55 protein-coding genes and 1 pseudogene are annotated in these 55,121 nt (G+C 64.7%); 18 read left to right on the top strand and 38 right to left on the bottom strand.

Features of this window, described 5'->3' with window-relative positions; all coding sequences use genetic code 11:
- Positions 1–299: 299 nt before the first annotated feature.
- Genes ABIB95_RS44105 through ABIB95_RS44095 form a run of 3 tightly spaced genes read right to left on the bottom strand, consistent with a single transcriptional unit; the run spans position 300 to position 4,176 of the window.
- Positions 300–1,460 carry a nickel/cobalt transporter gene (locus ABIB95_RS44105; protein ID WP_354248818.1) on the bottom strand — a complete coding sequence of 387 codons (1,161 nt, stop codon included), beginning with the start codon at positions 1,458–1,460 and terminating at the stop codon, positions 300–302.
- Complete coding sequence (locus ABIB95_RS44100) at positions 1,457–2,095, bottom strand: DUF1007 family protein (RefSeq protein ID WP_354248817.1); 639 nt, start codon at positions 2,093–2,095, stop codon at positions 1,457–1,459. The genes ABIB95_RS44105 and ABIB95_RS44100 overlap by 4 nt, the downstream gene beginning before the upstream one ends.
- Positions 2,095–4,176 carry a M3 family metallopeptidase gene (locus ABIB95_RS44095; RefSeq protein ID WP_354248816.1) on the bottom strand — a complete coding sequence of 694 codons (2,082 nt, stop codon included), beginning with the start codon at positions 4,174–4,176 and terminating at the stop codon, positions 2,095–2,097. Before ABIB95_RS44095 ends, ABIB95_RS44100 begins: the two co-directional genes overlap by 1 nt.
- Positions 4,177–4,313: 137 nt before the next feature.
- Here ABIB95_RS44095 and ABIB95_RS44090 point away from each other — a divergent pair, with 137 nt between their 5' ends.
- The 5 genes from ABIB95_RS44090 to ABIB95_RS44070 all read left to right on the top strand — a co-directional run bounded on the left by ABIB95_RS44090 (position 4,314) and on the right by ABIB95_RS44070 (position 9,134).
- Positions 4,314–4,568, top strand: a complete 255-nt coding sequence (locus tag ABIB95_RS44090) for a hypothetical protein (RefSeq protein WP_041954176.1) — start codon at positions 4,314–4,316, stop codon at positions 4,566–4,568.
- A gap of 674 nt (positions 4,569–5,242) precedes the next feature.
- A complete protein-coding gene (locus tag ABIB95_RS44085) occupies positions 5,243–6,385 on the top strand; it encodes a type III PLP-dependent enzyme (protein WP_063985715.1) in 1,143 nt (380 codons plus the stop codon).
- Between the two features lie 145 nt (positions 6,386–6,530).
- On the top strand, positions 6,531–7,118 hold the full coding sequence (locus ABIB95_RS44080) for a GNAT family N-acetyltransferase (protein ID WP_354248815.1): 588 nt from the start codon (positions 6,531–6,533) through the stop codon (positions 7,116–7,118).
- 135 nt (positions 7,119–7,253) lie between these two features.
- Positions 7,254–7,643 (top strand): RidA family protein, encoded by a 390-nt coding sequence (locus ABIB95_RS44075; RefSeq protein ID WP_028148114.1) that lies wholly within the window; start codon positions 7,254–7,256, stop codon positions 7,641–7,643.
- A 48-nt stretch (positions 7,644–7,691) separates the two neighbouring features.
- The gene (locus ABIB95_RS44070) at positions 7,692–9,134 is read left to right on the top strand and encodes a homospermidine synthase (protein ID WP_354120754.1); all 1,443 of its coding nucleotides are present in this window, start codon (positions 7,692–7,694) and stop codon (positions 9,132–9,134) included.
- A 63-nt stretch (positions 9,135–9,197) separates the two neighbouring features.
- Here the strand turns inward: ABIB95_RS44070 and ABIB95_RS44065 are convergent, their stop codons facing one another.
- The 13 genes from ABIB95_RS44065 to ABIB95_RS44005 form a co-directional block, all read right to left on the bottom strand.
- On the bottom strand, positions 9,198–9,938 hold the full coding sequence (locus ABIB95_RS44065) for an acetoacetate decarboxylase (protein WP_354114560.1): 741 nt from the start codon (positions 9,936–9,938) through the stop codon (positions 9,198–9,200).
- A 94-nt stretch (positions 9,939–10,032) separates the two neighbouring features.
- Entirely contained in the window at positions 10,033–10,365 is a 333-nt protein-coding gene (locus ABIB95_RS44060) for a hypothetical protein (protein ID WP_028148117.1), read from the bottom strand.
- A gap of 99 nt (positions 10,366–10,464) precedes the next feature.
- Positions 10,465–11,181, bottom strand: a complete 717-nt coding sequence (locus ABIB95_RS44055) for an MgtC/SapB family protein (RefSeq protein ID WP_028148118.1) — start codon at positions 11,179–11,181, stop codon at positions 10,465–10,467.
- 108 nt (positions 11,182–11,289) lie between these two features.
- A complete protein-coding gene (locus ABIB95_RS44050; RefSeq protein ID WP_354248814.1) occupies positions 11,290–14,436 on the bottom strand; it encodes an FG-GAP-like repeat-containing protein in 3,147 nt (1,048 codons plus the stop codon).
- Between the two features lie 206 nt (positions 14,437–14,642).
- Entirely contained in the window at positions 14,643–15,662 is a 1,020-nt protein-coding gene (locus ABIB95_RS44045) for a WD40 repeat domain-containing protein (RefSeq protein ID WP_354248813.1), read from the bottom strand.
- Positions 15,662–16,705: a CobW family GTP-binding protein gene (locus tag ABIB95_RS44040; protein ID WP_014491771.1), complete on the bottom strand. Its 1,044-nt coding sequence runs from the start codon at positions 16,703–16,705 to the stop codon at positions 15,662–15,664. The genes ABIB95_RS44045 and ABIB95_RS44040 overlap by 1 nt, the downstream gene beginning before the upstream one ends.
- A gap of 54 nt (positions 16,706–16,759) precedes the next feature.
- The gene (locus ABIB95_RS44035) at positions 16,760–17,623 is read right to left on the bottom strand and encodes a metal ABC transporter solute-binding protein, Zn/Mn family (protein ID WP_354248812.1); all 864 of its coding nucleotides are present in this window, start codon (positions 17,621–17,623) and stop codon (positions 16,760–16,762) included.
- Between the two features lie 2 nt (positions 17,624–17,625).
- The gene (locus tag ABIB95_RS44030; protein ID WP_071909402.1) at positions 17,626–18,495 is read right to left on the bottom strand and encodes a metal ABC transporter permease; all 870 of its coding nucleotides are present in this window, start codon (positions 18,493–18,495) and stop codon (positions 17,626–17,628) included.
- 6 nt (positions 18,496–18,501) lie between these two features.
- Positions 18,502–19,254, bottom strand: coding sequence for a metal ABC transporter ATP-binding protein (locus ABIB95_RS44025; RefSeq protein WP_063985727.1), 753 nt, complete (start codon positions 19,252–19,254; stop codon positions 18,502–18,504).
- A gap of 2 nt (positions 19,255–19,256) precedes the next feature.
- Positions 19,257–19,505 carry a hypothetical protein gene (locus tag ABIB95_RS44020; RefSeq protein ID WP_063985728.1) on the bottom strand — a complete coding sequence of 83 codons (249 nt, stop codon included), beginning with the start codon at positions 19,503–19,505 and terminating at the stop codon, positions 19,257–19,259.
- A gap of 44 nt (positions 19,506–19,549) precedes the next feature.
- Complete coding sequence (locus ABIB95_RS44015; protein ID WP_008138982.1) at positions 19,550–20,050, bottom strand: hypothetical protein; 501 nt, start codon at positions 20,048–20,050, stop codon at positions 19,550–19,552.
- Positions 20,047–20,658, bottom strand: a complete 612-nt coding sequence (locus ABIB95_RS44010) for a permease (RefSeq protein WP_354248811.1) — start codon at positions 20,656–20,658, stop codon at positions 20,047–20,049. The genes ABIB95_RS44015 and ABIB95_RS44010 overlap by 4 nt, the downstream gene beginning before the upstream one ends.
- 215 nt (positions 20,659–20,873) lie before the next feature.
- Entirely contained in the window at positions 20,874–21,470 is a 597-nt protein-coding gene (locus ABIB95_RS44005) for a superoxide dismutase (RefSeq protein WP_063985730.1), read from the bottom strand.
- 232 nt (positions 21,471–21,702) lie between these two features.
- On the opposite strand from ABIB95_RS44005, the gene ABIB95_RS44000 reads away from it, so the two are divergent.
- The 3 genes from ABIB95_RS44000 (at position 21,703) to ABIB95_RS43990 (ending at position 24,241) form a co-directional block, all read left to right on the top strand.
- Entirely contained in the window at positions 21,703–22,230 is a 528-nt protein-coding gene (locus ABIB95_RS44000; protein WP_166082717.1) for a GNAT family N-acetyltransferase, read from the top strand.
- A gap of 82 nt (positions 22,231–22,312) precedes the next feature.
- Positions 22,313–23,698 carry an MATE family efflux transporter gene (locus ABIB95_RS43995; protein ID WP_354248810.1) on the top strand — a complete coding sequence of 462 codons (1,386 nt, stop codon included), beginning with the start codon at positions 22,313–22,315 and terminating at the stop codon, positions 23,696–23,698.
- Positions 23,699–23,806: 108 nt separating this feature from the next.
- Positions 23,807–24,241 carry a DUF2147 domain-containing protein gene (locus tag ABIB95_RS43990; RefSeq protein ID WP_354114550.1) on the top strand — a complete coding sequence of 145 codons (435 nt, stop codon included), beginning with the start codon at positions 23,807–23,809 and terminating at the stop codon, positions 24,239–24,241.
- On the opposite strand, the gene ABIB95_RS43985 is transcribed toward ABIB95_RS43990, so the two are convergent.
- Positions 24,238–25,392, bottom strand: a complete 1,155-nt coding sequence (locus ABIB95_RS43985; protein WP_354248809.1) for a DUF3095 domain-containing protein — start codon at positions 25,390–25,392, stop codon at positions 24,238–24,240. The two genes, ABIB95_RS43990 and ABIB95_RS43985, sit on opposite strands and share 4 nt — an antisense overlap.
- A 223-nt stretch (positions 25,393–25,615) precedes the next feature.
- Here ABIB95_RS43985 and ABIB95_RS43980 point away from each other — a divergent pair, with 223 nt between their 5' ends.
- Entirely contained in the window at positions 25,616–25,993 is a 378-nt protein-coding gene (locus tag ABIB95_RS43980; protein ID WP_354248808.1) for a hypothetical protein, read from the top strand.
- A gap of 4 nt (positions 25,994–25,997) precedes the next feature.
- On the opposite strand, the gene ABIB95_RS43975 is transcribed toward ABIB95_RS43980, so the two are convergent.
- The 5 genes from ABIB95_RS43975 to ABIB95_RS43955 form a co-directional block, all read right to left on the bottom strand.
- A complete protein-coding gene (locus ABIB95_RS43975) occupies positions 25,998–26,207 on the bottom strand; it encodes a hypothetical protein (RefSeq protein WP_155794867.1) in 210 nt (69 codons plus the stop codon).
- A 126-nt stretch (positions 26,208–26,333) separates the two neighbouring features.
- Entirely contained in the window at positions 26,334–27,056 is a 723-nt protein-coding gene (locus ABIB95_RS43970) for an SDR family NAD(P)-dependent oxidoreductase (protein WP_354248807.1), read from the bottom strand.
- Complete coding sequence (locus tag ABIB95_RS43965) at positions 27,049–28,431, bottom strand: class I adenylate-forming enzyme family protein (RefSeq protein ID WP_354248806.1); 1,383 nt, start codon at positions 28,429–28,431, stop codon at positions 27,049–27,051. Before ABIB95_RS43965 ends, ABIB95_RS43970 begins: the two co-directional genes overlap by 8 nt.
- The gene (locus ABIB95_RS43960) at positions 28,418–28,663 is read right to left on the bottom strand and encodes an acyl carrier protein (protein WP_014491754.1); all 246 of its coding nucleotides are present in this window, start codon (positions 28,661–28,663) and stop codon (positions 28,418–28,420) included. The genes ABIB95_RS43965 and ABIB95_RS43960 overlap by 14 nt, the downstream gene beginning before the upstream one ends.
- Positions 28,664–28,811: 148 nt before the next feature.
- Positions 28,812–30,626: a long-chain-acyl-CoA synthetase gene (locus tag ABIB95_RS43955; protein WP_354120740.1), complete on the bottom strand. Its 1,815-nt coding sequence runs from the start codon at positions 30,624–30,626 to the stop codon at positions 28,812–28,814.
- Positions 30,627–30,910: 284 nt separating this feature from the next.
- On the opposite strand from ABIB95_RS43955, the gene ABIB95_RS43950 reads away from it, so the two are divergent.
- Positions 30,911–31,606: an SGNH/GDSL hydrolase family protein gene (locus ABIB95_RS43950; RefSeq protein ID WP_208084372.1), complete on the top strand. Its 696-nt coding sequence runs from the start codon at positions 30,911–30,913 to the stop codon at positions 31,604–31,606.
- Positions 31,607–31,650: 44 nt separating this feature from the next.
- Here the strand turns inward: ABIB95_RS43950 and ABIB95_RS43945 are convergent, their stop codons facing one another.
- The 5 genes from ABIB95_RS43945 to ABIB95_RS43925 all read right to left on the bottom strand — a co-directional run bounded on the left by ABIB95_RS43945 (position 31,651) and on the right by ABIB95_RS43925 (position 35,677).
- Positions 31,651–31,920: a DUF3551 domain-containing protein gene (locus tag ABIB95_RS43945; RefSeq protein ID WP_208084371.1), complete on the bottom strand. Its 270-nt coding sequence runs from the start codon at positions 31,918–31,920 to the stop codon at positions 31,651–31,653.
- Between the two features lie 33 nt (positions 31,921–31,953).
- A complete protein-coding gene (locus ABIB95_RS43940) occupies positions 31,954–32,232 on the bottom strand; it encodes a DUF3551 domain-containing protein (RefSeq protein ID WP_063985742.1) in 279 nt (92 codons plus the stop codon).
- Positions 32,233–32,358: 126 nt separating this feature from the next.
- A complete protein-coding gene (gene htpG / locus ABIB95_RS43935; protein WP_354248805.1) occupies positions 32,359–34,236 on the bottom strand; it encodes a molecular chaperone HtpG in 1,878 nt (625 codons plus the stop codon).
- Between the two features lie 136 nt (positions 34,237–34,372).
- Positions 34,373–34,798 (bottom strand): hypothetical protein, encoded by a 426-nt coding sequence (locus ABIB95_RS43930; RefSeq protein WP_071909388.1) that lies wholly within the window; start codon positions 34,796–34,798, stop codon positions 34,373–34,375.
- Positions 34,799–35,062: 264 nt separating this feature from the next.
- Positions 35,063–35,677: a nuclear transport factor 2 family protein gene (locus ABIB95_RS43925; RefSeq protein WP_354248804.1), complete on the bottom strand. Its 615-nt coding sequence runs from the start codon at positions 35,675–35,677 to the stop codon at positions 35,063–35,065.
- Positions 35,678–35,856: 179 nt separating this feature from the next.
- Between ABIB95_RS43925 and ABIB95_RS43920 the strand changes: the two genes are divergently transcribed.
- Positions 35,857–36,726: an energy transducer TonB family protein gene (locus tag ABIB95_RS43920; RefSeq protein WP_354248803.1), complete on the top strand. Its 870-nt coding sequence runs from the start codon at positions 35,857–35,859 to the stop codon at positions 36,724–36,726.
- An 82-nt stretch (positions 36,727–36,808) separates the two neighbouring features.
- Here ABIB95_RS43920 and ABIB95_RS43915 read toward each other — a convergent pair whose 3' ends face one another.
- Positions 36,809–37,615 carry a response regulator gene (locus ABIB95_RS43915; RefSeq protein ID WP_014491706.1) on the bottom strand — a complete coding sequence of 269 codons (807 nt, stop codon included), beginning with the start codon at positions 37,613–37,615 and terminating at the stop codon, positions 36,809–36,811.
- A gap of 221 nt (positions 37,616–37,836) precedes the next feature.
- On the opposite strand from ABIB95_RS43915, the gene ABIB95_RS43910 reads away from it, so the two are divergent.
- Positions 37,837–38,067, top strand: coding sequence for a NepR family anti-sigma factor (locus tag ABIB95_RS43910; RefSeq protein WP_063986724.1), 231 nt, complete (start codon positions 37,837–37,839; stop codon positions 38,065–38,067).
- Positions 38,067–38,615 carry a sigma-70 family RNA polymerase sigma factor gene (locus ABIB95_RS43905; protein ID WP_014491704.1) on the top strand — a complete coding sequence of 183 codons (549 nt, stop codon included), beginning with the start codon at positions 38,067–38,069 and terminating at the stop codon, positions 38,613–38,615. The genes ABIB95_RS43910 and ABIB95_RS43905 overlap by 1 nt, the downstream gene beginning before the upstream one ends.
- A gap of 97 nt (positions 38,616–38,712) precedes the next feature.
- Here ABIB95_RS43905 and ABIB95_RS43900 read toward each other — a convergent pair whose 3' ends face one another.
- From ABIB95_RS43900 to ABIB95_RS43865, 8 genes and pseudogenes are all read right to left on the bottom strand, one after another.
- Positions 38,713–39,414, bottom strand: a complete 702-nt coding sequence (locus ABIB95_RS43900; RefSeq protein WP_354248802.1) for a nitroreductase — start codon at positions 39,412–39,414, stop codon at positions 38,713–38,715.
- Between the two features lie 136 nt (positions 39,415–39,550).
- Positions 39,551–40,793: pseudogene (locus ABIB95_RS43895) on the bottom strand (acyl-CoA dehydrogenase).
- Positions 40,794–40,916: 123 nt separating this feature from the next.
- The gene (locus tag ABIB95_RS43890) at positions 40,917–42,161 is read right to left on the bottom strand and encodes an acyl-CoA dehydrogenase (protein WP_354248801.1); all 1,245 of its coding nucleotides are present in this window, start codon (positions 42,159–42,161) and stop codon (positions 40,917–40,919) included.
- A 119-nt stretch (positions 42,162–42,280) separates the two neighbouring features.
- On the bottom strand, positions 42,281–43,408 hold the full coding sequence (locus tag ABIB95_RS43885) for an acyl-CoA dehydrogenase family protein (protein ID WP_354248800.1): 1,128 nt from the start codon (positions 43,406–43,408) through the stop codon (positions 42,281–42,283).
- A gap of 158 nt (positions 43,409–43,566) precedes the next feature.
- Positions 43,567–45,438 carry an AMP-binding protein gene (locus tag ABIB95_RS43880; RefSeq protein WP_354248799.1) on the bottom strand — a complete coding sequence of 624 codons (1,872 nt, stop codon included), beginning with the start codon at positions 45,436–45,438 and terminating at the stop codon, positions 43,567–43,569.
- A 43-nt stretch (positions 45,439–45,481) separates the two neighbouring features.
- Positions 45,482–46,288, bottom strand: a complete 807-nt coding sequence (locus ABIB95_RS43875; RefSeq protein WP_354248798.1) for an enoyl-CoA hydratase/isomerase family protein — start codon at positions 46,286–46,288, stop codon at positions 45,482–45,484.
- A 181-nt stretch (positions 46,289–46,469) separates the two neighbouring features.
- A complete protein-coding gene (locus ABIB95_RS43870; RefSeq protein ID WP_166082383.1) occupies positions 46,470–47,228 on the bottom strand; it encodes an SDR family NAD(P)-dependent oxidoreductase in 759 nt (252 codons plus the stop codon).
- Positions 47,229–47,283: 55 nt separating this feature from the next.
- Positions 47,284–47,886, bottom strand: a complete 603-nt coding sequence (locus ABIB95_RS43865) for a TetR family transcriptional regulator (protein WP_354248819.1) — start codon at positions 47,884–47,886, stop codon at positions 47,284–47,286.
- Between the two features lie 213 nt (positions 47,887–48,099).
- On the opposite strand from ABIB95_RS43865, the gene ABIB95_RS43860 reads away from it, so the two are divergent.
- Together ABIB95_RS43860 and ABIB95_RS43855 are read left to right on the top strand one after the other, a co-directional pair.
- Complete coding sequence (locus tag ABIB95_RS43860) at positions 48,100–49,272, top strand: acetyl-CoA C-acetyltransferase (protein WP_354120732.1); 1,173 nt, start codon at positions 48,100–48,102, stop codon at positions 49,270–49,272.
- 177 nt (positions 49,273–49,449) lie between these two features.
- A complete protein-coding gene (locus ABIB95_RS43855; protein ID WP_354248797.1) occupies positions 49,450–50,994 on the top strand; it encodes an acyl-CoA synthetase in 1,545 nt (514 codons plus the stop codon).
- Between the two features lie 127 nt (positions 50,995–51,121).
- Here the strand turns inward: ABIB95_RS43855 and ABIB95_RS43850 are convergent, their stop codons facing one another.
- Entirely contained in the window at positions 51,122–51,664 is a 543-nt protein-coding gene (locus ABIB95_RS43850) for a methylated-DNA--[protein]-cysteine S-methyltransferase (RefSeq protein ID WP_354248796.1), read from the bottom strand.
- Between the two features lie 139 nt (positions 51,665–51,803).
- On the opposite strand from ABIB95_RS43850, the gene ABIB95_RS43845 reads away from it, so the two are divergent.
- The gene (locus ABIB95_RS43845; protein ID WP_063985758.1) at positions 51,804–52,622 is read left to right on the top strand and encodes an alpha/beta fold hydrolase; all 819 of its coding nucleotides are present in this window, start codon (positions 51,804–51,806) and stop codon (positions 52,620–52,622) included.
- A gap of 2 nt (positions 52,623–52,624) precedes the next feature.
- Complete coding sequence (locus tag ABIB95_RS43840) at positions 52,625–53,437, top strand: alpha/beta fold hydrolase (RefSeq protein WP_354248795.1); 813 nt, start codon at positions 52,625–52,627, stop codon at positions 53,435–53,437.
- A gap of 169 nt (positions 53,438–53,606) precedes the next feature.
- On the opposite strand, the gene ABIB95_RS43835 is transcribed toward ABIB95_RS43840, so the two are convergent.
- On the bottom strand, positions 53,607–54,062 hold the full coding sequence (locus tag ABIB95_RS43835) for a carboxymuconolactone decarboxylase family protein (protein WP_208089258.1): 456 nt from the start codon (positions 54,060–54,062) through the stop codon (positions 53,607–53,609).
- Positions 54,063–54,161: 99 nt separating this feature from the next.
- Here ABIB95_RS43835 and ABIB95_RS43830 point away from each other — a divergent pair, with 99 nt between their 5' ends.
- Entirely contained in the window at positions 54,162–55,031 is an 870-nt protein-coding gene (locus tag ABIB95_RS43830) for a sigma-70 family RNA polymerase sigma factor (protein WP_354248794.1), read from the top strand.
- Positions 55,032–55,121: the final 90 nt, after the last annotated feature.

Below are 55,121 nucleotides of genomic sequence, written 5' to 3'. Positions count from 1 at the left end.
GATCCAGCGCCGCATTGGCGCCGGCTCCCTTCGGCATCAGCGCTTCCACAAAGCTCGGCTGTCCCGTCCGCTTGACCGCCATCGCTACCCTCCAACGCTTTGCCCTAGGGAATCACAATTGACGAATTACGCAACAGGCCCCTTGTGGGAGAAGGTGGCTCGCGTAGCGCGACGGATGAGGGGTATCTCTCCGCACGATTCAATCGTGAGAGGTTTGCTCGCGGAGAGATACCCCTCACCCGTCTCGCCGCTACGCGGCGAGCCACCCTCCCCCACAAGGGGGGAGGGAAAGAGCAACCTTAGAAACACGTCGTCCGTTCGGCGGCGACGTAGCCGAACAACAGGCCCGCGCCGAACAGCAGCACGAGGCCGGCGGCGCCGAATTCGATGCCGCGCATGAACAGCGCGCCGCCGCCGTCGCGCCCGGCGCTGAGGCGGGCGGCGATGTCCTTGGCGGAGACGGCGACGACGGCGATGGCCGCGACCGTAATGGCGGTGCCGAGTCCCATCAGCAAGGTCGCGGCGATGCCGGCCCAGAACAGGCCCTGCGCGAGCGCGAACACCAGCACCAGGATCGCACCCGAGCAGGGCCGGATGCCGACGGTCAGAATCGCAGCGAACCCGCGCCGCCAGCCGCCGGGACCGGCAAGCTCGCTCGGCGTCGGACCGTGGGAATGGCCGCAATGCTCGTCATGGACGTGGTCGTGCGCATGGTGGTGATGGGCGTGGGCGTGGGCGTGGGCGTGACCATGGTCGTGATGATGGTGATCATGACCGTGATCGTGGTCGTGATGATCATGGGCATCATGGTGATGGTGATGGTGATGGTGATGGCCGTGATCGTGATGGTCATGCGGCACGCCGGCGATCGCCGGCACCGGCTGGACCGCCTGGAGCGCGCGGATGAAGGTGCGGCCCTTGACCCAGACCAGCCGCAGGCCGAACAGCGCGATCAGGCCGTAGCTCGCGATCTCGATTGCGCCTTCCGCCTTGCACATGGTCTTGGCGGTGGCGTTCAGCACCCAGGCCGAGATGCCGACGATCAGGATCGCCACCAGCGACTGCATCAGCGCCGAGGCAAACGACAGCGCGATGCCGCGCCGCGCGGTCTCGCGGTTGGCGACGAGATAGGAGGCGATCACCGCCTTGCCGTGGCCGGGGCCGGCGGCGTGGAAGATGCCATAGGCAAAGGAGATGAAGAGCAGCGTCCACACCGCCGAGCCGTCGGACTTCGCGGCGCGAATGGTCGCCGACATCTGGCGATAGAATTCCGACTGCTTTGCCAACAGCCAGCCGATGACGCCGCTGGCCTCGGGCTCCGCGGCCTGCGCCGGGCGTGGTGCGCCGAACGGATTTTGCGCGAGGAGATCGTGAAGCGCGGCGTCCGCCACACCCAGCACGACGACAGCCGCAGCGCAGGCAAGCAGCCCGCGTGCGAACGGGGAGAGTTGCGGCTTCAAGGGCAATCCACCGTGATCTTGTTAGCGAACATCATGCCGAAATTCGAGTTCTCACCGTTCAGGAAGGTCTGCTCGTTGAGCTTCTGCGCGGCGGCGGAGCCGTCGTTGGGACGATCGAGCTTCATCTGGCAGCCGGCGGGCGCGCCGACCAGCTTGACCGGATTGTCCTTGGCCATCTGGAAGTCGATGAAATAGGAGCGGTCGAACACTTCGAGCACCAGCTGCTTGGGCTTGACCGGGTTCTTCAGCGGCAGCGTGAAGTGCAGGGTCAGCACGGTATCCTTGTAGTCGAGGAAGTAGTCGACCGGCTCGTTAAAACGCTCCTTCTTGCCGTCGCCTCGCGCGAAGGTGAAGTAGGCGTATTCCTTCAGCGACTCGACATTGGTCTGCGCCAGCGGCCCGAGCTCCTCGCGCGTATAGGCGCCCTTGGTCTTGCTCTCGAGCCCCTGCAGGGCATAGGCCGAGAACATGTCATCAAAGGTCCAGGCGTGGCGGACGCCGGTGATCGAGCCGTCGGGGGCGTAGAGCAGCTCGCTGGTCGCGGTGATCCAGACATGCGGATGCGCCCGCGCCGCTCCGGCTGCGAACGTCATCGCAGCGGCGAGCAACAGGCCGAACAGGGCACGCATGCCCATCAGGCTGCCTTGGCGCCATCGAGCAGGCCGCGCCGGCGGAGCAGTGCGTCGGGCTCCGGCGGGCGGCCGCGAAAGGCTTCATAGGCGGCCTCGGGATCGACCGATCCGCCCGAGGAGTAGATGTCGTCGTGCAGGCGCTTTGCCACCGCAGGATCGAAGATGTTGCCGGCCTCCTCGAAGGCGCCGAAGGCGTCGGCGTCCATCACCTCCGACCACATGTAGCTGTAGTAACCGGCGGCATAATGGTCGCCGGAGAAGATGTGGCCGAACTGCGTGGGCCGGTGGCGGAGCGAGATCTCCTCGGGCATTCCGATCTTCTCCAGCTCCTTCTTCTCGAAGGCGCGAACATCCTGCGCGGCAGAAGCCGGCTGGGTGTGGAATTCGAGATCGACCAGCGCCGAGGAGACGAACTCGACCGTGGCAAAGCCCTGGTTGAACTTTCGCGCGGCGAGGAAGCGCTGGAGCAGATCGTCCGGCAGCGGCTCGCCAGTCTGGTAGTGGCGGGCGAACTGCTGCAGCACCTCCGGCCGCTCCTGCCAGTGCTCGTAGAGCTGGGAGGGCAGCTCGACGAAGTCGGTGAACACCGCGGTGCCCGAGAGTGACGGATAGGTCACATTGGAGAGCATGCCGTGCAGGCCGTGGCCGAACTCGTGGAACAGGGTGCGGGCATCGTCGGGCGAGAGCAGCGAGGGCTCGCCGTTGGCGCCCTTGGCGAAGTTGCAGACATTGATGACGAGCGGCGCGATCTCGCCGTCGAGCTTCTGCTGGTCGCGTAGCGAGGTCATCCAGGCGCCGGAGCGCTTCGACGGCCGGGCGTAGTAGTCGCCGTAGAACAGCGCCTTGTGCTTGCCGTCCGGCCCCTTCACCTCCCAGACCCGGACATCCGGGTGCCAGGCCGGCACGTCCTTGCGCTCCTCGAAGGTGATGCCGAACAGGCGGGTGGCGCAGTCGAAGGCGGCGGCGATCATGTGATCGAGCGTGAGGTACGGCTTGATCGCGGCGTCGTCGAAATTGGCGCGCTGGAGGCGGAGTTTTTCGGCATAGAAACGCCAGTCCCAGGGCGCGAGCTTGAAATTGCCGCCCTCTTCCGTGATCAACGCCTGCATCTCGTCGCGGTCGGCGAGCGCGCGCGCCCGCGCCGGCTTCCAGACCCGCTCCAGCAGGCCGCGCACCGCATCCGGCGTCTTGGCCATGGAATCCTCGAGCCGGTAGGCGGCGAAGGTCGGATAGCCCAGAAGCTTGGCGCTCTCCTCGCGCAGTTGCAGGATCTCGACGATGGTGCCGTTGTTGTCGTTGGCATTGCCGTTGTCGCCGCGCGCAGTGAAGGCCTTGTAGACCTTCTCGCGCAGGTCGCGGCGGGCCGAGCTCTTCAGGAACGGCTCGGTCGAGGAGCGCGACAGCGTGACGATGGCCTTGCCGTCCATGCCGCGCTCTTCCGCCGCAGCCTTGGCGGCTGCGACGAAGCTCTCCGGCAGGCCCTCGCGGTCGGCCTCCCCCAACTCCATGAACCACTCCTGCTCGTCGCCAAGCAGGTGGTGGCTGAAGCCGGTGCCGAGTTGGGCGAGCTTCTCGTTGATCTCCGCCATCCGCGCCTTGGCCTCTTCGGAGAGGCCGGCACCGGAACGGTGGAACCGGGTGTAGGTGCGCTCCAGCAGGCGGAGCTGCTCGGGCGAAAGACCAAGAGCGGCGCGGTTCTCGTGCAGATGGGCGATGCGACCAAACAGCACGGCGTTCATCATGATCGGATTCCAGTGCCGCGCCATCCGCAAGGAGACCTCCTTGTCGATCTCCAGGATGGCCGGGTTGGAATGCGCCGAGACGAGGTCGTAGAAGACCGCCGCGACCTTGGTGAGGAGCTTGCCGGAGCGCTCCAGCGCCGTGATGGTGTTGGCGAAGTCGGCGGCCGCCGGATCGTTGGTGATCGCCGCGATCTCGGCGGAGTGATCGGCGAAGGCCTGCTCGAAGGCCGGCAGAAAGTGCTCGGGCTTGACCTCGTCGAAGGGCGGGGTCGCAAACGGCGTCACCCAGGCCTTCAGCAGCGGGTTGGTCTCGGGGTCCGTGGTTTGGCGGGGGTCTGACATCGCAAGTCCCGGTTTTTGTGGCTCGATTGTTGGGGTCAGCTATAGCACGCGATGGGGCTTTTTTGGGCCATTTGCCCTTGCTCCCGGCCGCCTTTTCGGGGAGATTGCGGCCCTCGAAGCCACGGACCCCAGAGCTCATGAACGCGCCTGCCTCCTCTTCCCGTCAGATCGTCTGGCCAAGCGTCATCACTGTCGTCAGCGCGGCCATCCTGATCGGCGCCGAAGTATTCGGCGCCGCGTTCGCCGGCGGCTGGGCGCTCGCGATCCTGTTCGGGCTCGGCGATCAGGGCACGCACATCCTCCAGGCTGTGCTGTTCGCGCTCGGCGTGCTCGTGATGACCGCGTTCATCCGCGCGGCTCAGCGCGTCGAGCCGTTCACGAAGCGCCGCTGACGCTTCCTCGCGCGCGCAAGACGCGCGCACGGCTGAGAAAACTTAACGCGCGTTCATCTTCCGCGCCGCTCGCGCAACACTGCGCAAGCAGATGTTAGGCAATTCTGTCCTCAGCCTAAAAAAATTCTTGCGAAGCTGAGTCAAAACGCTTATGTGCGCTCTTGCCCAATTTCGCACGTGCCTGTGGTCGTGTGTCAGTCGGTAGGTATCCGGACAAGAGGCCGGACAGCCGCCAAGGGGTGAAGAAGCCGAGGGGCTCTTCGGAAGTGCGGAAGTCGCGAGACCGAAAGGTCGGACGAGGAAGCAAACCCGGAGCGTCCAGCATCTCTCTCAAAGAGATGCCTAGTCGAAGGTGACTTCACTTTTTGCAACCGTGACTGGCAGCCGGAGGCGAACCGGCGCACCCCGCTCTCAACGGGGGACGCGACTTAAAGCAACGACGGATCGGGCTTTTTTGGTCTCTACCGGCAGTCCAACGCCGGCGCGGGCTACTGAAAAGGCTTGTCCTTCATTGCCAGGTGTGCGGGCGGGAAATTCCCAACCAATCCACGGCAGCACAGTCTGATGTGAGTCTTTGGCTCGTCACGCCTCCATCGCGTGATCTGGCCGGAGCGCTCTTATCCGACGACATTTTTTGAACGGATCCCCGTCGCTGGGCCGTTTGGGAGAGTGCTATGACCGAACGTATTCAGGAATTCCTGCGCAACCGCCGCAGCGAGGGCCGGGACACCGAGCCTTGCCTCGTCGTCGACCTCGAGGTCGTGCGCGACAATTACCAGACCTTTGCCAAGGCGCTGCCCGACAGCCGCGTGTTCTATGCCGTCAAGGCGAACCCGGCGCCGGAAGTGCTGTCCCTGCTGGCATCCATGGGCTCCTGCTTCGACACCGCGACAGTCGCCGAGATCGAAATGGCGCTGGCCGCGGGTGCGACGCCCGACCGCATCTCCTTCGGCAACACGATCAAGAAGGAGCGCGACATCGCGCGCGCCTTCGCGCTCGGCATCCGGCTGTTCGCGGTCGACTGCGTTCCTGAGGTCGAGAAGGTCGCCCGTGCCGCTCCCGGCGCGAAGGTGTTCTGCCGCATCCTCTATGACTGCGCCGGCGCCGAATGGCCGCTGTCGCGCAAGTTCGGCTGCGACCCGGAAATGGCTGTCGACGTGCTCGACGTTGCCAAGCGCCTGGGCCTGGAGCCGTGCGGCATCTCCTTCCATGTCGGCTCGCAGCAGCGCAAGGTGAAGGCGTGGGACCGTGCGCTGGCGATGGCCTCGCAGGTGTTCCGCGACTGCGCCGAACGCGGCATCAACCTCTCCATGGTCAACATGGGCGGCGGCTTCCCGACCAAGTACCTGAAGGACGTGCCGCCGGTGGTCACCTACGGCCGCTCGATCTTCCGCGCGCTGCGCAAGCACTTCGGCAACCAGATTCCGGAGACCATCATCGAGCCGGGTCGCGGCATGGTGGGCAATGCCGGCATCATCGAATCCGAAGTCGTGCTCATCTCGAAGAAGAGCGACGAGGACGAGGTGCGCTGGGTGTATTTGGACATCGGCAAGTTCGGCGGTCTCGCCGAGACCATGGACGAGTCGATCCGTTACGCCATCCGCACCCCGCATGACGGTGCGGACATGACGCCGTGCGTGCTCGCAGGCCCGACCTGCGACAGCGCCGACGTGCTGTACGAGAAGAGCCCGTATCCGCTCCCCGTCACGCTCGAGATCGGCGACAAGCTGCTGATCGAAGGCACCGGGGCCTATACGTCGACCTACTCGGCGGTTGCGTTCAACGGCATCCCGCCGCTGAAGACGTACCACATCTGATTTGCCGCATCTGATCCGCCTCTCGTTTTGAGGCCTGACGAACCCGGGAGCCGGTCCGCCGGCTCCCTTCCTGACATTGCCATTCTGACGACGTCTTGAGCCGGCGTGCTTCTCGCACGCGGGTTCAAGCGGGGACTGACGCGCCATGACTGCTTTTCGGAAGCCACAAGTCGCCCTCACTTCGAAAGCCGCTCCGTTCGCGATCCGTGCGGAACGTGCTGCCGACGTCGCCGCCCGTGAAGCGCTGCTGGATGCAAGCTTTGGCGAGAACCGCCATGACCGCACCTGCCAGCGCCTGCGCGACGGACGTGCACCTGCCGCAGGCCTTGCCCTGTCGGCTGTGCGCGAGGGGACACTCGTGGGAACCGTGCGTCTGTGGCACGTCAGCGCCGGAGGCAGACCCGCTTTGGTCCTCGGACCGCTGGCGGTGGACCCTGCCTTCCGCGAGCTCGGGATCGGCGCCGCGCTGATGCATCAAGCGCTGGCCGCCGCCCGGGCACGTGGGCATGCCGCCGTAATCCTGCTCGGCGATGCCTCCTATTACGCCCGCTTCGGCTTCTCGCCCGAAAAGACCGGCGCATTGATGCTGCCCGGCCCGTTCGAGCGCGATCGCCTGCTGGCGATCGAATTCCAGGCCGGTGCGCTGGATGGCGTTGAGAGGATGATCGTGCCGACCGGCACGGCCCTGCCCAAACGGAGGGTAGTTCGCGCCCTCCAGGCGCACGCGGCCTAAGGGATTGCCATGATGGCGACGACTTAAGCCGCATCCCGCGGCGATGCCCGCGCGCGCCCTTTCCTTTAGGGTTGCGCGGGCCTGAGAAACGCCCTTTAACCCGCCAAACACCCCCTTCAGTCGAGGCCCACGACCATGTCCCGTCGCCTGATCTCCACCGGCTCTCCCCTTGAGAAGACCGTCGGCTACAGCCGCGCCGTGATCGACGGCGAGTTCGCCTTCGTCGCCGGAACCACCGGCTATGACTACACGACGATGACGATGCCATCAGATGTCACGAGCCAGTCACGCAACTGCTTCAAGACCATCGAAGCCGCCCTGAAGGAGGGCGGATTCGAGATGGCCGATATCGTCCGTGCGACCTACTACGTCACCGACGCCAGCTACATCGATGCCCACTTCGCCGTCTGCGGCGAGGTTCTCGGCGACATCAGGCCGGCTGCGACGTTGCTTGTCGTCTCTGCCCTCGCCAAGCCCGAGATGAAGGTCGAGATCGAAGTCACCGCCAAGCGCCGCAGCGCCTGATCCACCCCCCACCCTTTGTCTGCCAGCACGTTCCGGAGAAACCATCCCATGAGCCACCCCTCGCAGATCTACGCGAAGATCACTGGTCCCATCGTCATGGTCGGCTTCGGCTCCATCGGCAAAGGCACGCTGCCGATGATCGAGCGGCATCTCGACTACGACAAGTCGCGCGTCACCGTGATTGATCCCAAGGACGAGGGCCGCAAGGCGCATTGCGAGAAGCAGAACGTCCGCTTCATCCAGAAGGCCGTGACCCGGGACAATTACCGGGAGTTGCTGACCCCGCTGCTCACCGAAGGCGGCGGCCAGGGTTTTTGCGTCAATCTCTCGGTCGATACCGGCTCGACCGACATCATGGAGCTCTGCAACGAGCTCGGCGCGCTCTATATCGACACCGTCAACGAGCCCTGGCTCGGCTTCTATTTCGATTCCTCGAAGGGCCCGGAAGCGCGTTCCAACTACGCGCTTCGCGAAGTGACGCTGGCCGCCAAGAAGGCGCGCCCGGCGGGCTCGACGACGGCCGTCTCCTGCTGTGGCGCCAATCCCGGCATGGTCTCCTTTTTCGTCAAGCAGGCGCTGCTCAATGTCGCCGCCGATCTGAAGCTCAATGCTCCCAAGCCGAAGACCAAGGCCGAGTGGGCCGACTTGATGCGGCAGGCCGGCATCAAGGGCATCCACATCGCTGAACGCGACACCCAGCGCTCCAAGTCACCGAAAGAGCCTGACGTCTTCGTCAACACCTGGTCGGTGGAAGGTTTCCTGTCGGAAGGCGTGCAGCCGTCCGAACTCGGCTGGGGCACCCATGAAAAATGGATGCCCGGGAATGCGCGCACCCACGAAGCCGGCTGCGGCGCGGCCATCTATCTGATGCAGCCCGGCGCCAACACGCGCGTGCGCACCTGGTGCCCGACCCGCGGCGCGCAGTACGGCTTCCTCGTCACCCACAACGAGTCGATCTCGATCTCCGATTACTTCACGGTGCGCGACGCATCAGGCACGGCGGTCTACCGGCCGACCTGCCACTACGCCTACCATCCGGCCGACGATGCCGTGCTGTCGCTGCACGAAATGTTCGGCCGCGCCGCGAAGATGCAGGAAAAGCACCACATCCTCGATGAGAACGAAATCGTCGACGGCATCGACGAGCTCGGCGTGCTGCTGTTCGGCCACGACAACAATGCCTATTGGTACGGCTCGCAGCTCTCCATCGAAGAGACGCGCAAACTCGCGCCGTATCAGAACGCTACCGGCCTGCAGGTGACCTCCGCCGTGCTCGGCGGCATGGTGTGGGCGCTGGAAAACCCGAACGAAGGCATCGTCGAAGCCGACGAGATGGATTTCGATCGTCTGCTGGAAATCCAGCTGCCATATCTCGGCCCGGTGAAGGGTTTCTACACCGACTGGACGCCGCTGACGGATCGTCCGGGACTGTTCCCGGAAGATATCGACACGAGCGATCCCTGGCAGTTCCGGAATGTCCTGGTGCGTTGACCTCTCAGCGCTTCCGGTTGATAGCGATGCCCGGCCTTGTGCCGGGCATTTCTTTTTGCCGACCTATTTCGCCAAGTAATCGAACGCCACGCTGCCGAGCCCGAGCGTCAGGTCCGCTTTGAAATGCAGCGCCGAGACCACCTCGCGCACCGGCAGGCGGGCGACGTCGCAGAGTGCGTGGGGAAACAGGCCGAGCGCGGCAGGGCCGGTCCATGCTTCCTTCAGCACGACGTCATCGAGATGAAACCGCACCAGCTCGCAGATCCGCGGGCTGCCGTCGACATGCGGGATGATCTTCAGGATGAAGTTCGGCGCCGCCATCGATTTCAGCACCATGTCGTGGTCGACCTTGCGGTGCTTGTAACCCATCGTGGCCGAGGCGCAGAGGACCGAGCCGTAATGCAGCGAACCGACCAGGACGTCGCTCTCGATCGCGATCTTGGGCCTAGCGAGCTTCTTCGGAAAGCCCCACAGCTCGCGGCCGCCGGCGATCGGGGCCTCGTCGTCCAGATACATCGCGTGGGTGTAGCCGCCCTCCTCGCCCTTGAAGCGAACCGGAATCACCTGCCCGGTTTCGGTGTAGTCGCCGAATCCGGTCGAGTCGGGCATGCGGATGAATTCGTATTTCACCACCGGCTCGGCCACCTCAAGCGGCTCGGGCACAATGGCGGCGAGGGCTTCGGGATCGGTCCTGTAGGTGATGATGAAATATTCGCGGTCGAAGAAGCGATATGGCCCCGGCGGGAATGCCGGGTTGGTGAGCGGCATCGAATAGGCGGTGCGGCGGACGTCTTCGATCTTCATGGGAGGCCCCATCTGTCGTTGGCGCGACAGATTATGGAACGGGCCGCCTGCCGAGGCGAGATCAAATGCGCGTCACAACGCGCCGGCCGCCGGGCTACTTCTCCTTGATCGGCGGCGCGATCTTCTCCGCGGGCGCCGCCGGCAGCGCCGGCTTGGTCGCCGCGCCCTGCGTCTGCGGGTCGGGGCGCGCGGGCTCGGGAGCCGGCGTGGTCGGCCGGTCGCCGCCGGGCTTGGCCTGCGCGGGTGTCTTGTCCTGATCGTTGGACGGCGTGCCCTGGAGCGGTTGTGTCGCCTGCGCCGTCTGCATCCGGCTCTCGGCCCGGATCTGCGCCAGCGAGAGACCTGACACCACGACGCCTGCTGCGAACAGCGAGCAGGCGATCATCAGGTCGCGTTTCAGTCTGCGCTTGTCGTTTGGGCCGGGCATGTCGATCACCGCCTTTATCCGCGGAGTCAACGAACTTGCCCGACTGCGGTTCCATGGCGGACGAGGCGGGAACCGTGCCTTCGCGCCAAAACGCCGCGCTCAGTCTGAGGTGCTGACTTCCCAGGTGGCGTGGCGCACGCCCGGCAGGTGCTGGAGATCGGTCGCCACCGCGTTCAGCTCGTTCGGATCCACTGCGGTCGCAACCAGCTTTGCGACGACCTCGAGAATATCATCCCCGATCTCAACCACGTCGATATCGGCCACCGGATATTTCGCGGCCTCCAGCTTTTCAGCGAGCCGGTCGCGCATGTCGGGCAGGGCGTCAGCCGCGACGGCGAGCTTGAAATAATAGGTCGCCTCCGAGGCCTTCTCGTTCAGCGGAATGCGGTTGATGGCGTTGACCAGCGGGCGCAGCATGGTGTTGCCGGCGATGACGAACACGGTCAGCGCGGCCGCCTGCGCGACCATGTCGGCGCCGGCACAGGAGCCGACCGCGGCCGAGGCCCACAGCGTCGCCGCGGTGTTGAGCCCGCGCACGTCCATGCCCTGCTTCATGATGACGCCGGCGCCGAGGAAGCCGATGCCTGATACGACATAGGAGATCACGCGGACCGCGCCGTCGGCGCCGGTCAGGTGCATGGCGAGATCGACGAAGGCGGCGGCACCGACCGCGACCAGCACGTTGGTGCGCAGGCCGGCGGTGCGCTGGCGGTACTGCCGCTCGGCGCCGATCAGCGTGCCCAGCACGAACGCTGTGAACAGGCTGACCAGCGTGTCGGCGAAGTCAGCAATCTGGAAGGTCGTCAAAAACCGCATGGTCCCTCGCACGGGTTGGCACACGATCTATGCGAGAGTGCCGACGAGGTCAATTTGAACGGGCACCGGCTGTGGAAGCCGATGCCCGGTCGTCTTATTTTCTCTGCCTTAGTGAGCGGCCGCGAGCAACGTCTGCTGCGGCGGCGTATAGCTCAGCACTGTGCCGCCATTGCCGTCGGCCGAGAGCGCGAAGGACGAGGCCGAGTATTGCGCGAGCAGAGCCCAGGAGTAGCTCTGGCCGCCGTCGGTCGTGACCGTCAGATTGTTCGCGCTGTCGACATCGAGGCTGCTGATCACGGTATTGCGGAAGTCGATGGTGTCATCGGCGCCGAAATTGGCGATCGAGCCGGCCAGGCCCGCCGGTATGTCCAGCACCAGCGTTGCGCCGCCGGAGCCGCCGAAATCGACGTTCTGGAGCAGGCCGCCAGCGTAGACATGCTCGCTGCCGCCATCCAGATGCGCGTTCGAGACGTTGCCGCCCGCCCCCACATCCTGCTCGCCACCGCCGCTGACGGTCGTTGCGGTCGCAGCACCTGCGACGAACTGATAGCCGCCATTGATCGTTGCGCCGCCGTCAGTGGCGCCGGCGTCCACGTATTGGAAGCCGCCGGCTGCGATCGTCGTGCCCGTTGTCGCGCCACCGGAGCCGACATATTGCCGCCCACCGGCATTGATGACGGTGCCGGCAGCGTGGCCATTGCCGAGCACCTGCTGATTGCCGTCGAGCACGGTGTCGGTGACGGTACCGTCGGCAACGTCCTGATAGCCGCCCGCAGCAACGGTGGTGCCGCTGGCACTGCCGCCCTGATAGACGTGCTGGGCGCCGCCACTCGCGACGAGGACGCCATTCGCCGTGCCGTAATCGTATTGATTGCCGCCGGCGCCCACCGTCGTGCCCGTCGCCGTTCCGCTCAGATATTGCGTTCCGCCGTCGATTGTCGAGTTGACGTCGCGGCCGCCGGCGGCAACGGACTGTTGTCCGCCAGCCTTGATCGTGGTGTGGGCCGAGGTGCCGTTGGCGTAGACCTGCCCGAAACCGTACAACAGGGTATCTGTCGCACGCCCACCGGCGCGGATGTCCTGATAGCCGCCGGCTTCGATCGTCGCGCCGGTCGTGCCGGTGCCAAAAACATGCTGCTGGCCGCCGTTCTTGACCACCGATCCGGTCGAGATGCCGTAGTCTTCTTCGATTCCGTTGCGCAAGACGGTCGCCCCGACCGAGGTGCCGCGGACGACAAGGCTCGGGTTGAAGGACGAGGAGGCCGCCGCAACGATCGCGTTCTCAAGTGAGGCGCCGCTCGCCAGCGTGTAGCCAAAGGCGAGAGGGATCGATTGCGACACGCCGGTATTGCCGGCGGCGTCGCGCAGACGGGCCGTCACATAGGAAAGTCTGGTTGCCGGAGACAGATTGTCCAGCCGCCACGTGCCGTCGGCGGCGCTGGTGACCGCGTGATCCGTTGGACCAAACGACAAGGTGAGCGCGGAGGTCGCGTCGGCCAGGTCGAGCGTGCCCCGGACGGTGATCGAAAAGGGCGTTGCATCGGAATTTTCGATGCTCGTGATCGCGAGGACGGGCGCGGTCGCATCGACGGTAAAGGTGAATGCGGGCCCGGGATTGCTGTGGTTGCCCAGGCTATCCGTGGCGGTCGCGGCGTAGCTGTAGGTCGAACCGTCCTGGAGGCCGGACACGCCGAGGCTCCAGCTGCCGTCGCTGCCAACCGTGGTGACGCCAACGACGGAATTGTCGCCGGCATTCGTGACCGTGACGGTGTCTCCGGCATTGCCGGAGCCGGACAGGGTCGTCGTCCCGCCGTGGAAATGCGCCGCGTTGACGTAATTTTTCCCGTCTGCACCCGGCGTCACGTCCGCATCGACGATGGTCAGGGCCGGCGGCGTGCGATTGATCGTGTATCCCGTGACGGTCGGAGTGGGAGCGGTGAGGAAAACGTCCTCGCCGGTCGAGGAGTTGCTCGTCCTGAACTCGACGATCACGTCGGCCTTACCGTCTCCATTCAGATCGTTCGCCACCGATATGTTCTGCACGCTGGCGTCGAGCGGCAACGTCACTACCGGACCGAACGTGCCGTCACCACGGCTGTAGAAGGTCGAAAGCGTATTGTTGCTGGTTGCCAGCACGGCGATGTCCGCTTTGCCGTCGCCATTGAGGTCCGCCGCAGCCAAGTCCCAAATAGCTGCCGGTGTCAGGAAGGTCTGCGGCGATGCGAAGGTGCCGTCGCCGTTACCGAGCAAGATCGCAATTGAGTTGTTGGTTCCGAGTGCAAGATCAAGCTTGCCGTCGCCGTTGAAGTCGCCGCTGCGGGCGATCGAGGCGGTGCCAGCCCCGATCGGGGATTGGAACGTGCCGTCGCCGTTGCCAAGCCGTACGGCAACCGCCGAACCGCTCTGCACCACCAGGTCGGTCTTTCCGTCGCGGTTGAAATCTCCGCCCGCGATGAGCCCGGAGACATCCGTGGCGACCGGCGATCCGAAAGAGCCATCGCCGTTACCGAGCAGCAGCGACGTGCCAATATTATTCGACATGATCACGTCGGCCTTGCCGTCGCCATTGAAGTCGGCAAGCGCCCTGATATTGCCGCCAGTACTCCCACCCGTCGCATACTTCGTCGTCGCCGCGAACGTGCCGTTGCCGTTGCCCAGCTTGACGTCCAGGGTCCCGGTGAAGAGGTTGCCCATCAGAACGTCCAGCTCGCCGTCGCCGTTGACGTCGGCGAGTTGAATCGATCCTTCCAGCTCCGAAGTTCCGGTCAGCGAGGTTTGCGTGAACTGGCCCGTGCCGTCATTGGTCCTGACATCGAGAAAATATGCGGAAGCGCTGACGGTCCGGATATACACCATATCCTGCTTGCCATCGCCGTTGACGTCGCCGACCGCCGCCGTGTTGATGATGCTGAAGCGCGGGCCGGCCATCTGCGACTCGGACTGGAATGGCCCGATATAATAGCCGCTGGAATCGTGCACATTGGTGCCGGTCAGTTGCAGCCCCAGCGAACCGCTGCCCAAGCCGGTGTTGACCGTGACCGTGTAGCTCGCACCGTTGCTGCCAGCCACCGGCGTGATGTCCGTGATGCCGGCGCCGTTGATGCTCCCCGTCGTGGCGAGGGTGAACTGATCGACCGTGACGCCGGAAACCGGCTTCGAAAAGGTGACGGTGTAGTGCACGACCGACGCGTCGGTCGACGACGGATCGGTGCCTGTGATGCTGACGAGCGTCGGAAGAACGGGGATGGGTGGCATGGGGATTCCCTGGGGTGAACGTCGATGCGAGGATTCGAATTGCACACTGGCACCGGACCGGCCGGCGCCAGGCGCAACTCATCGCGCGGCAGCAATTCGAAATTGCACGCCGCGCTCTCTACATCTGCGACCCTACAGAGGCTGCTTGTCGGTTATGTTACACGTTAACAAAAATAACATAACGGGGAGAGGCTGTGGACAACGCCTCACAGCTCCAGCAATCCGCCGTCGCCGTTCTCGTCGGCAAAGGCCAGCAGCGTGCCCTTGGCGTTCCAGGCAATCGCGGCGACCGGAGGCGTGCCATTGCGGCGAACGAGGATCTCGGCGCCGTCCTCGAGCCGTACCATCAGCACGGTGCCGTCGCTGTAACCGGCGGCGAGGACGTCGTTCTTCGGATGGCAGGCGACCACCGACACGCGCGCCTGCAGCGGCGCGAGCATCGCGGGCTCCTTGCCCATCGGGCCGTCCTTGCTGCCGAACGGCCAGATGATGACTGTGTCGGCACCCGAAGTCGCCAACCCTTTGCCGCCCGCGCTCCATGACATCGAGCGGACGCGGCCGGGATAGCCGGTCATGCGCATGTGCCTGTTGTCGGCGAGCCGCCAGCCGTGCAGCGCCGCCTCGTGCATCGTGGTGACCAGGAACTTGTTGTCCGGGCTGAAGGTGACGCCGAGATGGGAGCCGGCCCAGGGCAGGAATTCGGCTGAGCCTTCCATGTTTGGAAACCACAGCGTCGCGCCGTTGTAATGGGCGATCGCGAGCCGCAGGCCCTTCGGCGCGAACGCGAGACCGCCGACGGTCGAGGGCACCTCGAGCGACTTCTCCTCGGTCTTGCCGCTCTTGACGGTGGCCGTCTTGCCGGCCGACCAGGCATAGGCCCCGTCGGGATGCAGCGCCACCGCGTCGATCCAGCGCCGCTTGGGGTCGGTGGCGAGCAGCGTCACCTCACCCTTGGCGTCGAGCGACACGACCTTGCCGTCGTCGCCGCCCATGATGAGGCGCTTGCCGTCGGAGGCGGTCGACAGAATGCCGCTACTATGCACGGCGACCGTCGTGATCTCGCCCTTGGCGTCGACGAACGCGACATTCTCCTCGCCGCCGACGAAGGCGGCGCGGGGCCCAAGGAAATACACCGAGGTCACGCCCATGCCGAGCGTAACAGGCTTGACGCGATCGGTGACGGAGACGATCGAGGCGGAATCGGGGGCCGGCGTAAACTCTTTCATCACGAGACGATGCAGCTCTCAAAACCCTCGCGAATGGCCTTTTCCGGCAATTCGCGACCGATGAAGACGAGGCGGCTCTCGCGCGGCTCGCCGTCCTTCCACTTCCGCTGGTGGTTGCCCTCCAGCATCATGTGGACGCCCTGGAAGACATAGCGGTCATCATCGTCGTGGAAGGCGAGGATGCCCTTGGAGCGCAGGATCTTGCCGCCCTCGACCTGCACCAAATTCTGGAGCCAGGGCATGAACACGTTCGGATCGAGCGGCTTGTCGGTCTTGAGCGACAGCGACTGCATGTCCTCGTCGTGATAGTGCTTCAGGCCGTGGCCGTGATCATGGTGGTGATGGTCGTGGCCATGATGGTGATGATCATGGTCGTGGTCATGATCATCGGCCTCCAGGAAATCCGGCTCGATGTCGAGGATGCGGTCGAGGTCGAAGGCGCCGCGATCCAGCACGTCCGCTAGGGCGACCGAGCAGCGCTCGGTGCGATGCAGCTTGGCATAGGGGTTGATCGCGCGGATGCGGGCCTCGACCTCGGCAAGCTCCGGCTTGGTGACGAGATCGGTCTTGTTCAGCACGATGACGTCGGCGAACGCGATCTGGTTCTTGGCCTCGGGCGCATCCTTGAGCCGGTCCGACAGCCATTTGGCGTCGGCGACCGTGACGACCGCGTCGAGCCGCGCGTTCTTCTGCACGTCCTCGTCGACGAAGAAGGTCTGGGCCACGGGCGCGGGATCGGCGAGACCGGTGGTCTCGACGATGATGGCGTCGAACTTGCCCTTGCGCTTCATCAGGCCGTCCATGATGCGCACGAGGTCGCCGCGCACGGTGCAGCAGATGCAGCCGTTGTTCATCTCGAACACTTCCTCATCGGCGCCGATGATGAGGTCGTTGTCGATGCCGATCTCGCCGAATTCGTTGACGATGACGGCGTATTTCTTGCCGTGGTTTTCCGACAGGATGCGGTTCAGCAGCGTGGTCTTGCCGGCGCCGAGATAGCCGGTCAGCACGGTCACGGGAATTTTTTGGGACGCTTCAGACATGACAACTCCGGGTCGGGCTTTTCCGCGCGACGCACGGCGGGGTGGCCCCCTGCCCTAGTGGTCAAGCGCGCTGGTCAGGGCCTTTATATTGTGCCTGACCATATCAATGTAAGTGGGTGCAAGCCCCTTTTCGCCGGTCAAACCGTCCGAAATCAGGGTCCCGCCGACCTTGGCCCCGGTCTCGGCCGCGATCCGCCGGATCAGGCGGTCATCACTGATGTTTTCCAGGAACACGGCCGGGATCTTTTGAACCTTGATCTGGCCGATGATGGCGGCGATGTCCCGCGCGCTGGGCTCGGTCTCCGTGGAGACCCCCAAGGGGGCCACGAACTGGACACCATATTCGGCGGCGAAATAGCCGAAGGCGTCGTGGGTGGAGATCACCTTGCGCCGCTCCGGCGGGATTTTCGCCACGGCCTCCCGCACCTCGCGGTCGAGCGCTTCGAGCTTGTCCAGATAGGCCTTTGCCCGGGCGCGGAAGAACTCGGCGTCGTCAGGGTCGGCCGCGGCCAACGCATTGGCGATGTCGCTCACATAGATCCTGGCGTTGGGGACGGACTGCCAGGCATGCGGATCCGCGGCCGAGCCGAGCTTCAGCGGTACGATGCCGGCACTCACGGTGACCACCTGCGCCTTGCTTCCTGCGGACTGCACCAGACGGGGCAGCCAGCCTTCGAGGCCGAGCCCGTTGACGATGACGAGCTTTGCATCCGCAATCCGCTTCGCATCGCTTGGCGCGGGCGTGTAGACGTGGACGTCGCTGTCGGGGCCCACCAGCGTCGTGACGTCGACTCGATCGCCGCCAACGGTCCGGACGAAATCGCCGAGGATCGAGAAGCTCGCGACGACGTTGAGCCGCTCGGCCGCATGCAGCGGCGAGGCGATCAGCAGGAGCACACAAAGCAGGAGGCGCCGCATCGTCACGCTTCCAGATGCCGGCCGGGAAACATCTGTCGGACGATACCACCGACGCGGCCGAACAGCACCGAGACGATGTAAAGCACCGTCGCCACCAGAATGATCGCAGGGCCCGACGGCACGCGGGTCTGGAACGACAGCACAAGGCCCAAATAGCCCGCGACGGCGGCAGCGACGACGGCGATGCAGATCATGACAGTGAGATCGCGCGACCAGAACCGGGCAATGCCCGCCGGCAGGATCATCAGGCCCACCGCGAGCAGCGTGCCCAGCGCCTGAAAGCCATTGACGAGGTTGATCACGACGAGCGCGAGGAAGGCGAGATGCGCGGGACCGCCGGCGCGGCTGACGGTGCGCAAGAATAGTGGATCGACGCTCTCGATCACCAGCGGGCGATAGATCACGGCGAGCACCAGCAGCGTCACCGTGGCGTTGAAGGCCACCACCAGCAGCGTCTGGTCGTCCATCGCGAGGATGTTGCCGAACAGCACGTGCAGGAGGTCGATATTGGTGCCCTTGATCGAGACGATGGTGACGCCCAGCGCCAGCGAGGCCAGATAGAAGGTCGCAAGCGAGGCGTCCTCCTTCAGCCCGGTCGAACGCGCGACCACGCCGGCCAGGATCGCGACGGCAAATCCTGCAACCAGGCCGCCGGCGGTCATCGCGAACAAATTGAGGCCGGAGAGCAGGAAGCCGACGGCAGCACCGGGCAGGATCGCATGCGCCATGGCATCGCCGACGAGGCTCATCCGCCGCAGCATCAGAAACACGCCGATCGGTGCGCCCGCCAGCGACAGCGCGATCACGGCGGCGAGCGCGCGCCGCATGAACTCGAATTCGGTGAACGGGCCGATCAGCGCGTCATAGATCATCTGTGATCACGCCGCCCGCGAGCGTCCGTCCTCGGCGCAAGCCGTGGCACTATCGTCAAAAGCCTCGCACATCCGCATCGCGACCAGCAGGTTTTCCGGCGTCAGCACCTCCGCCGTCGGTCCCCAGGCCACGGGGCCGCGCGCCAGCACCAGCGTTTCGGTGAAATGGTTGCGCACCATTTCCATGTCGTGCAACGCGGCGAGCACGGTGCGGCCTTCGCCGTGCCAGTGCTTCACCAGCGCGAGCAGATCGGCCGTGGTCTTGCTGTCGATGGCGTTGAAGGGCTCGTCGAGCACGATCAGGCGCGCGTCCTGGAGCAGCACGCGCGCGAACAAGATGCGCTGCATCTGCCCGCCCGAGAGCGTGCCGATGGGGCGGTTCTCGAAGCCGTTGAGGCCGACGGAGGCGATCGCGCGCAGGATCTTCTCGCGCGCAGCCTTGCCGATGCCGCCGAACAGGCCCGCGTCGCGCCAGAGCCCGGTGCCGACGAAGTCGAACACCGAGATCGGGAAGCTGCGGTCGATCTCCGCGCTCTGCGGCAGATAGGCGATATCGCGGCTATCGAGCCCGCCGAGATGGATGCTGCCGTCGAGCGGCCGGAGGATGCCGACGATGCCGCGCAACAGCGTCGACTTGCCGGCGCCGTTCGGGCCGATCACGGCGACCAGCGCACCGGAGGCGACCTCGCCGTTGAGATGATGCACGGCCGGGTGCCGGTCGTAGCCGAGCGTGACATTATGGAAGTGCACGGCCGCCATGGTCACCTCATCGCCAGGAAGACCACGCCCCAGAGCACGGCGCAGACAGCAAGCGCGGCCGCGAGGCGGCCGGCCATGGTCATGCGCAGGATCGACCAGGGCGCGTCCTGGGCCGGATGGGGCGAGGCCGCATCATGGACATGGGCGTGGGTGTGGTCGTGCCCATGCGAATGCCCGTCGCCATGAGAATGGTCATGGGACTGGCCATGAACGTGGTCGTGGTGATGGGCGTGGGACGCGGCGGGAACCATGCCGACGACGTTATATTATAACATTACCCCTGTCCACGGCCGGCTCAGGGCTTGCCGATCACCATCGCGATGGCGGCGGCGACGAACGGGAACGGCACCGAGACGGCGCAGCGGAACCAGACGAACCGGGCCGGCATGAACGGGATTTCCCATAAAATCACCCGCTGGAAGGCAAATAAGGCCCAGGCGACGACGTAGGCAACCACCTGCGGCACCCCACCGCCCGACTTCAGCGCCACCGTGCCGATGGAGAAGCCGATCACGGGTCCGCCGGGGGTGGCGGCGCCGGCGACCACGGCGGTCGCAACCCCGAGCCAGCCACTGTCCGGCCCGAGCCAGCCGGTGATCACCTCCTGCGGGATGATGGCGGCGATGTAGCCGGAGCCGATCACGCCGAGCGCGATGCGCGGCACGATGTTGATGAAGTCCATGGAGCCTTCGCGGAGCGAGGCCTTGAACACCGGTGGGCCGCGGCGGAAGGCGATCAGGCCGACGCCGAACACCGAGCCCCACAGCAGGATGTCGATGAGAAGCGCCGCGCTCAAGTCTCGTCGTCCTTCGCGGCCGGCTGCGGATAAAGCCGGACATAGACGAAGCGGCCGAGCGCGCCGGCGAGCACCGGCAGCGGCAGCGAAATGACGATCCGCCACAGCGTGAAGTCGGTGCCCATGATCGGAATTTCCCAGGCCACCGCGCGGCCGTAGCCGATCAGGGTCCAGCTCACGACCATGGCGATGGTGGCGCCGAAATCGGCGCCGACCGCGAGCAGCGCGCTCGCCACCGGATAGGCGGTGAAGGGTCCGCCCGGCAGGATCGCGCCGAAGGCGGTGCCGATCAAAAGGCCCATCAGGCCGGATTTCGGCCCGAGCGAGCGCGAGACTTTTTCGTGCGGCAGGATTTCGGAGATGAAGGCCCCGAGCAGGCAGCCCGCCAGCACGCGCGGCAGGATGCCGCCGAACAGCGAGAGGTCGTGCGTGAGAATCTCCAGGACGCCGTCTGTGCCATCACGCCGCCAGACGAGGCCCGCGCTCACCGCCACCAGCACCGCGATGATGATGGTCGACCAGCCGATCGGCTTGCGCACACGCCCCGGCCGCGGCTCGGACTCCGCGTCCTCGGCAGGCGCCGGCTTGTTCGGGGAAGGCTCTGACAACGGGCTCGGTGGGCTCGAGGGTGATGCCCATCCTGATTAAGGGCGCCGCCCATGCGATGCAAACAGTACGATGATGGGAAGCGATGCGCACCTCGCGCAGGGCCATGCGAAGCAGCAGTCGAATTCCGCACAGCAAAAAGGCGGCCGCGCATGCGACCGCCTTTTCGAGTTCGTCATCCCGGAGCGGCGACGCCGCACCCGGAAAGTGTGATGGCTCAGGCCTTGTCGAACAGGGACTCGACGTATTCCCAGTTCACGAGGTTCTCGACGAACGCCTTCAGATAGTCCGGACGGCGGTTGCGATAGTCGATGTAGTAGGAGTGCTCCCAGACGTCCACGCCGAGGATCGGGGTGGCGCCGTGCACAAGCGGATTCTCGCCGTTCGGGGTCTTGGCGATCTCGAGCTTGCCGTTCTTGACCTGGAGCCAGGCCCAGCCGGAGCCGAACTGGCCAACGCCGGCCGCCTGGAAGTCCGTCTTGAACTTCTCGAAGCCACCGAGGTCCTCGTTGATCTTCTTCTCGAGCTTGCCCGGCAGCTTGGTGCCGCCGCCATTGGGCTTCATCCAGCTCCAGAAGTGGATGTGGTTGTAGTGCTGGCCGGCATTGTTGAACACGGCCGGGTTCTTGCCGAACGAGCCCTTGACGATCTCCTCAAGGGACTTGCCTTCCCATTCGGTGCCCTTAAGCGCGTTGTTGCCGTTGGTGACGTAGGCCTGATGATGCTTGTCGTGGTGGAATTCCAGCGTCTCCTTCGACATGAACTGGCCGAGGGCGTCATAGGCGTAAGGGAGTGGGGGCAGCGTAAAGGTCATGGGTTGTTGTCCGCGACTGATGGGGAACTGGCTTAACGGGGACTCTTATAGAAGGTTCCACCGCCGTTAAATACCGCCAATTTGCGAAATTGCGTGATGCGGCCGATTGGCCGGATTGCATAAAATCGACGCATCGTGGGGCGCGCTTCGACAGGCTGTAAAATATCATTGCCTTTGAGGCGCTTATGGCAGAACGAACGCACCACGGCGCGGAGACGCAAAAGAGAAAGCAATGAGCATCGAGATCGACATTCTGAACGGCGACGCCTCGTGGCCGATCGCAAAGCCGCTGCTCAGCGCGGTCTGGGGCCAAGACGCCGCGGAGAAGCCGTCGTGGAGCCACGTTAAATGGGCCAATGCCGACCTTCGCGTGCTGATCGAGACGCCCGAGGACGGCCTCGTCTGCCACGTCGGCATCTACTTCCGTACCGTCACCTGGAATGGACAGAAGGTTCACATCGGCGGCATCGGCGGGGTCTGCACCCGCGAGGACCGGCGCGGCCGCGGCTACGCGACCATGGCGATCGACGCAGCCATCCACACCATGCGCGCCAACGAGGCGGTCCGTTTCGGGCTGCTGTTCTCCGAATCGAACAATTTTGCGTTCTACGAGGCCCGCAGCTGGCTGCCCTTCAAGGGCGAGGTCTATTGCGAGCAGCCGGAGGGTCGGATCCGCTTCGACTACATGGCGCCCTACGTCTTCAACATCGTCCGCGCGCCGACGCTGGGCACCATCGACCTATGCGGCCTGCCCTGGTGAGCCCTGCGTGAGGGGAGGACTGGCGCGAAGATGCTGCGCCCGATAAGATGTCGATCGTCATCCAATATTCCGCCCGGTGAACATGACGATCGACGCCTCCGCAGACGCCGCGCCGCCACGTTCACCGGTCGCTTCCCCCATTGCGAGCCTGTTGACGGCGCCGATCCTGCCGACACTGCTGCGGCTCGCGATCCCCAACATGATCGCGATGGTCGGCAGCACGCTGGTTGCGATTGCCGAGACCTCCTATATCGGCCGGCTCGGCACCATTCCGCTGGCGGCGATCGCGCTGGTGTTTCCGTTCGCGATGCTGACGCAGATGATGAGCGCGGGCGCAATGGGCGGTGGCGTTTCGTCCGCGATCAGCCGCGCGCTCGGCGCAGGCGATCGTGACCGCGCCGCGACGCTGGCGCTGCATGCCGCCATCATCGGCCTCTGCGGCGGGCTGTTCTTCACGGTGATGATGCTAGCTTTCGGCCGCAGCTTCTTCACGCTGCTCGGCGGACGCGAGCGCGTGCTCGAGGAAGCCAGCGGCTATTCACAAATGCTGTTCTCCGGCGCGGTCGCGATCTGGCTCGTCAACACGCTGGCCTCGGTGATCCGCGGCACCGGCGACATGCGCCTGCCTTCAATGACGCTGATCGGGGCGAGCGCGCTCCAGATCGCGCTCGGCGGCACGCTGGGGCTCGGCCTGTTCGGCGTGAAGCAATTCGGCATGCCCGGTGTCGCCGCCGGCCAGCTGATCGCCTTCACCTGCGCGGCGATCTTCTTCCTCTGGTATCTCCTGTCCGGCCGCAGCCGTCTGCCGCTGAAGGTCCGCGCCTTCCATTTCGAACGCGCGATGTTCCTGGACATCCTCAAGGTCGGCGCGGTCGCCTGCCTGTCGCCGCTCCAGACCGTGCTCACGATTCTGATCTTCACAAAAATCCTCGCGACCTTCGGCACCGAGATGCTGGCCGGCTACGGCATCGGCTCGCGGCTGGAATTCCTGCTGATCCCGATCACCTTCGCCTTCGGCATCGCCTCGGTGCCGATGGTCGGCATGGCGATGGGCGCCGGACATGTGAAACGCGCGCGGCGTGTCGCCTGGACCGCGGCCGCGGCTTCGGGATTGACCGTCGGCCTGATCGGCCTCGTCATCGCGCTTGATCCGGCGCTGTGGGTATCGCTCTTCACCGGGGATCCCGGCGTCACCGCGGCGGCGCACAGCTATTTCCACTGGGCCGGTCCGGCCTTCGTGTTCTTCGGCATGGGCGTGTCGCTGTATTTTTCCTCGCAAGGCGCAGCGCGCGTCGGCGGTCCGGTGCTGGCCTCCACGGCGCGGCTGCTGATCGTCGCGATCGGCGGCGTCGGTCTCATGACTGCGCAGGCGCCGGCCTGGACGTTGTTCGCACTGGTCGGCGGCGCCATGGTCGTGTTCGGACTTTCGACCGCAGCCTCGGTCGCCTTCGCCCGCTGGGGCAAATGAGCGCAGGCAAATAAGCGGGCAGATAAACGCAGGAATGTAATTCCATCCAGCGTTGCACTATCCTGCCGGACTGCTATTGAGGCGCCTCCATTTTCGGGGGCTCTCTCTATGTTCGGCAGATTCGCCATCCTTTCCGTCATCCTGACTGCACTGTTTGGTGCGAGTGCCGCCCACGCGCAGAGCGCCGATGGGACCTGGCTGACCCAGGCCGGCGATGCACGCGTCAAAATCAGCAAATGCGGCGGCGGCATCTGCGGCCATATCGTCTGGCTGCGCGAGCCCTATGACACCGCGACCGGCCAGCCTGCGACCGACAGCAAGAATCCCAATCCCGCGCTCGCCAAACGCGCGATGATCGGCCTGCCGCTGTTCAGCGGCATGGAGCCCTCAGGGCCGAACAAGTGGTCGGGCCAGATCTACAATGCCGATGACGGCAGCACCTATGCGAGCAACGTCTCCGTGACTGGTGCGGATTCGCTGCGGGTCGAAGGTTGCGTCGGCGCGCTCTGCGGCGGCGAGACCTGGACGCGCGCGGGACGCTAGCTCGCGCCCGCCATCATCGCCTTCAACGCCGTCGCCGCCGACGCGTAGCCGCCGCGCGCGCCGTCGATGAAGTGGACGTGGTCGCTGCGCAGCGCCGACGGCGTGAAACAGGTCATCATCGCGGCGTCCTGCGGGTAGAGGCCGTAGCGCACGATGCCGTCGCGCGCCGCAGCCACGAGACGGTCGCTCAACGCGCGCTCGAGCTGCGGGGTGCAGTCGAGGATCATGCGCAGGCCGTCGTCATATTTGCGGAAGTCAGAATTCTCGACCACCTGGCGCTTGTAGACGTTTGGCACGAAACCGCCGACGTTGAGGTCGAAACGCATGATCAGATAGACGAACAGCGTGTAGGCCAGCACGCGGGCGCGGCGCGCGACCAGCGGACCGCCGCGTTTGGTGCGGGCTTCGAATTCCAGACCCTGCGGCGGCCATTTCAGCGGCGGCCCCTGCGGCGGCACCGGGCGGCCGCCATCCGGGCTGCGCTCGACGAGATGAATGATGTCCTCGATCACCTTGCGGAAGGCGTGCGGATCGACACCGCGCGCCGGCATCACCAGCACCGACAGGATCAGGCCGCGCGCGGCCGGCATCACCTCGAAGCGGCAGGATAGGCCGGAAAGATCGGGCTGCGTGCCCGCCCGCGCCTCGGCAACCGCGAACTCGCCGCGCTTCATGGCGGCATCGGCCCAAGCGAGCCCACCGCCGGAAAACATCGCATAGGACAAATTGGCCGACGGACCGAAGCGCGCGACACGCACGTCGAGCCCTTGGGCGCGAATCGCACTCACCGGCACCAGCGCGACGCGCATCTTCAGATCGAGATCTTCCCGCACCCAGGTCGCGGTCGCGGCCAGCGCCTCGCGGGCGCGTTCGACATCAGAAGGCGCGACCGCAAAGCTCGCGCCGTCGCCGCCGAACACGAAAGGGAATTCGCGCCCCTCCAATGCGTTCGTCACCGCCGCGATCACGGCCGCACCGGCCATGTTGACCGCCTTGTAGCGCTGCGCCGCAATCGCCTTGGTGGAATCGACGATATCGGCGACGCCGATGTTCCAATCATCCGGCAGCGGCGCATAGAGCGCGGGGTCCATCAGGCTCGTGAAGCCGCGGAAGACGGGAATGCCGCCGTAGAAGGATTCGCCTGATGTCATCGGGTGATACCGGATGGTTGGGAAGCGCGTCCGAGGAAAGATACGAGGCAGGATCGATCCGGGTTCGCCGGCCGGCGCCCCTCTTTCGATTCCCGATCATTGGCCGAAATGCACCCGGACAACAAGATCGCGCCGCCGCGAATGGCGCGATCCGTCATTGATCGGCGTCAAACAGCCGGCCGGAAGAGCGGCTATGGTAGCGGCATCTCCAGAGATTGATGGGATGATCGAGGTGCCCGACTTCGGCAACAAGGACTCGACCGCTCCGGTGCACCGGCGCACGGGGCTCGATCCGCTCAGCGCGGTGAAGATGCCGGAAGCACTGACCGCGGTCGTGGACGCCTGGGCTGAAGCTCATCACTTGTCGCGTTCGGCTGCGATCTGCAAGCTGGTCGAACTGGGCCTGAAGGTCGCGCCCCCGGCATTCTCGTCGGCCCAGCCGGTCGCATCCGATGCCACCAGGATCGAGGCGCTGGCCGTGCACGAGATCGAGCGGCTGCTCGACCCCGCATTGCCAACGGACGAACGCGAACGCCGCATACGCCGCCTGACCGAAGGGCCGCCGGAATTTTCACGCGAGCGGATTGACCTGCCGAAGTGAACGCCTAGTGCAGCTTTTCGTCCTCGCGCTTGCGCAGGGCGTCGAGAGAGAGGTCGTGGCAGCCGACCAGGCGCACAAATTGCTGCGGATACATTTCATGACCGTGTCCGCCGGAATTCTGATGCGTCATCGGGGGGCAATGGACATCGTCCGGCTTCGCGCGAGGCTCCTCGATCCGGGCTTGATTTGAAGCGGTCATGTTTGAAGTGGCCATCGACTGCTCCCTCTCGATTAGGGCAGATCGATTGACGTAAGCCAATCGATTGCGGGGCATCTTACGACCAAATCCGGCTTGATGTCATCGCGACGGATCAACTCAATCGTGGCGGCGGAGTTCCGCTTACGCCGTATTCCCGGCATCGATCGTGAATACGGTGCCGGTGACGTTGCGGCCGCCCTCACCGAGCAGATATTCCACCATGCGCGCGACATCGTCGGTCTCCGGCAGGCGACGCAGCGCGCTGCGGCCGGCGATGCGCTTGCGTCCTTCGTCGGAGAGATTGTGGGTCAGCTCGGTGTCGATGAAACCAGGCGCGATCGCGTTCACGGTGATGCCGAGCTTGCCGACCTCGCGTGCGAGCGAGCGGGTGAAGCCGGTGGCGGCGGCCTTGGTCGCGCCGTAGACGGACAGGCCGTTGTAGCCCGTGGTCGCGATGATCGAGGACATATTGATGATGCGGCCGGCGCCGTCGGCCATCATCTGGCGCGCGACATATTTGGAGAGGATGATCGGCGACAGCACGTTGAGCTGCACCAGCGCCTCGATCTCGGAATTGTGCATGGTGGCGAGCAGGCCCTCGGTGCCGAGGCCGGCATTGTTGACGAGGCCGTAGATCGGGCCGAACTCGTCCCGGATAAGCTTCGCGAAGGCCGGGATCGCGTCGATCACGGCGAGGTCGCAGGCGCGGAAATGCAGGCGCCCTTCGGAGAGGTCGATCGCCGCCCTGAGCTCTTCGCTCTCGCGCCGTGCCGCTGCAATCACATTAAAACCGGCATCAGCCAGCCGCTTGCCGATCGCAAGGCCGATGCCGCGGCTGCCGCCGGTGACGAGGACATTATGCATCGGTGCGCGCCAGTTTTCCGGCCGGGGTGACGTCGAGCGCATCGACGAAGCGGATCACCGCCGGCACCTTGTGGGACGCGAGCTGCGCGCGGCATTGATCCAGGATCTGGTCCCGGATCTCCTTCACCCGCGCCTGATCGGTGCCGTCGGCAAGGATCACGTCCGCGACGACGATGCCGCCGGTGATCGGGCTGCGGCGCGATTTCGCCCGCGACATCCGCACGTCGGCATGGCGGTTGATGACCGCCTCGATCTCCTCGGGATGAACCTTCAGCCCGCCGATATTGATGATGCCGCCGCGGCGGCCGACGAAATAATAGCGGTCGCCGCGCAACTCGACGATGTCGCCGCTGTCGACGAACCCGTCGTCATCGGTGAGCGCGGCCGCATTGCGGCCGATGTAAGCATGCGCCGTGCGCGTCGAGCGGATGCGCAGCGAGCCGTCGACGACCTTCATCTCGACGCCGTTGCGGTTGCCGAGATAATCGGCCGGAAAGCCCTCCAGCCCGTCATTGACGGCGAAGCCGACGCCCGCCTCGGTCGAGGCATAGGCGTGACCAACGGAGGAGTTCGGGAACGCGGCCTTCAGGCCGTCGAGCACCGCCTGGTCGGCGATCTCGCCGGACAGACGGACGTATCCCGGCGCGAACTGCGCGGCCGAGCCGCTCATCAAGAGCTTGCGCCAGTGCGATGGCGTGCCGGAGATATGCGAGACGCCGCGCGTGTTCAGGCGCGCGACGTGATCGCCGAGCGCTTCATGCGGATCGGACAGCACCATCGAGCCGCCGGAGAGAACCGCGCGCAGGAAGATCTGCAGGCCACCATAACGGCGAATGTCGTAGAATGTCGCCCAGACCGGCGCGGGTCCGCGCGCAGGGCCTTCGGCGACGATGGCGCCCGTCAATGCTTCCAGCGTATGGCCGGCGATTTTTGGTACGCCCGACGTGCCGGACGTCAGCATCAGCCATTCCGTGGCGCGTTCGGTCTTGGCCGGCGTGGCGGCCTGAAGCGGCAGTTGCGCGGTGACGACGAGCGCGATTGTCTTTGTGGCCCATTGCGCGGGCTCGTCGGTGACAACAGCATCGATCTCGGCGTCCGCGATCAGCGCGTCGAGATGCGCCGGATTGAGATCGGGCGGGCACAGCAGCATGCGCCGCGCGACACCGTCGAGCTCGATCATGGCGAGGCCCGATTTGAGCTGGTCCGACAGCTTCAGCAGGACAGAGCGGCCCGCCAGCTCACGCAGGCGGCCGCCCAGAACCGTGTGCCCGAGGACGTCCGTCAGCGACACCGCATGATGGGCGTCGGAGATCGTGCGGCTCTTGAGCTCCGGGCTTAGATAGTCGCGAAGCGCGAAAATCTCACGCGGGGACATTTTCGTAGGCCCGCACGAAATCGCCCACGGTGGCGGGGAACGCTACGTCCTCGGAAATGGTGAAGGGATCGACGCCGGTCTCGTCCTCGAGGCGCGCCACCAGAATTGCGAAGGCGAGGGAATCGAAACCCGTCTCGTGCAGGGACAGATCGTCCGAGAGCGCAGGAAGCGTGACGTGCTGCTCCTTGGCGATCTGCTGGATCGCTTCGATGACCTTAGACCTTACCGACATGGCTGGCTCACTCTTGTTATTGATGGTTCGTGTTGCAGCGGCTCTTGATGACCGCCTCCCCAAGGCCCGTGTTGTTTACCCGACAGAAGTAAATGGCTTCTTGGACAATTCAGATAAAATTGGACCTATCTGGCGGATTTTCGTGCGGCTAGAGCCTGATCGCGCCATCGATGATCCCTGCGTGCACGTCCGCGTCCAAGGCAACATAGGCGCCGGATTTCGGGTCGAGCATGAACAGCGGCTCGCCTATCAGCCCCGGATCAAAGCCCTCCCGGGCCAACTCGCCCTTCTTCTGCTTGAACGTCTCGGTCGCATCGAGCTCGCGGGAGATACGGATGAAGACGGGGCGGGCATAAGCCGGCAAGCGCTGCGCGAGATGGGCGGGCAGCCCCTCGATGTCAAACCCCTCGTTTACGACGATGGCGCTCATGCCGGCGCGGCCATCGGTGCCGGGGATGCTGACGCCATAGGTGGTGGCATCGATCACGCCGGTGAAATCGCGCACGGCGTCGTTGACTTCCGATGTCGCGACGTTCTCACCCTTCCAACGAAAGGTGTCGCCGATGCGGTCGACGAAATGGAAGAAGCCCTTGTCATCGAGCCGCATCAGATCGCCGGTGCGGAACCAGGCATCGCCCTTGGCGAAGACGTCGCGCAAAATCTTCTTCTCGGTTTCGCCGGCGTCGGTATAGCCCTCGAAGCGGCCACCGCCTTCATCGGCGGCGCCGATGCGGCCGATGGCTTCGCCGGCCTCGCCCCGGGCGCAGGCAACGCAAAAGCCCTCTTCGTTGCGCAAGGGTGCACCGCTATCAGGATCGAGCTTGACGAGCCCCGCCGGAAAGCGATGCGCGAGCAATGGCGGAACGCGGCCGATCGCACCCGGCTGGCCCTCGACGTTGAACAGCGAGAAATTGCCTTCCGTCGCCGCATAGAATTCGAGGATGCGCGGAATGGCGAAGCGGTTCTGGAAATCCTCCCAGATGTCGCCGCGCAGGCCGTTGCCGCAGACGAGCCGCAGGCGGTGACGGTTCTCGTATTCGGACGGCGCCGCCTTCAGAAGGTAGCGGCAGAGCTCGCCGATGTACTGGAACAGCGTGCAGTCGTGCCGCACGATGTCGGGCCAGAAGTTCGAGGCCGAGAATTTTTCCGCGATCACCACGGAGCCGCCGGCGGCGAGCATGCTGCACGGCGCGACAATGCCGCCGACCGAGTGGAACAGCGGCAGGCAATCATAGAGCCGGTCCTGCGGGGTGGCGCCGGTAAGGCCGGCGAACCAGAAGCCCCAGTTGAGGATGCGTCGGTGGCTGATGCTCGCCGCCTTCGGCAGGCCGGTGGTCCCGGAGGTGTAGATCAGCAGGGCACGGTCGTTGATCGTCACGTCGCCATGCTCGTCCGGCGAGAGCGGCCCGTCCTCGAGCGCGGCAAGTGCGACGTCGATCGCGCGCTCGCCGCGGGCATCGCCATGGGTCCAGACTTTTGCTGCTGTCTTCAGGTGCGGCGACGCGCCGTCCAACGCTTCCATGAGCTCGTGCGCGACGATGATGTGCGACGGCCTGGCTACATCGACGCAATGCGCGAGCGACTGGCCGACCAGCCTGGTGTTGATCAGCGCGACCACGCCGCCAACCCGGCTGATGCCGAGCCACGCGGCAACATAGTCGATGCCGTTCGGCATGATCAGCGCAACAGTATCCCCCTTGGCCACGCCGACCGAGCGCGCCCAGCGCGCATAGCGGTTGATGCGCTTCGAGAGGCCTGCGTAGTCGATCGTTGTCTCATCTGCGACCAGCGCGGTGCGATCGGGCTGACGCTGCGCCCAATCGTCGACGACGTCGGCGAACAGCCGGCCCGGCAGCGTCTCGATGCGCGCGGTGAGCTCGATCGCCTTCAGCCAGATCTTTGAAGCCGACGGTGCGCGCGCGACTTTCGGTTGCTCGATGACGCCGGTGGTCATGCCGTCCATTCTTTCGGAACGTATCTGCTGTTTCCCCAAGCTTAGCTCGCACGCCCTGCCCAGGTGTTAAGAGACAAGGTAAAGCCAGGTTAGTACGTGATTAACTCTGGCCATCCGACGCGGGCGAGTTCGGCGGCATGCAGACGGCGGCGACCGACCGCCGGCGCAAGCTGGTCGAGTTGTCGGGGATCAGGAAGGAGCAGCGATCCGGCCTCGCCGACGCTAGGCGCCCCCTGGTAAACGGGCTATGCTTTTCTACCCTGCGTTGTCAGGGCTACGAAAGGGAGGCGTCCGTGGCTCTCGATCCGTCAGAGTTTCCGGTCCAGGCCGCGCCGTTCGAGCAGCGCCTGACGAATTTCGCCGACCGCGTGAAGGGTGGGCAGGCCAGGGTGGTTGCGATCGGCTCGTCGACCACGGCGGGCGAAGGAGGCATCGCGCCCTATCCGCAGCGGCTGCTGGCGGATCTTCGGATCAAATATCCAAATGTCGGAATCGAGGTGATCAACCGGGGCGTCGGCGGCGAAGACGCTCCTTTGGAGCTGAAGCGGTTCGAGCACGACGTCTTCGATCTCAATCCCGATCTCGTCATCTGGCAGGTCGGCACCAATTCGGTGTGGCAAGCCGACGGTCCCTCGTTTACGGACACCACGAAGGCCATCCGCGAAGGTGTCGACCAGCTGCTCGGCGCGAAGCGGATCGACGTGATCCTGATGGACCTTCAATATGTGCCTGCGGTGCTGACACCGGCCAAGTGCCAGAAAGCAGACGCCATGGTCGAGGCGATCAGCCAGATCGCGTACGACAAACAGGTCAACGTCTTCCGCCGCTTCGCGCTGATGAAGGCCTGGCACGAGGTCGCAAGGATCTCGTTCGACCGTCTGGTCGACCCGGGCGACGACACCAGGCTGCACGCCAGCGACTGGACCACGGACAAGATGACCTGGCAATTGACCGACGCGATCTTCGCGGCGACGCCTCACGACACCTAGTTCTGCATGCTCCGTTGGATCGGGCGCCGAACGAGCGATCGGCGCTAGCCGCCTCGCCTGTAGCGTGGGCGCGGCGGCGCAACGTTGACCGGATAATACGGATTGAGATCGCAGGTCGCGGCGCGGCCCGACGCCGTAGCGCGGCACTGCGGCAGCGAGATGAAGGAGCAATCGTACCACTCCCCGCCGCCGCCGTTCGCTCCGGAATAGACGTGCATGCAGACGGGATAGCTGGGATCAAAGGTCTGCGCATGCGACGGCGCAGCTGCGGTCAGCGCGCCGACGGTGATGATCAGGCCGGATGAGAAACGCATGAGGGATGTTGCTGCGTGCCGCATCGCGAACAACTACTGCACCTTCTTGTGACGCTTGCGCGGGGGCGGCGGCGGTTCGTTGTAGGCGTAATAGGGATTGACATCGCAGCTCGCCGCGCGGCCCGACGCCGTGGCCCGGCACTGCGGGATCGAGGTGAAGGAGCAGTCGTAATAGTCGCCGCCACCGCCCCGGCCGCCCGAAGTATAGACGTGCATGCACACCGGATAGCGCGGATCATAGGTCTGGGCGTCGGCATCTGCCGCCACGAACAGCGTGGCAATCGCGGTGAGGGTCAGGACAGGCAGGCGCATGGAGACATCCTCGAATCGATGGCGGCGTCGGATCTGATGCCGACGTCCTCCTATGGCATAACACCACGCCGGAGGCGACTGTTCCTCCGGCGGATGACGGCAAGGTGAGCAGGGTGCGCTGCGCGCCTACCCGCCCAGCCCCTGCAGGACCAGCCGGTTGAGCCTTGCCGCAAACGCGGCAGGATCTTCGGGCAATTCGCCGTCCAGGATCTGCGCCTGTTCGAGCAGGAGCAGGCTGAGATCGTCGACCGCCCTGGAGCCGGCCTGCGCCCTGGTGATCGCCGTTACCAGCGGATGGCGCAGATTGATCTCGAGGATCGGCTTGGTGCGCATGCCGCGGTTCTGCTGCGACAAGATGCGCTCGAGCTCGCGGCTTGGGCCCTGGCTGTCGGCGACGAGGCAGGAGGCAGAACTGGTGAGGCGCGTCGAGACCTTGACGTCGCTGACGCGCTCGCCGAGCGCGGCCTTGATCACCGCGATGGTGGCAGCCTCGTCTGCGGCCGGCTCGTCCTGCTTCGCCTCGTCGGCCTCGTCGGTGCGCGGGATCAGGTCGAGATTGAGATCGCCCTGGCTCAGCGATTTCAGCGGCTTGCCGTCGAACTCCGATGGCATCGAGGTCCAGAAGGCGTCGACCGGATCCGACAGCAGCAGCACCTCGATGCCACGCGCGGTCGCAGCTTCCAGCCGCGGATTGGACTTCAGCCGCTCGATGCTGTCGCCGACGAGATAATAGATCTCGGTCTGGTTCGGCTTGAAACCGGCGATGACGTCCTTCAGCGAACGCTTCTCGCCCGAGGTGGTGGTGAAGCGCGACAGGGACAGCAGCTTTTCGCGCCGCTCGAAATCCTCGTAGATGCCTTCTTTCAGCACCGCGCCGAAGGCGTCCCAGATCCTGGCAAAATTCTCCGGGTCCTTGTCGGCAAGGCTTTCGAGCTCGGACACGACCCGGGTCGCCACGGCTTTCCGGATCTGCGCGAGCTGCGGATTGTTCTGGAGCATCTCGCGCGAGATGTTGAGCGGGAGATCTTCGCTGTCGACCACGCCGCGGATGAAGCGGAGATAGCCGGGCAGCAGATCGGCATCGTCGGTGATGAAGACGCGGCGGACGTAAAGCTTCACCCGGCCCTTGCGGTTCGGCTCGAACAGGTCGAACGGCTTCGTCGACGGCGCGAACAGCAGCACGGCGTAGGAATAGCGGCCTTCGGCGCGGTAGTGCAGCGTCATCGCGGGATCGTCGAAGGCGGAGGCGATCTGCTGATAGGCCTTCTTGTAGTCCTCGGCCGTCAGCTCGGACTTGGAGCGCTGCCACAGCGCGCTCGCCGAGTTGATCTGGCGCGGCTCACCCTCTTCCGGCACCAGCTCGATGGGGAACAGGATGTTGTCGGAATAGGCACTGACGATGCGCTCGATCTCGTAGGTCTCGAGATACTTCTTGGCGTCGTCCTTCAGGTGCAGGACGATCTCGGTGCCGCGTGCCACGCGCGCCACTTCCTCATCGCTTGCGTGCGCGATCTCGAAGCCGGAGCCGCCGGAGGACGTCCAGCTCCACACGTCGCTCTCGCCGGCACGCCGGCTGACGACGACGATCTTCTCGGCGACCATGAAGGCGGAATAGAAGCCGACCCCGAACTGGCCGATCAGGCCGAGGCCGTCCTTGGCCTCCTTCAGCTTCGAGACGAACGCCTTGGTGCCGGAGCGGGCAATGGTGCCGAGATGGTCGATCAGCTCCTGGCGCTCCATGCCGATGCCGTTGTCGGCGATCGTGAGCGTTCCGGCCGTCTTGTTGGGGATGATCCGGATCTTGAGCGCGTCGCCCTCGCCCAGCAGCGCCGGGCTGGCGATGGCTTCATAGCGCAGTTTGTCGCAGGCGTCCGATGCGTTGGAGACGAGCTCGCGCAGGAAGATGTCGGTCTCGGAATAGACGGAGTGCACCATGAGGTGCAAAAGCTCGGAAACCTCGGCCTGGAAAGGCTGCGTATGCGCGGCCGTATCTGACGTCGTCATGCGTTTACCCGGTCAATCAAAGGGGAAAGAAACCCGGGATATAACGCGAGGGGATAGGGGATCAAGTGGACGTGAACTATCGCCCTCCCGGCGGGAAGGCGATTTGTCCGTGGCGGCCAAGGGCGGCGAAGAAGAATCAGGTCACACAGCGGCCGGGCTGGAGCAGCTTTGCGACCTCGGTCAGGGAGCTGACCATCGGCTCGCAGGCAATCGTCGGCCGCTTGGGACCCTGCTTCCGGTTCTGGAGCAGCACCGGCGGCTTGGCGTTGCCGGTCTCGATGACCGCGCGGACCCGCAGCAGCACCGACGTCTCGGCCAGATCGTTCAGCCGCATCGACACGGTGCGGGTGGGAACCGGGGCCTGCTTGACGTCGGCGAACCGGTCGGCCTTGCCGGAACGGTTGACGTTGTGACCCGCATCTTGCGTGGGCCTGTCGGCGACCGCCTGCCAGCGGTCGGCCAGATCATGGCCAGAGGCCAGCTGGACGGCACCGACCTGGACGGCACCAAGCGTCGCGGCAATCGCGACAACACCCAAAAATACCTTTTGCATCTGCAACATGGCTGTCGATCCCTCGCCCCATGGCGATCGCGGGAACAACGCGATGGGAGGACCGGCAGTTCTCAGCTGTTAAGATCACTTAACCGTGTGCGAAATTCACGGCAGGGCGCATAAAAAGGCCGCACAAAAAAATTTTCACCCGCCTGGAACGACTCTCAGGCCCGAGAGTCGTCTCAACAGCCGGCTATTCCCCCCTGCCCCATAAGCCGGCGACGTAGGGCGCGACTGTGGTGATGCCAGTCGCGCCTTACTTTTGTCTGAGCCTCACTTCGGCTTCCCTGCCAGCCAGTCCCGCCCCTCGCCATAGAGCTTCTCGACTTCAGTGCCGATCAGGCCCGGCATGTCGCGCTTGACCTTGTAGCCGATCAGCTCCTGCATATAGGCGAGGTGGCGGTAGCCTTCGGGCAGTGCGGCGAGCGCTTTTTGGTCGAGTTGAAGCGTTGCGGCGGGATCGACCGGGTCGATCCGGTCCTTCTCGTAGATCGGCTGGCGGCGGACGATGCCCCATTGGCCAATACCTGATTGGTCATGCCGCTTCTCCAGGAAATCGTAGAAGCGACCGGTGCAGACGACGTCGCAGAGCACGTCATGCACCAGAGCACGCTGCGAGATCGTCATCTTGGTTTGCGCGATGGCGCGCTCGCCTGCGAGATCGATGCTGGTGCCGCCGAGGAAATGCAGGATGCGCACGCCCTTGGCAAACCCCTCCTGGCTGACCCGCATGAAATCCCGCGCCGGTCCCTGAAACCAGGTGGCGGACATCCAGCCCTCGTCATGCCAGACCGTGGCGAAACGCTCCCAGTCGCCGGCGTCGCGCCACACCGCCCAGTTCTCGACGAGGTCGCGGATGGCGAGGCGGTCGAGGAGTTGCTGGTCCATGATGAAAAATCCCCTGGCGGCTCGAGGTTGCGACTGATGTCATCGACCCGACGTATGAACGAGGCAATTTGGCCGCCGTCAAGCGGGCTTCCTAGCCCTTCGAATTGCCCACAGCCGCGCGAGCGCGATACGGGTAACGAGCCTTGCAATCAACCTGACCGCGATTAGTATCCGCACCGATGCAGATGAAATTCCCCTTGTTGGCCGCGCTTCTCGGATTGTTGGCGGCGTTCCCCGCACACGCGCAGACTGAATCGCAGAGCGAGACCGTCAAAGCCTGGAAGGCGGGGCTGTCGGCACACATTGCAAGCAGCAGGTTCTTTCCAGTTGGAGCACGGGGGCAAGCCGGCAAGGCCAGAGTCACATTCGTCATCGACCGGTCGGGCAGTTTGATCTCGTGGGCGTTGGCTGAAAGCGCCGGCTCGCGGTCGCTCGACGATGCTGCGCTGGCGATCATCGCCCGCGCCGAACCGTTTCCGGCGCCACCTTCGGAGCTCAAGGAGGACTCGTTCCCTTTCACGGTGCAGATTGTCTTCAGCGGCCGTCAATTTCAGGTGCCGCCCTTAGGGGTCGTGCTGAGCAGGCCGGATCCCGCCTCCACGGATCCCGCCTCCACGGAGGCCGATCCCATGGCCGCCTGGCGCAAGACGGTCACCCAACACGTCTGGCGCCACAGGGCATTTCCTCCGGAGGCGATCGGTCAGAAGGGCGATACCGGCGTCACGTTCGTGGTCGATCGTTCAGGCAAATTGATCTCGAACGTGCTGGTAGAAAGCACAGGCTTCGCGCCGCTAGATGCCGCAACGCTCGCCATGGTCGAGCGATCCGTGCCATTCCCGAAACCGCCCGCTGAGGCGAAGGACGACCTGCAGAGAGTGACCGTCCTCATGAGCTTCGACGGGACGCGGCTAAACCCAGGGCCGTCGCCGGAACGAGAAAAATTGCTCAAATCCTGGATCGAGGACCAGGCCAGGCTGAATGCAAAATCCCCTGGGCCAGACGATACCAAGCTGAATTCCATGCTTCGCAGCATCTGCCGCGGCTGCTGAAGCAGAGCAGAACAACTCTCTGCCACATGCAAAAACGGCGCGCCTTGCGACGCGCCGTCTCCTTAGTCCGATAGAGGCTTGCTTACGCCGCCGGCGCCTTGGGCGCGCGGTTGCGCGAATTGCGCTGGAAGAACAGCGCCTGGCTCGCCACCGCCGACACCATCGCGGGCTGGAACGGTTTTGAGATCAGGAACGCCGGCTCGGGGCGCTCGCCGGTCAGGAAGCGCTCCGGATAGGCGGTGATGAACACCACCGGCACCTCGAAGGTGCGGAGCAGCTCGTTGACGGCGTCCAGGCCCGACGAGCCGTCGGCGAGCTGGATGTCGGCGAGGATCAGCCCCGGCCGCTTGTTCTTGGCCAGCGCCACCGCATCGGCATGGGTGCGCGCGACACCGACGACATTGTGACCGAGATTCTTCACCAGGCTCTCGAGGTCCATGGCGATGAAGGTCTCGTCCTCGATGATCAGCACGTCGGTCGCGATCTCGGCCGCCATCTCGCGTCCCGCGGCATCGGCAAGCCGCCGCGTCTCGGCGACATCGGTGCCGAGGATGTAGCCGACTTCCTCTTCCGAGAATCCCTCGAGCGAGAGCAGCAGGAACGCCTGCCGCGGCAGCGGCGTGATGTTCGACAGCCGCCGCTCCGGCGGCATCGGCAAGGTCGTCACCTCGGCATCGTCGTTGACGGAGACCGAATTCCATATCTGGGTGAACAGCCGGAACAGGCCGGCGCGCGGACCATGGCTCTCGTCGAGCACGGACGGATCTCCGAGCATCGCTTCCAACATGGCTGCGACATAGGCGTCACCGGAGGCCTGGCTGCCCGTCAGGGCGCGCGCGTACCGGCGCAACAACGGCAAGTGTTCAGCAACAAGCTGCGAACGGGACATCCCCACTCCATTCATCTTCGGGCCAACCTTGACGAACCAGGCAACAAGAGGGGAGGCCCGGGTTCCCCTGCTGGGCTGTCTACGCCTCACGCCAAGAAAAGTTCCGCTTATCTGGGAACTTTTTGTCGAACCTGGAATTGTGCCTATTCAGGGAACGGCTCCCGGTTGAGAGAACTTCTCGATTTTACAGTTACTTAACTCGGGGAAACGTGGAACAGGTCATGAAAGATCTCAAGTCTCAAGCCAGCAAAAGCACGACCCCCGGCAAGGGAGGCCTCACTCCGGAGATTCAGTCCCGGATCGGCCACCAGCTGCGCGCCATGTACGACGACGTGGTGCGGCAGGGGGTTCCGGACCGGTTCGCGGAACTGATCAAGAAGCTTGATGCGCCCGGAGGCGCACCCCAGGTGGAACCTGACAGGGGCTCCAACGACAACAATGGGAGGGATTAATGCCTCTCACGGACTCCCTTCGTGACGACATCCTCGCGGCCGTGCCCAGTCTGCGCGCGTTCGCGATCTCGTTGAGCGGCAATGCGGATCGCGCCGACGATCTGGTGCAGGAAACGCTTCTGCGTGCGCTCGCCAACATCGACTCGTTCCAGCCCGGCTCAAACCTGCCGGCGTGGCTGTTCACGATCCTTCGCAATCTGTTCCGCTCCGACTATCGCAAGCGGCGGCGGGAGGTGGAGGATGCCGAGGGCAACTATGCCAAGACGCTGAAGACGCAGCCGTCGCAGAACGCGCATCTCGAGTTCGAGGAGTTCCGCGGCGCGCTCGAAAAGCTTCCGCAGGACCAGCGCGAGGCCTTGATCCTCGTCGGCGCCTCCGGCTTCTCCTATGAGGACGCAGCTTCGATCTGCGGCTGTGCCGTCGGCACGATCAAGAGCCGCGTCAATCGCGCGCGCTCGAAGCTCGCTGCGCTGCTTTATGTCGATGGTGCCGAGGACTTCGGGCCCGACGAGACCGTGCGCGCCGTGATCGGCGGCAGCGGCGGATAACGGCCGCGTCAACCGGACCGCGACGAATGTGAAGGCGGCCGTTTCTGCGGCCGCCTTTGCGCATGCGTGAAAACCGGATCGCGCGCGTGAGACGGGATCATTCGTCCGCGAACGTGGCGGTGTCGGCGACGCTCGCGCGCGAGGTGCGGTAGCTGTTGACCTTGTGGGCGTCGTCGGCATAGCCGAACGAGATACCGCAGACCACGCGGCGATCGTCGGGCAGATTAAAGTGGCGGCGGATCAGGCCGGAGTGGCGCGCCAGTGCCGCCTGCGGAATGGTGCCGAGCCCGAGCGCCTGCGCGGCCAGCATGAAATTCGAGACATAGGCGCCGCAATCGATCGCACCGTAGATGCCGAGCGGCTCGTTGGTGTGGATGATCGCGACATGGGGCGCGCCGAAGAAATTGTAATTCTCCAGCGCCTGTTTTGCATAAGCCATCTTGTCGCCGCGGGCGATGCCGAGCGTGTTGTAGAGCTGAAAGCCGCTCTCGCGGCGGCGTTCGAGATAGACGCCGGCATATTCGCGAGGCGGTGTGAAGTCGTAATCGTCACCCAATCCACCTGACGCTTCCTTGTAGATCAGCTGGCGAAAACGCTCCTTGGCCGCGCCACTGGCGATGATGACCTGCCAGGGCTGGCTGTTGCACCAGGACGCAGTGCGCTGCGCGGTGGCGAGCACATGCTCGATGGTCGCGCGGTCGACCTCCTTGGCCAAGAAGGCGCGGACGGAGTAGCGCTCGTTGAGGAGCTCTTCGAGCACGCCGATGCGGTCTTGGGTCTGGCTCACTTTTGCATCCATGAATTAGCTCGCGCTCCTCGTAGGGTGGGCAAAGGCGCGATAGCGCCGTGCCCACCGACAGACTTACCCCGGCGCATCTGCATATGGTGGGCACGCTTCGCTTTGCCCACCCTACGCGATACAGCGAGAGACTGGATCACCGCCCCTTGGTCGGGATCTTGTTATACGGCACGTCCTTGTCGACGCGAATGTCGCCCGGCAATCCCAGCACGCGCTCGGCGATGATGTTGCGCAGGATCTCGTCGGTGCCGCCGGCGATGCGCATCGAGGGCGAGGACAGCAGCATCTGCTGGAACTGGCCCTGCACCGTCTCCTCGTCCGTTCCGGTAAGAGCACCGGCCGCGCCCTGGAGGTCCATCGCGTAGGTCGCGATGTCCTGGAGCATCATGCCCGAGACGAGCTTGCCGATCGAATTCTCCGGCCCCGGCCGATCACCCTTCGAGAGCGCCGAGATCGCGCGGTAGCTGGTGTATTTCAGCCCGCTCGACTTCACCGCCCAGCTCGCAAGTTTCGAGCGCACGGCGGGATCGTCGATGGCGAGCCCGTCCTCGAGCATCAGATTGGAGCAGAACTCGAACATTTCGGGGACGCCGGTCGCAAGCCGCGAGCCTATCGACATCCGCTCGTTCATCAGCGTCGTCAGCGACACGCTCCAGCCCTCGCCGACGGCGCCGAGGCGCTGGCTGTCTGATATCACCACATCGGTGAAATAGACCTCGTTGAACTCCTGCATGCCGTTGGCCTGCTTGATCGGCCGCACTTCGACGCCCGGGCTCTTCATGTCCAGGAAGAACATGGTGAGACCCTTGTGCTTGGGCACATTCGGATCGGTCCGCGCAATCAACAGACCGAAGTCGGAATAATGCGCGCCCGAGGTCCAGATCTTCTGGCCGTTGACGACCCAATTGTCGCCCTTCTTCTCCGCGCGTCCGCAGGCCCGCGACGTCGGAGCCGGCGGACGGTTCGGAGAACAGCTGGCACCAGATCTCCTCGCCGGAGGCGAGCTTCGGCAGATGGCGGCGCTTGGCGTCCTCGCTGCCAAAAGCCATCACGGTTGGGCCGCACATGCCTTCGCCGATCTGGAACGGCTGCGTCAGCTTGCCGTAGACGCCCTCCTCCTGCTGCCAGATCACCTTCTCGATCGGCGTGGCGTCGCGGCCGCCATATTCCTTCGGCCAGTGCAGGCAGGCCCAATTGCCCTCGAACTTCTTCTTCTGCCAGGCCTTGCCGACATCGACGATGTCATGATTGGCCAGCCGGATGCGGCCGAGCGAGGATTTTGACAGCTCGGCATGCAACTCCCTAGGTGCATTGGCCTCGACCCATTTGCGCGCGGTCTCGCGGAAAGCGGCTTCCTGCGGGGTGTCGTCGAAATTCATGGCGAACCTCTCAATTCTTGCTCGGTGCGTAGGGTGGGCAAAGCGAAGCGTGCCCACCACCTTCCCTCGTTCTCGACAGAATTGGTGGGCACGGCGCTACGCGCCTTTGCCCACCCTACGATTCTAACCTCTTCCCTTCGTCGGGATCTTGTTGAACGGCACGTCCTTGTCGACCCGGATATCGCCGGGCAGGCCCAGCACCCGCTCGGCGATGATGTTGCGCATGATCTCGTCGGTGCCGCCTTCGACACGGGTGCCAGGCGCGCGCAAGAGCATCGCCTGGAAACGGCCGGCGAGTTCGGCATTCTCGCCGCTGATCACGCCGCTCGCGCCCTGCAGATCGAGTGCGTAGGTCGCGACGTCCTGGATCATCGAGCCCGCCACCAGCTTGCCGATGGAATTCTCCGGACCCGGGCGCTCGCCCTTCGACAGCGCCGAGATCGCGCGCATGCTGGTGTATTTCAGGCCGCTCGCCTTCGCCGCCCAGTTCGCAAGCCTCGAGCGCACCGCGCGATCCTCGATCGCCGGGCCGTCATCGAGCATCAGGCTGGAGCAATACTCGAACAGCTCCGGGAAACCGGTCGAGACGGCCGCGCCGATCGCGCTGCGCTCGTTCATCAGCGTGGTCAGCGAAACGTTCCAGCCGTCACCGACCTCGCCGAGGCGCTGGTGATCGGGAATGCGGACATTGGTGAAATAGACCTCGTTGAAGTCGGAGGCGCCGCTCGCCTGCTTGATCGGCCTGACCTCAACGCCCGGGCTCTTCATGTCCAGGAAGAACATGGTGAGGCCCTTGTGCTTGGGCACGGTCGGATCGGTGCGGGTGAGCAGGATGCCGTAGTCGGAATAATGCGCGCCCGAGGTCCAGATCTTCTGGCCGTTGATGACCCAATCGTCGCCGTCCTTTTCCGCGCGCGTGCGCAGGCCCGCGACGTCGGAGCCGCCGGCCGGTTCGGAGAACAGCTGGCACCAGACCTTTTCGCCGGAAGCGAGCGGCGGGAGGTAGGTGCGCTTATGCTCCTCGCGGGCGAACGCCATCATGGTCGGCCCGCACATGCCGTGGCCGATGATGAACATGCGGGAGAGCTGGCCGAACGGCCCCTCTTCCTGCTGCCAGATCACGCGCTCGATCGGCGACGAGCCGCGGCCGCCATATTCCTTCGGCCAGTGCAGGCAGGCCCAGCCGGCATCGGCCTTCTTCTTCTGCCAGGCCTTGGCGACCTCGAGAATATTGGCGTTCTTGAGCTGGGTGCGGCCGAGCGAGGATTTGCGCAGCTCTTCCTCGTACTGCCTGGGCGCGTTCGCGCCGATCCAGGCGCGGGCGGTGGCGCGGAATTCGGCTTCCTGCGGGGTGTCGTCGAAATTCATGGTCTGTCATCCTTCGCCGGCGTCGTAGGATGGGTAGAGCGAAGCGAAACCCATCTGTCAGACCACCCGCGTCATGATGGGTTTCGCTACGCTCTACCCATCCTACAAATCACCTGTCGTTACGCCGCGTTCTTCTTCCGCATGCGGTCGATCAACTGGTCTTCCCAATAGGACAGGCTGCCGAGCCCGAGCGCCATCGCGTTGGCGCGGCGGTAGTACATGTGACAGTCGAACTCCCAGGTGAATCCCATACCGCCGTGAACCTGGATGTTGTTCTTGGCGCAATGCTGGAACGCCTGCGTCGCGCTGATGCGCGCGGCGGCTGCGGCCTCCGGCAGCTCGGCCGCGTTGGTCGAGAGCGCCCAGGCGCCGTAATAGCTGTTGGAGCGCGCCAGCGTCGCCGACACATACATGTCCGCGAGCATATGCTTGACCGCCTGGAACGAGCCGATCTGGCGGCCGAAGGCGATGCGGTCGAGCGCGTAGTCGCGGCCCATCTCCAGCGCGCGGTCGGAGCCACCGACCTGCTCGAAGGCGCACAGCACCGCGGCGCGGTCGAGCACTTGGGTCAAAATGCTCCAGCCTTCACCCGCAGCTCCCAGCGGCTCGGCCTTGCAATCCTTAAACGTGATCTCGGCCTGTCCGCGGGTCGGATCGAGATTGGTGAGGCTCTTCACCTCGACGCCACCGGCCTTGAGGTCGACGAGGAACAGCGAGATGTCGCCGTCGCGACCGCTCGATCCCGCGCGCGCGGCAACCACGGCGAAATCGGCGATCGCACCGTCAGCGACCGGCTTCTTGACGCCGTTGAGCACGCCGTTCGCAGCCGTGAGCTTGACGTTCTTCGGCGACGGATTGCCCTTGCCCTCGAACAGCGCCAGCGTGCCGATCGCCTCGCCCGAGGCAATCGCCGGCAGCCATTTCTTCTTCTGGGCATCACTGCCCGCGATCAGCAGCGCTTCGGCGGCAAGATACACGGTCGAGGAAAACGGCACCGGTGCATTCGCCCGGCCCATCTCCTCCGCGATCACGCAAAGCTCGAGATGGCCAGCACCCGCGCCGCCAAACTCCTCGGGGATCGCGACACCGAGAAAGCCCATCTCGGCGAGGCCTTTCCAGAGGTCCTTGTCGTAGGGCGCCTTGCCGTCGAGCACGACACGCACCGCCTTCGGCGAGCATTTTTCGGTGAGGAATTTGCGCGCCTGGTCGCGGAGCTGTTTCTGGTCGTCGGAGAAATCGAAGTTCATGGCGGGCTACCTCTGCTTATTCGTTGTCATTTATCTGCGCCGTCATTCCGGGGCGCGCGGCGCGCGAGCCCGGAATCCATATCCACCAGCCGGGGTTATGGATTCCGGGCCTGGCCCTTCGGGCCATCCCGGAATGACGAGTTGAGAGAGTTGCGCATTCATCGCAGCACGATCACGTCCTGATCCGGCTTGTCGGCATAAAGCCGCTCCACCAGCGCCGCGCGGCGTTCCAGGCCGGCGCGCTGGTTGATGTAGCCCTTGTCGGTGAGCTCGTTGCCGTCGATGGAGGGCGGCTCGGCCATCAGCATCGCGCGCGCGATAGCGCGGCTGCTCGCGCCCCCACACTCCGCATTGTGTGCTTCGAGGCCGCGTTTGAAGCAGGCGATCACCTCGGGATGTCTTACAGCATCCTCGAAGCTCAAATCGGGATTGCCGACGAGCTGGCGACAGGCGTGCAGGTTCGGCCATGCCAGCAGACCGATCGAGCATTGATCCTGCCCGGCAACCAGCGCGTCATGCACAACGGGTGTCGCCGCGGCAATCGCGTCGGTGCGGAGCGATCCGACATGGACGAAGGTGCCGGTGGTGAGCTTGAAATCCTCGACCACGCGGCCGGCGAAGATGATGCCCTTTACCGGATCGGCATCGTCGACGAAGATGCCGGCATCGCCGATGCAGTAAAAACCCTCCTCGTCGAACATCATCTTCGTCAGATCCGGCTGGCCGAAATAGCCGGGCGTGACGTTGACGCCGCGCAGGCGCAGCTCGTATTTCGAGCCGCACGGCACCATCTTCAATTCGACGCCGGGGAACGGCAGGCCGATCAGGCCGACGCGCTCGGTGTCCCAATAAGTGCCGGTCGAGGTCGGCGCCGTCTCGGTCGAGCCCCAGCCGGTATAGAACACGATGCGCTCGCCGGTCGTCTTCACTGCGAGGGCCTGCATGCGCTCATAGAGATCGTCAGGCAGCCGCGCGCCGCCATAGGCCATGATCGACAGGTTCTTGAAGAACGAGCGGCACAGCACATCGTCCTTCTCCATGGCCGCCGCGAGCGCGGCATAGCCGGCCGGCACGTTGGCGTAATAGGTCGGCGAGATCTCGCGCAGATTCCGCAGCGTCTCCTCGAACTGGCCCGGCATCGGCCGGCCGTCATCGATATAGAGCGTGCCACCGTCGACCAGCACCGGGTGAAACGCCGCATTACCGCCCATGGTATGGTTCCATGGCATCCAGTCCAGCATGGTCGAGATCGGACCGCCGGGATCGCGCGGCCGCACCTGCATCATCATCGCCGCATTGGCGCACATCATCTCTTGCGTGTTGATGACCGCCTTGGGCATGCCGGTCGAGCCGGAGGTGAACAACAGCTTGCCGACGGTCTGCGGCGTGATCTTCGCGATCGATGCTTCGACATCGGCGGTCACGGACGTTGCCGCGAGCTCGGCAAAGCTGACGCTCTTGATGCCGTCGCAGGGACGCGCGACGTGAACGACGGTGACGCCGGTGAGGTCGAGCGCGTTCAGCGCCTTCTCGAAGGTCGGACCGTCCTGCACCATCACCACGGCCGGCTTGATCAGGTCGAACAGATATTTCAGCTTGACGTGATCGTGGCTCATCAGCGAGTAGGCCGGCGACACGGGAGCCGCCGGCGAGCGCGCCTGCATCGCGGCCTGCGTCATCAGCGCGTGCTCGATCGAATTGCCGGAGAGGATCGTGACCGGGCGTCCCTCGAGCCTGAGATTGAGCAGCGCCTGCGTCAGCGCATCCACGGTATGCTTAGCCTCGCCGTAGGAGACCTTGCGCCATTCGCGGTTCGCTCCGCCGCGCTGCGCGAGCCAGATGCGCTCAGGCGCTTGCCTGGCCCATTTCGCCAGCGAGGCCGGAAGATGCGTCTCGTAGGCTTGCAGCGGAATGCGCGACTTCAGCACCACCGTGCCGTCGTCGCGGCGCTCGACGTCGATGTCGCGCGCGAGCCACTCGACCTTGCGAAAGGCGGGCTTCGTCATCACTGCCGCCGCACTTCCACTCATTTTGCGTCTCCCGGAATTATCGTCCTTTGCGGATCGTTCTCGTTCAGCGCCTGATATAGACAGGCTTTCGCTTCTCAAGGAAGGCCCTGATGCCTTCCGAAAATTCCTCGGAGCGACTGCACAGGACCTGGTTGCGGTCCTCTATCGCGATAACGGTTTCCAGCGATCCCGCATCGACGCTCATGTTGAGACATTCTTTTGACAGGCGCAGTCCCACGGGCGACGCCGTCATCATCGCATCGACATAGGGCGCAGCAGCAGCATCGAGATTGTCTTCATCGACGACCTCGGACACGAGCCCAACCGCGAGCGCGCGCTCGGCGCCGATGAAACGTCCGGTCAGGATCAATTCGGACGCGACTGAGACGCCGACGAGCCGCGGCAGGAAGTAGCTGGTGCCGATGTCGCAGCCGCCAAGGCCCAGCTTGATGAAGGCACAGTTCATCCGCGCCGACTTCGTCGCGATGCGGATGTCGGAAGCAAGCGCCAGCGCAAACCCGCCGCCAGCCGCAGCGCCCTGCACCAGAGCGATGATCGGCTGCGGACAACGTCGCATCAGCATCACGATGTCGGCGATGCGACGCTGCGAGTCGAGCGACTCGGTGACGCCGGGCGGCTCCTGCTGCCCGGCGCGGCGGGCCATCGCCGCTTTGAGGTCGAGGCCGGCGCAAAAATTCTTGCCGGCGCCTTTCAGCACGACGACGCGCGTGTCGCGGTTACGCTGGAGGCCCTGGAAATAGGCGTTGAGCGCATCGATCAGCGCCGGATCGAGCGCGTTGAGGTTTTCGGGCCGATTGAGCGTCACCGTATCGACGCCGTCGTTGTGCTCGATCAGCAGCGGTTGGGACATGGGCGCTCCTGCTTGCCGCCGATTGCGGTGCCGATTGCTGCGCCCTCTCCCCTTGTGGGAGAGGGCATGTATGTCGCTAGCCACATACTCGCTTGGGTGAGGGGTCTGTCTCCGCGGATGCATACCCCTCATCCGGCGCTTCGCGCCACCTTCTCCCACACGGGGAGGAGGAAGAAGAGCCTTACCGCGGCGCCATACGGATGGCGCCGTCGAGACGGATAGTCTCGCCGTTGAGCATCGCGTTCTCGACGATGTGCACGGCGAGCGAGCCGTATTCCTTGGCATCGCCGAGGCGCGAGGGATGCGGCACCTGGGCGCCGAGGCTCTTGCGGGCCTCCTCGTTCAGGCCCATCAGCAACGGCGTGAAGAACAGGCCGGGCGCGATGGTGTTGACGCGGATCTTCTGGCTCGCGAGGTCGCGCGCGGCCGGCAGCGTCAGGCCGACGACGCCGCCCTTCGAGGCCGAGTAGGCGATCTGGCCGATCTGGCCTTCATAGGCAGCCACCGAGGCAGTGTTGATAATGACGCCGCGCTCTTCTCCGACGGGCTCGATCGTGACGAGGCGCTCGGCGAACAGACGCAGGCAGTTGAAGGTGCCGATCAGATTGACGTTGATGATGCGCGCAAACTTTTCGAGCGGATAGATGCCGTCGCGGCCGACGATGCGCTGCGAGCCGCCGATGCCGGCGCAGTTCATCAGCACGCGCGCGACGCCGTGCGCGGCTTCCGCCTTCGCGATTGCTGCCTTGATCTGCTCCTCGCTGGTGACGTCGGCATGAAGCGCGACGCCCTTCACTTCGGCAGCGACCTTCTCTGCATTGTCCTTGTTCTGATCGATCACACCAATCTTGGCGCCCTTGGCGGCCATGGCGCGCGCGGTCGCTTCACCAAGACCCGAACCACCACCGGTGATGAGAACGGCTACGTCTTTCAATTCCATGACAGGCTACCTTTCCTTGGGCGTTTCTTCTCTAGACTTGTACGTCTCGGCCGGATTATCCGGCCGCGGTAGCTTCCTCGGCTTGCGTGAGGATGCCACCGCAGATCAGCGTTTCCATGTGCTTGATGTATTGCCGGCAGACGTCATCGGTGACCGGACCGACGCCGGTCGCGCGAGACATCGCGTGCCGGCCAAAGAACAGGTGATCGCAGGCGCCGATCAGGCTGGTGTAGAACAGCACCGGATCGGTGGCGCGGAACTCGCCGCGGCTGACGCCCTCAGTGAGCAGGCGGCGGTGGAAGTCCAGCAGCGGCGCCACGAAGAACTTTGAGACTTCGTCGGCAGAGCCTGCATTGGTCTCATGCAGCAGATAGTGAATCAGCCGGTTCATGTAGGGGAACCGGTAATAGGCGCGGATGATGCCGGCGATGTGCAGCTTCAGCTTCGCCGTCGATGTGATCGGTTGCGCCAGCAGATATTCCAGATTGGACATCTCGGTCGCGGCATCGCGCGCGAGCAGCGCCAGCAAGAGGCCGTCCTTGTTGCCGAAATGATATTTGACCAGCGCGGCATTGGCGCCCGACTTCTGGGCGATGTCGGACAGCGAGATCTCGATCGACGAGCGTTCGATCATCAGGTCGCTCGCGGCCACGAGCAATTTCTCTGCCGTGGAATTCTTTCCGCTCGGGAGCCTGTTCGGTACGCTGGTAGTCACGGAGTTCCCTGTTCTCGCCGCTTGAAGCGGCCGCAGATAAGCCGAAGCAGCGCCTCATCACAAGAGTTAATTGATCGATTGACTAAACGATATCGCGCCCATTAAATCCGCGCCGACAATCCAACTCGATAGAGAACAATCCAGGGAGAGACCGACATGGCCGAGGCTTACATCGTCGCCGCTGCGCGTACCGCGGGCGGGCGCAAGGGGGGCCGCCTCGCCGGCTGGCATCCGGCCGATCTCGCCGCAAAAGTGCTGAACGAACTGGTCGATCGCACCAAGATCGATCCCGCCCTGGTCGAGGACGTGATCATGGGCTGCGTGATGCAGGTCGGTGAGCAGTCCAACAACGTCGCGCGCAACGCGATCATGGCCTCGAAGCTGCCGGAGAGCGTTCCGGGCACTTCGATCGATCGGCAGTGCGGCTCCTCGCAGCAGGCGTTGCACTTTGCGGCTCAAGCCGTGATGTCGGGCACGATGGACGTCGTGATCGCCGCCGGCGTGGAATCGATGACGCGCGTGCCGATGGGCCTGTCCTCGCAGCTTCCCGCCAAGAACGGCTTTGGCAATTACAAGAGCCCGGGCATCGAGCACCGTTATCCGAACATCGTGTTCAGCCAGTTCACCGGCGCCGAGATGATGGCCGAGAAGTACGGCCTCTCCAAGGACGAGCTCGATGAGTACTCCTACAACAGCCATCAGCGCGCGATCGCGGCGACCCAAGCCGGCCACTTCAAGAAGGAGATCGTGCCGCTCGAGATCACCCGCGCCGACGGCTCCAAGGACACCCACCACATCGACGAGGGCATCCGCTTCGACGCCACACTCGACGGCATCAAGGGCGTCAAGCTGATCGCCGAGAACGGCAAGCTCTCCGCGGCCAGCGCCAGCCAGATCTGCGACGGCGCCTCCGGTGTGATGGTGGTGAACGAGCGCGGCCTCAAGCAGCTCGGCCTCACGCCGCTGGCGCGCATCCATCACATGACCATGACCGGCGGCGATCCCGTCATCATGCTCGATGCTCCGCTGCACGCCACCAAGCGCGCGCTGGAGAAGGCCGGCATGAAGGTCGACGACATCGACCTGTTCGAGGTCAACGAGGCCTTCGCCTCGGTGCCGACCGGCTGGCTCAAGACCACCGGCGCCGATCCGTCCCGCCTGAACGTCAATGGCGGCGCCATCGCCCTCGGCCATCCGCTCGGCGGCTCCGGCACCAAGCTGATGACGACCCTGGTCCACGCCCTGCACCAGCGCGGCAAGCGCTATGGCCTGCAGACTATGTGCGAAGGCGGCGGCATGGCGAATGTAACGATCGTGGAGCGGCTGTAAGCTGCTGCTGCCACACTAACGGTGTGGTCCCGGCGAAAGCCGGGATCCATACCGCGAAATCTATCGATTGTGGTTGGTCGCAGTACCGAACGACGATCCTCTGCCAAACGACGCCCTGTGGTTATGGGTCCCGGCTTTCGCCGGGACGACATCTCGTGTGCCTTGGGACCTACGCTTATGACCCATCCGTCCATCTACGCTCGCACAACGCCCGACAAGATCGCCTACCAGATGGCCGGGACCGGCAAGGCGATCACCTATCGCGAGCTCGACGAGCTCTCGAACCAGGGCGCAAACCTGTTCCGCTCGCTCGGCCTGAAGGCCGGCGACCACATCGCGCTCTTGATGGAAAACCGTCTCGCGTTCATGGAGATCTGCTGGGCGGCGCAACGCAGCGGGCTCTATTACACCGCGATCAGCCGCTATCTGAAGCAGGACGAGATCGACTACATCATCGGCGATTGCGGCGCCAAGGCCGTGATCACGACGCCGAAATGCGCTGACCAGATCAAGGCCCTGATCAAGGGGACCGCGGGCGAGCCGATCTTCTACATGGTCGACGAGCCCCAGCCCGGCTTCCGCTCCTACGACAAGGAAGCGTCCGCACAGCCGACAACGCCGATTGCGGACGAGGTCGCCGGCTACGACATGCTGTATTCGTCCGGCACCACCGGCCGACCGAAGGGCATCAAGAGGGCCTTCGAAGGCAACAAGATCGACGTGCCGAACGCCTTCCTGCGCGTCCTCTGCGCCGACATGTGCGGCATGAATGCGGAGAGCACCTATCTCTCGCCGGCGCCGCTCTATCACGCGGCTCCGCTGCGCTTCAACATGATGGCGATCGTGCTGGGCGGCACCTCCATCATCATGGAGCATTTTGATGCCGAGGATTTTCTCAAGCTGGTCGAGAAATACAAGGTCACGCAGTCGCAACTCGTGCCGACCATGTTCGTGCGCATGCTGAAGCTGCCTGACGATGTCCGCAACCGTTACGACGTCTCCACACTGAAGGGCGCGATCCACGCCGCGGCCCCCTGCCCTGTCGACGTCAAGGCAAAAATGATCGAATGGTGGGGACCGATCCTGATCGAGTATTACGCCGGCTCCGAAGGCAACGGCGTCACCGTCTGCAATTCGCAGCAATGGCTGGAGCATCGCGGCAGCGTCGGCCGCGCCGTGGTCGGCAAGATCAAGATCCTGGACGAGAACGACGAGGAGCAGCCGGTGGGCGAGATCGGCACGGTCTATTTCGCCGATGCGCCTGTTTTCACCTATCACAACGATCCCGAGAAGACGAAGAAGGCCTACAACGCCAAGGGATGGTCGACGCTCGGCGACGTCGGCTACCTCGACAAGGACGGTTTTCTGTTCCTCACCGACCGCAAGTCCTACATGATCATCTCCGGCGGGGTGAACATCTATCCGCAGGAGACCGAGGACGTCCTCATCACCCACCCTGAGATCGCCGACGTTGCCGTGTTCGGCGTGCCGAACGAGGAGATGGGCGAAGAGGTGAAGGCGGTGGTGCAGCCGCACGACATGAGCCGCGCCGGCAAGGCGCTCGAGGCCGACCTGATCGCCTACTGCAAGACACGTCTCTCGGCGATCAAGTGCCCGCGCTCGATCGATTTCGAAGCCGAGCTGCCACGCACGCCGACGGGCAAGCTGGTGAAGCGGCATCTGCGCGACCGGTACTGGCCGAAGACGGCGGCGAAGATCTAAGGGCGATTCGTAGGGTGGATTAGCGAAGCGTAATCCACCTCTTCTCGCGCCGGGCCAAAAGTGGTGGATTACGCCTTCGGCTAATCCACCCTACGCTTCCTGCGTCCGGGGCAGGAAACCTTGTACCTCAATCAAACAAACTCGGCGTGTGGTTCACCAGCGCGCCTTCGATCTTGAGCATCTTCAGCTTCGTCACCACGCCACCATTCGCCGAGAAGCCGCCGGGCTTGTTGCCGGCAGCCAGCACGCGATGGCAGGGCACGACGATCGGGCACGGGTTGCGGCCGAGCGCCTGACCGACATCGCGCGACAGCTGGACGCCGCCGAGCTGCTTGGCGATATCGCCATAGGTGATGGTCTTTCCCGGCGGGATGGCGCGGGCGATCTCGTAGACGCCGCGGTTGAAATCAGGCACGCCGTCGAGATCGAGCGGGATGTCGGTGAGGTCGTCCGGCTCGCCCGCGAGCAATTTTGTGATGCGGTCGATGGCCTCTCGCACCTCGGCGGTTGGCTCGGCCTCGGTGGCGTCGGCATGGCGCTGGCTGATGCGGGTGCGGATCTTCTCCTCGCCGCCCATGGGCAGTTGCGTGCCGTTGATACCACGCGGGCCCCAGGCGATGGCACAGAGGCCGATCCGGGTGTCGAACAGGGCAAAATGCTGATCGGTCATGGCTTGGTTCCTGGCTTGCGCCCTCGTCGCATGCCCCCATTGTGATCCATGCCTAAATCTAGGCTTGGAAATAGTTGCGATCCACCCGGTTTCCGGGAATCTTGCACAGGAGTTCCCGCCCCCTTCCCGCGAGCCCCGAATGCAAAGCCTCCACGTCAACGGATACGACATGCCCTATCTCGACGTGGGCGAAGACAGGAGCCGGCCGCCGCTGGTCTGCGTGCATGGCTCGCTCAATGACTTTCGCGTCTGGGGCTGCGTGCTCGGACCGCTGACGCAGCGGCATCGGGTGATCGCCGTCAGCTTGCGGCACTTCTTCCCGGACCGCTGGGATGGCGTCGGCGACACCTATTCGATCGCCCAGCATGTCCAGGACGTCATCGCCTTCATTGAGAAGCTCGACGTCGGCCCGGTCGATCTGATGGGCCATTCCCGCGGCGGGCACATCTGCTTCCGCGTAGCGCAGGCGCGCCCCGACCTGTTGCGGCGGCTGATCCTGGCCGAACCCGGCGGCGAGCTCGATGCGAGCCTCGATCCCGATTACGTCGGTGGCCCCTCGCCGCTGCTGGCGCGGTTCACCGCCTCGGCCGAGAAAATCGCGGCCGGCGATGTCGATGGCGGCCTCGCGGTCTTCGTGGACACGCTGGAGGGAGCCGGCACCTGGCCGCGGCTGCCGGCGATGGTGAAGCAGAATCTGCGCGACAACGCCTATACCCTGATCGGGCAGGTCCGCGACAACCGACCGCCCTTCTCGAAGGCGGATGCGGAATCGATCAGGATGCCGACGCTGTTCATCCTGGGTGCGCGGACCAAAGGCCTGCTGCCAAAGGTGCTGCATGCGCTGGCTGCGCACGTGCCCTATTCGAAGACGGCGATCATCCCGAACGCAACGCATCCGATGTTCGAGCAGGCGCCGCAAAAATACTCCGAACTGGTTCTGGATTTCCTGGCGAGCTGATCATGCAGAGCTTTCGCGTCAACGGTTACGACATGGCCTATCTCGAAGTCGGCGACGGCCCGCCGCTGGTCTGCGTGCATGGCACGTTGGGTGATTTCCGCACCTGGTATTCAGTGCTCGGCCCGCTGTCGAAGTCCCATCGCGTCATCTCGGTCAGCCTGCGGCACTTCTTCCCCGAGCATTGGGACGCCGTCGGCGACGACTACAAGATGGCGCAGCACGTGGCGGACATGATCGCCTTCATCGAGCAGGTCAAGCCCGGCCCAGTCGACCTGATGGGCCATTCGCGCGGCGGCCATATCGCGTTTCGCGTGGCACAGGCGCGGCCTGATCTGTTGCGAAAGCTGGTGCTGGCCGAGCCGGGCGGCGATCTCGATGCCAGCCTGCCGGTGCCCGAAGGCACGCCCGCGCATCCGCCGCTCGCCGCGAAGACGATACGCTCGGTCGAGATGATCCGTGCCGGCGACATCGACGGCGCGCTGCAGAATTTCTACGAGGGCATCGAAGGCGACGGCTCGTGGCGGCGCGTGCCGGCCGCGGCGAAACAACAGCTGCGCGACAACACGCTCACCTTCCTCGGCCAGATCAACGAGCAGCGCCGGCCCTACACGCTCGCTGATGCGCAGGCGATCAGGACGCCGACACTGCTGATCGGCGGCGGTGCGACCACCGGCAGCCTGTCGGTGATGTGGCGCGTGCTGGCCGAGCAGATCGCGGGCAGCAAGACGGCGGTGATCGAGAATGCCGGCCACTGGATGTTCGAGCAGGCGCCGCTTGAGTTCGGCGAGGTGGTGAATAGGTTTTTGGCGGAGTAGATCTTTTCCTTCCTTCTCCCCTCTTGTCCGCCGAGGCCTCCAGGCGAAGGCGGATGTGGGAGAAGGATCACATCAGCAAATGAGTCTGCGGAGAAATACCCCTCACCCAAGTGAGTTCGTGTCTCCCAGCGGCGCTGCCCTCTCCCGCAAGGGGAGAGGGCACAGAAACTCACACCTTCCACACGCCGACCGGCATCTTGATCGTCGCATTCAGCCGGTTCCAGACGTTGATGGTCGCGATCGAGAGGATCAGGGTTGCGAGCTCGCGCTCGTCAAAATGCTTGGCGGCCTCGTTCCAGATCGCATCCGGCACCGGGTCCTCGCGATCGGCAAGGCGCGTGACGGCTTCGGTCAGCGCCAGCGCGGCGCGTTCGGCGTCGCTGAAATAGGGCGCATCGCGCCAGGCCGAGACGGCGAACAGGCGCTCGTCGGTCTCGCCAGCCTTGCGGGCGATCTTCGGATGCATGTCGACACAGACACTGCAACCATTGATCTGGCTGGCGCGCAGGTGCACCAGTTCGAGGAGTTTTTCCGGCAGGCCCTGCTTGGTCAAATTGCCAAGGGACTGAAGGACATTCATGGCCTCCGGCAGGACCATGACCGGGTGGTTCATGCGGGCGTGCATCATCTTGCGTCTCCGTTTGAAAATTTCGACGGTTCCGGTCACATCGGCCGGATTGGCTTCGTCATGGGCATGACGGATTGCGATGAGGGAATGTGACCGATGACCCAGAAAAACTTCGAAGAAAATTTTCTCAGCCGCCAGTTCGAGGCCAGCAGGGACCATCTGCGCGCGGTCGCCTACCGGATGCTGGGTTCCAGTGCCGAGGTCGACGATGCCGTGCAGGAGGCCTGGCTGCGGGTCAGCCGCTACGACACGTCCGATGTCGCGAACCTGCGCGGCTGGCTGACCACCGTGGTCGCGCGCATCTGCCTCGACATGCTGCGCGCGCGCAAATCGCGCCGCGAGGACCCGATGGGCCCGCATGTGCCCGAGCCGGTCGACGAGACGCGGGAGCGCGAGGCCGAGATGGCCGATTCCGTCGGCGCGGCCCTCCTCGTCGTGCTCGAGACATTGCAGCCGGCAGAGCGGCTCGCCTTCGTGCTGCACGACATGTTCGCAGTCCCGTTCGAGGAGATCGCGCCGATCGTGGGACGCTCGGTCGACGCCTCGCGGCAGCTGGCGAGCCGTGCGCGGCGGCGCGTCCAGGGTGCGCCGGTGCCCGAGGCGGACATCTCGCACCAGCGCGCGATCGTCGATGCCTTCCTCAGGGCTTCGCGCGAGGGCAATTTCGAGGGCCTGCTGGCCCTGCTCGATCCCGACGTCGTGTTCCGTGCCGACCAGGCTGCGGTGCGGCTCGGCACGCTGCCGGAGATCCGCGGCGCGGATGCGGTCGCACAGCTCTACAAGGGCCGTGCCCAGGCCGCGCGGACGGCGCTGGTCGATGGAGAGATCGGCGTCGCCGTCATCTTCGGCGGACGTCTGCGCATCGCGCTGCGCGTGATGTTCAACGGCGACCGGATCGCGGGGATCGAGGCGGTGGCCGACGCGGACCAGATCGCGACAATGGAGGTGGAAGTGCTGGAGCGCTAGCCCGGATATCTCACACGGATCGAGCGCATCGAGGCGCCGAATCAGCGAAAGTTGTTTTGCGAGAACGACTTTGAGATGATTCGAGAGGCG

The organism is Bradyrhizobium sp. LA2.1, assembly GCF_040547725.1.
GTDB classification, from domain to species: Bacteria; Pseudomonadota; Alphaproteobacteria; order Rhizobiales; family Xanthobacteraceae; genus Bradyrhizobium; species Bradyrhizobium barranii.
This window is presented reverse-complemented; position numbering and strand designations above follow the sequence as displayed.

Coding starts and splice junctions, on each gene's coding strand:
- ABIB95_RS44025 (WP_063985727.1), bottom strand. CDS start 19,254: ATGGCGGCCGTGCACTTCCATAATGTCACGCTCGGCTACGACCGGCAC.
- ABIB95_RS43875 (WP_354248798.1), bottom strand. CDS start 46,288: ATGTCCCAACCGCTGCTGATCGAGCACAACGACGGCGTCGATACGGTG.
- ABIB95_RS44040 (WP_014491771.1), bottom strand. CDS start 16,705: ATGTCTGAAGCGTCCCAAAAAATTCCCGTGACCGTGCTGACCGGCTAT.
- ABIB95_RS43860 (WP_354120732.1), top strand. CDS start 48,100: ATGGCCGAGGCTTACATCGTCGCCGCTGCGCGTACCGCGGGCGGGCGC.
- ABIB95_RS43960 (WP_014491754.1), bottom strand. CDS start 28,663: ATGTCGGTAAGGTCTAAGGTCATCGAAGCGATCCAGCAGATCGCCAAG.
- ABIB95_RS43850 (WP_354248796.1), bottom strand. CDS start 51,664: ATGACCGATCAGCATTTTGCCCTGTTCGACACCCGGATCGGCCTCTGT.
- ABIB95_RS44055 (WP_028148118.1), bottom strand. CDS start 11,181: ATGCGGTTTTTGACGACCTTCCAGATTGCTGACTTCGCCGACACGCTG.
- ABIB95_RS43890 (WP_354248801.1), bottom strand. CDS start 42,161: ATGAATTTCGACGACACCCCGCAGGAAGCCGAATTCCGCGCCACCGCC.
- ABIB95_RS44005 (WP_063985730.1), bottom strand. CDS start 21,470: ATGACCTTTACGCTGCCCCCACTCCCTTACGCCTATGACGCCCTCGGC.
- ABIB95_RS43920 (WP_354248803.1), top strand. CDS start 35,857: ATGCAGATGAAATTCCCCTTGTTGGCCGCGCTTCTCGGATTGTTGGCG.
- ABIB95_RS43970 (WP_354248807.1), bottom strand. CDS start 27,056: ATGCATAATGTCCTCGTCACCGGCGGCAGCCGCGGCATCGGCCTTGCG.
- ABIB95_RS44045 (WP_354248813.1), bottom strand. CDS start 15,662: ATGAAAGAGTTTACGCCGGCCCCCGATTCCGCCTCGATCGTCTCCGTC.
- ABIB95_RS43990 (WP_354114550.1), top strand. CDS start 23,807: ATGTTCGGCAGATTCGCCATCCTTTCCGTCATCCTGACTGCACTGTTT.
- ABIB95_RS43940 (WP_063985742.1), bottom strand. CDS start 32,232: ATGCGCCTGCCTGTCCTGACCCTCACCGCGATTGCCACGCTGTTCGTG.
- ABIB95_RS43930 (WP_071909388.1), bottom strand. CDS start 34,798: ATGTTGCAGATGCAAAAGGTATTTTTGGGTGTTGTCGCGATTGCCGCG.
- ABIB95_RS44080 (WP_354248815.1), top strand. CDS start 6,531: ATGACTGCTTTTCGGAAGCCACAAGTCGCCCTCACTTCGAAAGCCGCT.
- ABIB95_RS43985 (WP_354248809.1), bottom strand. CDS start 25,392: ATGACATCAGGCGAATCCTTCTACGGCGGCATTCCCGTCTTCCGCGGC.
- ABIB95_RS43870 (WP_166082383.1), bottom strand. CDS start 47,228: ATGGAATTGAAAGACGTAGCCGTTCTCATCACCGGTGGTGGTTCGGGT.
- ABIB95_RS44095 (WP_354248816.1), bottom strand. CDS start 4,176: ATGTCAGACCCCCGCCAAACCACGGACCCCGAGACCAACCCGCTGCTG.
- ABIB95_RS44035 (WP_354248812.1), bottom strand. CDS start 17,623: ATGCGGCGCCTCCTGCTTTGTGTGCTCCTGCTGATCGCCTCGCCGCTG.
- ABIB95_RS43885 (WP_354248800.1), bottom strand. CDS start 43,408: ATGAACTTCGATTTCTCCGACGACCAGAAACAGCTCCGCGACCAGGCG.
- ABIB95_RS44075 (WP_028148114.1), top strand. CDS start 7,254: ATGTCCCGTCGCCTGATCTCCACCGGCTCTCCCCTTGAGAAGACCGTC.
- ABIB95_RS43980 (WP_354248808.1), top strand. CDS start 25,616: ATGATCGAGGTGCCCGACTTCGGCAACAAGGACTCGACCGCTCCGGTG.
- ABIB95_RS43830 (WP_354248794.1), top strand. CDS start 54,162: ATGACCCAGAAAAACTTCGAAGAAAATTTTCTCAGCCGCCAGTTCGAG.
- ABIB95_RS43855 (WP_354248797.1), top strand. CDS start 49,450: ATGACCCATCCGTCCATCTACGCTCGCACAACGCCCGACAAGATCGCC.
- htpG (WP_354248805.1), bottom strand. CDS start 34,236: ATGACGACGTCAGATACGGCCGCGCATACGCAGCCTTTCCAGGCCGAG.
- ABIB95_RS43915 (WP_014491706.1), bottom strand. CDS start 37,615: ATGTCCCGTTCGCAGCTTGTTGCTGAACACTTGCCGTTGTTGCGCCGG.
- ABIB95_RS43905 (WP_014491704.1), top strand. CDS start 38,067: ATGCCTCTCACGGACTCCCTTCGTGACGACATCCTCGCGGCCGTGCCC.
- ABIB95_RS43965 (WP_354248806.1), bottom strand. CDS start 28,431: ATGTCCCCGCGTGAGATTTTCGCGCTTCGCGACTATCTAAGCCCGGAG.
- ABIB95_RS44030 (WP_071909402.1), bottom strand. CDS start 18,495: ATGATCTATGACGCGCTGATCGGCCCGTTCACCGAATTCGAGTTCATG.
- ABIB95_RS43880 (WP_354248799.1), bottom strand. CDS start 45,438: ATGAGTGGAAGTGCGGCGGCAGTGATGACGAAGCCCGCCTTTCGCAAG.
- ABIB95_RS43835 (WP_208089258.1), bottom strand. CDS start 54,062: ATGCACGCCCGCATGAACCACCCGGTCATGGTCCTGCCGGAGGCCATG.
- ABIB95_RS43840 (WP_354248795.1), top strand. CDS start 52,625: ATGCAGAGCTTTCGCGTCAACGGTTACGACATGGCCTATCTCGAAGTC.
- ABIB95_RS44060 (WP_028148117.1), bottom strand. CDS start 10,365: ATGCCCGGCCCAAACGACAAGCGCAGACTGAAACGCGACCTGATGATC.
- ABIB95_RS44100 (WP_354248817.1), bottom strand. CDS start 2,095: ATGGGCATGCGTGCCCTGTTCGGCCTGTTGCTCGCCGCTGCGATGACG.
- ABIB95_RS43945 (WP_208084371.1), bottom strand. CDS start 31,920: ATGCGTTTCTCATCCGGCCTGATCATCACCGTCGGCGCGCTGACCGCA.
- ABIB95_RS44065 (WP_354114560.1), bottom strand. CDS start 9,938: ATGAAGATCGAAGACGTCCGCCGCACCGCCTATTCGATGCCGCTCACC.
- ABIB95_RS44020 (WP_063985728.1), bottom strand. CDS start 19,505: ATGGTTCCCGCCGCGTCCCACGCCCATCACCACGACCACGTTCATGGC.
- ABIB95_RS44070 (WP_354120754.1), top strand. CDS start 7,692: ATGAGCCACCCCTCGCAGATCTACGCGAAGATCACTGGTCCCATCGTC.
- ABIB95_RS44085 (WP_063985715.1), top strand. CDS start 5,243: ATGACCGAACGTATTCAGGAATTCCTGCGCAACCGCCGCAGCGAGGGC.
- ABIB95_RS43955 (WP_354120740.1), bottom strand. CDS start 30,626: ATGGACGGCATGACCACCGGCGTCATCGAGCAACCGAAAGTCGCGCGC.
- ABIB95_RS44000 (WP_166082717.1), top strand. CDS start 21,703: ATGAGCATCGAGATCGACATTCTGAACGGCGACGCCTCGTGGCCGATC.
- ABIB95_RS43910 (WP_063986724.1), top strand. CDS start 37,837: ATGAAAGATCTCAAGTCTCAAGCCAGCAAAAGCACGACCCCCGGCAAG.
- ABIB95_RS44090 (WP_041954176.1), top strand. CDS start 4,314: ATGAACGCGCCTGCCTCCTCTTCCCGTCAGATCGTCTGGCCAAGCGTC.
- ABIB95_RS43900 (WP_354248802.1), bottom strand. CDS start 39,414: ATGGATGCAAAAGTGAGCCAGACCCAAGACCGCATCGGCGTGCTCGAA.
- ABIB95_RS44050 (WP_354248814.1), bottom strand. CDS start 14,436: ATGCCACCCATCCCCGTTCTTCCGACGCTCGTCAGCATCACAGGCACC.
- ABIB95_RS43975 (WP_155794867.1), bottom strand. CDS start 26,207: ATGGCCACTTCAAACATGACCGCTTCAAATCAAGCCCGGATCGAGGAG.
- ABIB95_RS43925 (WP_354248804.1), bottom strand. CDS start 35,677: ATGGACCAGCAACTCCTCGACCGCCTCGCCATCCGCGACCTCGTCGAG.
- ABIB95_RS43845 (WP_063985758.1), top strand. CDS start 51,804: ATGCAAAGCCTCCACGTCAACGGATACGACATGCCCTATCTCGACGTG.
- ABIB95_RS43995 (WP_354248810.1), top strand. CDS start 22,313: ATGACGATCGACGCCTCCGCAGACGCCGCGCCGCCACGTTCACCGGTC.